Below are 57671 nucleotides of genomic sequence, written 5' to 3' on the forward strand. Positions count from 1 at the left end.
GGGAAACTCGAAAAGTTCTCTAGCCCGAAGATTTGGTTGATGAGTCTGTGGAAGAAATCGCTGAAGGTGAGTAGCGAATAGGTGACAAGCCAGCCTAAAAATGCTGGGAAGAAATGAATACGTGAATTGCGGGCTTTAGCGGCGTCCTCAGAGATACCTCTCAAGGGCATCTCGTCTTCGTAAGCCCCAGCACTTCGAGTGCGGGCGGGCGCATATGCCGGCTCAGCAGCTACCGGGCGCACTCGCGTGTCTTCGGTGGCGGGATAAGAAGCGGTTTCTGTCGAATAATCTGCAGGGGAGAGTGGCTCAGTACGATCTGCATCGCTCCACGTGGCTGCGTTAGAGGGCGAAGTTCGGCGCTTGCGCGTTGCCGAGATGTCTTCTGTAGAAGGGTTCTCGATGTCGTTGCTGTTGAGAACCTCGGTTCGGTCATCAAAATCGTTGCCAAAGTCTTGCGGTTCTGAGCGATAGGAACCGGCCGAGTAGTCATCGGCGTGAGATTCCTGAGGCGAGAGAACACGGGTGGGGTTCTCGTCAGAAAAAACTGAATCCCATTCTTCCGCAGACTGGTCTCGGGCGGCACGCTTTTTGTCGCGTTGAAAACGATAGTTAAAAGGTTCAGACATGAGTTTACTTTCCTAAGCCCCACAGAGAGGGAGTTATAGACCGAGCTCGGCAGGGTTAAATTGACCGCTGGCGGGGCGCTCATTGGGGTCAATCGTTTTAATAACTTTCGCAGGATTGCCCACGGCGACCGAATTCGCAGGAATGTCGCGGGTAACCACAGCCCCGGCACCGATCACTGAGTTTTCTCCAATGGTGACGCCGGGAAGGACGGTCACTCCTCCTCCGAACCAGACGTTATCCTCCACGGTGATGGGAAGCCCACCTTCCCAGAGGTTCTTGCGGTCTACGGGATTCAGCGGATGCGTGGGGGTGAGAAACTGGCCATTAGGGCCAGCCAAAACCCCTTTGCCGAAAGTTATGGGTGCGACGTCCAAAATTACGGTGTTGTAGTTGAAGAAGCAGCCATCGCCAATGAAAGTGTTGATGCCGTAATCAACCTGAATAGTGGGGCGAAATTCAACATCCTTGCCAATGGAACCAAAGAGCTGTTCGAGAATTTCGCGACGCTCGGAGGAACCGCTGTAGTAAACCTCGGTGTAGCGGTGAGCTAACCGAGCGGCGTTCTCGTAGAGAGCCACGCACACGGCGTCAGGCTTATATGCCTTACCGGCTATCATCAAATCAAACTGTCGTTCCGCCACGTTATCCTCCCCAGATTTTCAGCGCCACGATAATCAAAAGGCCCACCGCAATGAGGACGAGACCAGCAATGATGAGTCTTTTAATGATTTCGTGCATGACCTCGCGTATTTCTTGTTCGGTATACGGAGGCTGTTTCTTCTTAGCCATCTCCCTAGTATCGCAGGAAAAAGGGGGAAAATGGGGGCAACAAAGCAGCTTATGAACAAACCCTATGCTTCATGGCAGAATCTTATGTATGTATGAAGCCGAAAAGACCCAGCACAGTGATTCATTTCCTTTGGCACACCGCCCTTGGACGAAGAACTATAACGAGAAGACAGCTCACAACGTAGATCTCGCCGAAACTTCTATGGTCTACTTACTGGAAAAAGCGGTTCGAGAGGTTCCGCAAAAAGTTGCTCTCCAGTTTTTTGGAGCAACGACGACGTACTTCCAGCTGGGGGAAGAAGTTCGTAGGGTCGCCGAGGGCTTGCGCCAGGCAGGCGTCAACGCGGGCGACCGTGTAGCTATTATTTTGCCCAACTGCCCGCAACATGTGGCGGCGTTTTATGCTGTGTTGCGTTTGGGCGGCGTAGTAGTTGAGCATAATCCGCTCTATACCTCCACCGAACTGCGCCATATGTTCGAAGATCACCGCGCCAAGGTGGCGATTGTGTGGGACAAGGTCGCCGATAACATTACGGCTTTGCCTTCTGATGTTCGCCCACAAACCATTTTTGCGGTGAACATGATTGAGGCGATGCCGATGCATATGCGAGCGGCGCTGAAGCTTCCCTTGAAGTCTGCACGTCAATCTCGCGAAAAACTAGAGGGGTCCGCACCCGGCACAAAGCAGTGGAAGTCTCTTCTAAAATTTGCTCCGTTGGACGCGAACCATCACCGTCCAACTGCTTCCGATCTCGCCCTGCTGCTCTATACCTCGGGCACCACTGGCTCACCTAAGGGTGTGATGCTGACGCATCGAAACCTGGAGGCAAATGCCCGCATGGGCGAAGAGTGGATTCAGCCGGGGGATGATGAGGTTATTTACTCTGTGCTTCCGCTTTTCCACGCTTACGGTATGACTCTGGGGCTGAGCATCTCGATGGTTTGTCAGGCCCGTCTTGTCATCTTCCCCACGGTGGATGTTGATTTGATGCTTAAGGCAATGAAAAAGGTAATGCCAACTATTTTGCCTGCCGTGCCTCCTGTGTACCGCCGTCTTCTCGATGAGGCGGAAAGCCGCAACATTTCGCTGAAGGGAATCCGCTATGCGGTCTCTGGCGCAATGAACCTTCCCCCTGAATTGGTGAGCGAATGGGAAGAGTCCGTCGGTGGTTTCTTAGTAGAGGGCTACGGCCTCACTGAATGCGCGCCCCTGGTGGCGTGTAATCCGCTGAACGGAACACGACGTGCGGGTTCTATCGGCGTCCCGTTCCCCTCCACCGATTTGCGAATTGTGAATCCCGATACCTTAGAGGACGTTCCCTTTGGGGAAGAAGGCGAACTGTGGGTACGGGGCCCCCAGCGTTTCAAGGGATATTGGAAGCGTGAAGAAGAGACCCGTAGCTCGATCACTCCCGAAGGATGGTTACGCACCGGGGATATCGTGAAGGTTGATGAAGATTTCTTTATTTATGTGGTTGACCGCATTAAAGAAGTAATTATTACCGGGGGGTTCAACGTGTCTCCCTCTGAGGTAGAAGCGGCTTTGCGCCAACATGATTCGGTCAAGGACGCCGCCGTGGTGGGTCTTCCTCGCAAGGGCGGGGGAGAAACCGTGGTGGCAGCAGTTATTCCCACTGAGGGGTATGCCATCGACCAGGAAGAGTTACGTGAGCACTGCTATGGTCGTCTCACTCGCTATAAGGTTCCCCGCAAGGTCTTTGAAGTCGAGGATTTGCCGCGCTCTATGCTGGGAAAGACCCTGCGACGCGAAGTGCGCAAGCAACTGGAGGAGAAATACGGTGAGCAGTAAATATTTGCTCTGACCAGGTTATTTATCGTTTATGACGTAAAAATGAAGCCCCGAAAACCGCGTGTTTTCGAGGCTTCATTTATATTACGATTTGTTACGATGTGAAGAAGTGTGCTGTCAAAAAAAGTAGAAAAAGCCTCAGACATCGCACCACATCCTAAGACGTGTTTGAATTAGAGAAGTTCTTTTAGATACCTTGAAGAACCGCCACTTCGACAGCATTTCAGTGCATCGTGCCGTTCGCTTCAGACGTGGTCGCTTCACACATTCCAACAGAAAGATTCATAGCCGTGAAGAAATTTGTTGCCACTTTGGCTCTCGTACCCCTAGCTTTCGGTCTTGCAGCATGCGGCTCCAGTGATTCGGCATCAGGCGACTCTGAGACCGTAAAAATCGGCATCGTTGGCCGCGATCCCGTCAATGACAAGCTCAAAGAAGTTGCTGAGAAAGACGGCATCGATATTGAGTATCAAGAATTCACTGACTACTCCCAGCCCAACCCCGCGCTGAAGTCCGGTGATATCGATATGAACTGGTTCCAGCACATCGCCTATCTCTCGGATTACAACGTGAACGCAGACGATAATCTCAACATTGTTGGTCCCACCGTTATCTACCCCATGGCCCTGTTCTCCAAGAAGCACGATTCCTTGGACCAGATTCCTCAGGGTGGCGAAATTGCAATCCCTAACGACACCGTAAACGAAGCCCGCGCTTTGCAGCTCCTTGAAGCTAACAAGTTGGTTACCTTCAAATCTGATACCGATCGTCCCACCATTGACGACGTCGACACCGACAAATCCAAGGTGAAGGTTACCGCTGTTGACGCAACTCAGACCGTGGTTTCCATGGAATCCGTAGATGGCTCGGTCATCAACAACGACTTCCTGAAGGACGCCGGACTGAACCCCAAGGACGCCTTGGCTCAGGATGATCCCTCCAACGATTACGCGAAGCCTTACGTCAACCTCTTCGTTTCTCAGGATGAAGACAAAGACAACGAAACCTACAAAAAGGTTGTAGAGCTCTTCCACAGCTCTGAGGTTCAGGAAGTTGTTCAGGAGGAAACCGCCGGTACTGCTGTTGAGGTAAAGACCGACGTTTCTGAGCTCCGCTCAACTCTTGCAGATGCAGAAGAATCACTGCGCAAGTAATAAATTTTGATGGCAAAGAGCGGTAACTACTGCGGCATTGTTCTCACAGCGCCCTGGATGGTTATCGCTCTTATGCCGTTTATCTAGCAAAATCCACCACACCAACGCGAAAGAGTGTTTATGAGCGTAGCTTCAACACCGGCTCCCCAAGCCAGCGAAGACATGGTTGTCATTGAGAACGTAAGCAAAGTTTTCAAGAGCGGTAAAGAGAACCTCACCGCCGTTGACAACGTGTCGCTGACCGTCCGCCGGGGCGAAATCTTTGCCATCATCGGTTATTCCGGTGCGGGAAAATCGACCTTGGTTCGCCTCATTAACGGTCTAGAGAGCGTCTCAGAAGGCACTCTGACTGTGGCAGGGCACCGTATTTCCGGGCAGAAAGAATCGGCGCTACGGGAAGCTCGCCAGAATATCGGCATGATCTTCCAGCAGTTCAATCTGATGAATTCTCGTACCATCGCGGGCAACATTGAATTTCCCTTGAAAGTTGCGGGCTGGGATAAGGCTAAACGTCGTGCTCGTGTTCAGGAGATGCTCGAATTCGTCGGTCTTGGAGATCGAGCGAAGTATTACCCTGACCAGCTCTCGGGCGGTCAGAAGCAGCGTGTAGGCATTGCCCGTGCGTTGGCGACGTCACCGTCCTTGTTGCTGGCAGATGAGTCCACCTCAGCTCTTGACCCTGAAACTACCCAGGAAGTTTTGGGGCTTTTGAAGAAGGTCAATGACGAACTGGGCATTACCGTGGTTGTTATTACCCACGAGATGGATGTGGTTTCCTCTATCGCTGACCGTGTGGCAGTGATGGAAAAGGGCAAAGTCGTGGAGATGGGCAACGTTTATGACGTTTTCTCGAATCCACAGACCGACGTTGCGCGCCGTTTCGTATCCACCACCGTCAAGCAGGCTCCTAACGCTTTTGAAGCGGCTGAGTTGAAGCGCCGCCACCGTGGTTATCTGGTTAATATTGAAATCACCGAAGGTAATACGGGAATTGGCAAGGTACTTTCTTACCTGGGCAACCGTGGGGTGCATTTCAATATCGTGCAGGGTGGCTTGGAAACTCTTCAGGGCAAGAGCTACGGCAATCTGACCCTTGAATTGCTGGGCGATATCACCAGTTTGGACGCCGTAGTGGCTGAACTTGCCACCGTAACCACCGTGAAGGAGGTTCGCTCATGAGCTTAAATGTTGCATCGGGCAAACTAGTTGCTGCGAACACCGTGGATTGGAACGAATTTATCCCCGATAAACTTGTTCCCGCCATTTTCGACACCGTTTACATGGTTTCTGTAACCATGGTGATTGCCGGCTTATTGGGCTTGGTAATTGGTGCGCTTTTGTACACCACGCGGCAGGGCAACATTTTGCAGAACCGCCCGGTAAATATTTTCTTGAATCTATTGGTGAACTTTGTTCGCCCCATTCCTTTCATCATTTTGTTGGCGGCTTTGGGACCGTTGACGTCGATGGTCGTTGGTACTCGCTTGGGTGTTAACGCGGCGATTTTTGCGATGTGTTTTGCTGCAACTTTCGCTATTGCTCGTATTGTTGAGCAGAATATGGTCTCTATTGACCCGGGCGTGATTGAGGCTGCTCGCGCTATGGGCGCTTCTAAGTTGCGGATTCTATTTACCGTGATGATTCCCGAGGCTCTTGGTCCGCTGATTTTGGGTTACACCTTCTTGATTATTGGTGTGGTCGATATGTCGGCTATGGCTGGCTATGTTGGCGGCGGCGGTCTGGGTAAGGTCGCGTTGGTTGATGGCTATCAGCGTTTCAACGATTTGATTACTTGGGCAGTTGTTCTTGTGATTATTGTGATGGTTCAGCTGATTCAGCTCATTGGTAACGTTCTGGCTCGCAAGGTTCTGAGGCGATGAGCTTGCCGGTTCCGAGCGTGCGAGGAATTAAGAGGCAAGCGAATTGGTTGCTACGAGCGTAGCGAGTGCCGTGCCGGTTCCGAGCGTGCGAGGAATTAAGAGGCAAGCGAATTGGTTGCTACGAGCGTAGCGAGTGCCGTGCCGGTTCCGAGCGTGCGAATGAAGCAAAATTTTCCGAGCGTGCGAGGAGTATAAAATTTTGCGGAATCAGCTGAGGTGACGAGGCTGGTAAGAGGCAAGCGAATTGGTTGCTACGAGCGTAGCGAGTGCCGTGCCGGTTCCGAGCGTGTAGATGAGAAACCGCGCCGTCCTGTTTATTCAGAGCGGCGCGGTTTTTTGTATTGATTGAGGCTTATTAAGTCTCGCTAATTACTATTTAGCGGTCTTTGCCGGTTATCCAGGAGGAGTCGTAGAAGTCGTCGTCGCGGCGTTTATTGCGGTCGATATCGCGTTGGAGTTGTTGCTGTGCGTAGTCGGTGGGGCGAACGAGGGAGTCGTCGTTATCTTCGGGGGTGTAGATAGCGAGTGAGAGCAGTCCGTAGAGAAGCGCGGCGGTTAGCAAGCACAGCATGGTGATTTCGTTGAGCATCAGGACGTGTGTGCGCAATACAATCGGGTCTTTACCTGCATCCAGTTCAGGGATGATGGTGAAGCTGGCGATTGCGCAGAGAATTCCCGCAATGACGAGTGAATGGGGAAGCCAGAACCACTTGGCTTTCTTGTTTTTACGTAAGGGGCCTTGTCCATGAACTCGGAGGGAAGGGAAAAGACGGCGACGTACCGCAATCAATAATCCCAGCCCGGCGAGAACGACAACCCCACACGTCAAAGCAAGCAACTCGTTTCCTGCAATCATGCAAATGAGAGCGAGGAGTACGCCGAAGAGGAGAAGTGTGAAGCTCAGACCGGTTGCCATACGAGTGCGTGCCCGAACGGCGTCCTGCTCAGGGAGGCGGTATCCGGGCTCGCCTGCTTGGGGTTCTGGTTCCTGCCAGAATTGCCGGTAGTGTTCGAGCTCTTCTTCGCTCATGTCTTCGAAGCGAAGTCCGAATTGGGGCGAACCGTTCTGTCCTTCTGACATAGTTACTCCTGGTGTGCTTTGAGCTGGTCTATCCAGGTGTCAATAGTGGCGAGGAACTGGGGGTCAGTAAATGAATCGAAGTATCCGCGACCCTCGGGTGCGTTCTCCTGGTCGTGGGTAAAGATGAAAGTAACTGCACCTGAGTCCCGTGCGGCTTGGGAGCCAGCGGCTGAATCTTCTACGGTAAAGGTTCGTGCGGGGTCCCCGCCCAGCCGGCGGATTGCCTCGGTGTACATATCGGGGGCAGGTTTGGGGCTCTCGACGTCATTGGCGCCTACCCAAGTGGTGAGGAACTCACGGTGGCCAAATTTCGTGAGCTTACGGGTGAGTAACTCTGATGATGAGTTGGATGCCACGGCAACGGGCATCACTGCAGAAAGTTTCTTGATGAGATCGAGGGCTCCGGGGATGGTGGTTACTCCACGCTCGATAATGTTGGCTTCACTCTCGTGGACGTCATGTTCAACCTTGGCGCGAAATTGTTGCTTTTCGTCGTCGGAGGCAGCGGAGAGATCGGTCAGTTCAACGATGGCATCTACTAGGTCGGATGCCGCTGACCCCACCAGGCGTTGGCGAATTTCAGCGGTAGGGGTCACGCTATATTTTGCGAATATTTCTTCTTGGATGTCACCCCACACTGTCTCAGAATCGAGAAGGACGCCGTCGCAATCGAAGACGGCGCAGGTGGGGAACCACTGGGTATCAACTGAAGAAGAAAACATGGTTCTATTCTTTCACGATTGCATAGTTGCTGCCGGGGAATGAGGGCGTTATCTCAGCCTGCTTCGGGATAATCTCCTGGGAAGAGAAGGGAGTGGTTTGCGATAATAGGGGAATGACTTCTACCGAAAATGCTTCTTTGACCACTGATCAGACTGCCCGAGTAGTGCTTATTCGGCACGGACAAACGGACTGGAATTTTGAGCATAGGTTCCAGGGTCAGGTTGATATTCCTCTGAACGAAACCGGTCGGGAACAAGCTGGGGAAGCTGCTGAAAACTTGCTGGCATTGGCCGCAGCAGAGCAAGAGAATCAGCCTGATTTTCGATGGGATGCAGTGCTTACATCCCCTTTATCGCGTGCCTTTCAGACGGGTGAGATTATTGCTCATGCGCTAGGGCTAGAGGTGTCTAAAACCTACGATGGCATGCAGGAACGTTCGTTCGGTGAAGCTGAGGGTGTGGTGGTTACCCCCGAAATATGGGGTGATTTAGAAGCTCGTTTTAACGGTATCGAGCCGTTGGAAGATCTGCGGGAACGAGGCATTGCAGCATTGAACGTTGCTCTATCTGAACACCGGGGAAAGAACGTAATTATCGTGGCTCACGGTCTGTGGATAGCCCAGGTGATGGAGGAACTTACGGGTGAAGACATGGTTCTTCCCGTTAACGGTGCTATCACCGAGTTGCCTCTAGAACTTTTGGAACACCGTTCTACAGACTTCTCTTCAACAGAGTCTCCCTCCTCGCAAGCTATTTAATATTCCCTCCCCGAACCACTGATTGATAAAGGAGAACCAATGACTACCGAGCATTTGGACCTTTCAGGATCCCTTACTCTTATCCGCCACGGTCAGACCGCTTGGAATAAGCAACATTTGATGCAGGGGTCTTCGGATATCCCTCTCAATGAGGTCGGACGTGCGCAGGCGGTGGAAATTGGCCAGCGTCTGCGAGAGCTCAACCTGGGATTTGAAGTGCTGGTGGCGTCTCCTCTTTCCCGTGCGTTGGAGACAGCACAGATTGTGGGAAAGGAACTGGGGCTAGAAGTCTCTGAAACTTTTGAGGGGCTCATTGAGCGGCACTATGGGGAAGCCGAGGGACTGGACATTTCTGTAGAGGCGCGGGCCGAACCCGATGCTTTTTATGAGGGCGTGGAATCCGAGCGTTCGGTCTACGTGCGCGGGGTGAAGACTTTGCAGGATGTCGTCCGCCAGTATCCCGGTCAGCGCATCATTGCGGTATCCCACGGTTCGCTGATTCGTCGGGTGCTCAGTGCTGCTCACGGTAAAGAATGGGCCACTCCGGTGCCCAATGCTCAGCCTTTAGAAATTCCTTTGGAGGGTCTGTTTGCCTGGAGTGAAGAGAATGAACCCTTGCTGACTGGAAAGAAGTAATGTTTACTCCTGTTCATCTCACTTCTAATCCTTTGCGGGCTCGTGGCGGTTATGAAAAGTGGCGCCTGGCGGGGTACATGCTCCTGGGCGTATATATTGTGGCGGTCGGTTTAGTCGTCTTTTGGCCAGTACACGTGGACGATAATCCCAGCGGTGAGTTGGTGAAAACCTTTTTGAGAACGGGGCACAATCAAGGCTGGCTACCTCTTTGGTTCTCGTATAAAACCGTCGAGTGGCTCTCTAATGTGCTGATGTTTACTCCCGGTGGTTTTCTTTTGACCCTACTTCTGAGAAATCGCACGCGACGATGGGTGCCTCTATTGGCGCTGGCTACTACCGCCTGCATCGAGTTCACTCAATTATGGATGCCCGGGCGCACCAGTTCGCTGTGGGATATTGTGGCAAATACCTTAGGCGGAACCTTGGGATGGGCTGCTGCTCTTGCGATTCTGTGGGGAATCTACCGCTCTAAAAAGCTGAAAGATTCTGCTTCGTTATAAATTACTGCGTGGGATAAAAGCCAATTTACATTGACGAAACAACATAAACCCACATAAAATCAAGGCGCAAGGTTGTATGCAATTCCATCCCCCACTGTGTTAGGTGATGTTCTTTATGTTCGCAGAGGAACGCCGCGCCGAGATCGCTAAATTAGTAGCATCCGCGCGAAGAGTGAACGGTGCCGAATTGGCCCGCCGCTATGAAGTGACGATGGAAACTGTACGACGCGACCTCGCTGCCCTTGAGGCAGAGGGCAAACTACGCCGTGTTCATGGCGGCGCCGTCACTGTAGAGCAGTCAACATCAGTTGAATCGTCTATTGCTCTCCGCCAGAGCCTCAACACTCCTGAAAAACAGCGCATTGCTATGCAAGCCTATGAGCTGTTGCTTGATGCAGATGCGGGCGCTGTGGTGCTGGATGCTGGAACCACTATTGAAATTTTGGCTGACCGAATTGCCTCGGAGAACTTCAGTCTCAAATCTGGTGCAGATCGCCTCATTATTACTCATGCGCTTCACATCGCCGTGAAGTTAGCTGAAGCTGAGGGTATTGTTCTGGATCTAGTGGGCGGACAGGTTCGAAAAATGACGTGGGCTGCCATCGGCGCTCAGACCGCAGAACATTTCTCCACTATCCGCCCTGATATTGCTTTCATAGGCGTGAACGGATTGGACGCAGAGTTCGGTCTAAGCACTCCTGGTTTGAGCGAGGCAATAGTTAAGACGGCGATTGTTAAGTCGGCGCGTCGTGTAGTTCTTCTGTGCGATTCGGCAAAGTTTGGTAAGGAATCACTGATTCGTTTTGCCGGCTTGGAAGACGTCGACACATTAATCACTGATAAGGCACCCGAGGGAGACCTCGCGGCTGCGCTTGAAGAATCCAATGTAGAGGTTGTAATCGTATGATTGTCACGCTAACCGCTAACCCCAGCTTAGATCGCACGGTGGAGCTCCCTTCAGAACTGAAGCGGGGAACCGTGATGCGCGCTGAACGAACTGCCCAGGATTCTGGTGGTAAAGGCGTCAATATCGCCCGCGCATTGAAGGTTTCTGGCTTTGATACCGTGGCGGTTTTGCCCGGTGATAACGAAGACCCCGTGTTGATGGGGTTGAAAGAAGAGGGCGTTGAATATACCAACATGCCCACTGGGGCGGCTATCCGCTCTAACATCACCGTGGTAGAGCCCGATGGAACGACCACTAAGCTCAACGCCCCGGGTGAACCTCTCAATGGGGCAGCTCAACAGGAACTTACCCGCTTGCTTATTCAGGAAACTCATGACGCTTCCTGGCTGGTTTTGGCAGGGTCGCTGCCTCCCGGCGTCCAGAGCGATTACTACTCGGTGGTAGGTCGTGCTATCCGCGAAGCATTGGGAGAAAAAGCTCCTTTGATTGCCGTGGATACCTCAGGTCACGCTTTGCGGGATGCCGTGAACGGGCAGGATGGAATGCCCAACCTCATCAAGCCCAACTCCGAAGAACTCGCTGAACTGGTGGGACGCCCCGATGAGTGGGAAGAGCTTGAGGGGAATATCGAACTCACCGCACGCACAGCTAAGGAACTAGTAGAGCGTGGAATTGATACCGTGTTAGCTACCCTTGGCGGTGAAGGAGCGGTACTTGTGACCCGCGATGGCGCATGGCATGCTAAGCACGAACCGGTGCAGGTTCGAAGCACCGTTGGCGCCGGAGATTGCTCCCTGGCTGGCTACCTCATTGCCCATGAGCAGGGTAAATCCGTGGAGGAATGCCTAGCACAAGCTGTTGCCCACGGGTCAGCTGCGGCGTCTTTGGCAGGTACCCAGGTGCCCACCCTTGCCCAGACCGCACCGGATAAAGTGACTATCACTCCGGTTTCACTCTAGATTTCGCCTATCGCACATGCGGTGCATTTGTTCGTCAACGATAGGGGACCGCTCGAGGGCGGTTTACGAACTGCGAATGTACCTTTTATTTGAGGAGAACCTATGTCTGCTGTCATTACTGCAGATCTCGTGAGCTTAGATGAAAATCTGGGCGATTCACGCTTTGATGTGATTTCCCGTCTTGCCCAGATGGTCACGCAAGCTGGCCGAGCTACTGACTTCGACACTCTCTATGCGGATGCTAAAGCGCGCGAATCAAAAACAGATACCGGTATTCCCGGTGGTATTGCGATTCCGCACTGCCGTTCAGCCGCAGTTACCGAACCTACTTTAGCGATGGCGCGTCCGCATCCTCCGATTAATTTCGGAGCGAAAGACGGTCCCGCCGACCTCATTTTCTTCATTGCTGCTCCCGATGGGGCAGATCAGGCGCATCTGAAAATTCTTTCCACGATGGCGCGTTCGCTGATGAAAAAGACCTTCACCGCGGCTCTGCGCGAGGCAAAGAGTGCTCAGGAAGTAGTTGATCTCGTCAACGGCGCTTTGGGAGTCAACGCAGACGGGTCACCAAAGACCGCAGAGTCTGCTCCTGCCGCTCAGACGAGCGCTACAGCTGCTGCTACTGCGGCATCGTCGGTTGCTGCCACGGAAAGCTCATCTTCTACCCGCAAAAAAATCGTAGCGATTACTGCTTGCCCCACCGGCATTGCACACACCTACATGGCTGCAGACGGCCTCAAATACGCCGCTGAAGAATTAGGATACGACTTCAAGGTTGAGCCCCAGGGTTCCTCCGGTGGCGACAAGCTCACTGCCGCAGATATTGAAGAAGCTGACGCCGTTGTCTTTGCTGTAGATGTGCCCGTTCGCGGTCGCGAGCGTTTTGCTGGCAAGCCCTATGTTGAAGGTCCCGTTAAACGCGGTATCGACGATCCCAAACAGATGATTGAGGACGCTCTCACGGAGGCTTCGACTCCCAATGGACGCCGCGTAGCAGCAGCTCACGGTACTTCCGCTGAAGAATCTACTTCGGATGCTGGCAAGCCCTGGGGCACTCGTATATACCAGGCGCTGATGTCCGGCGTTTCTTACATGATCCCCTTCGTTGCCGCTGGCGGTATCATCGTGGCGCTGGGTTTCATGCTCGAAGCGATTACCGTACCGAACTTGGGTGAGGTTGACCCCGCTGCGATTCTGAAGGACGCGTCCCTGTGGAACCTCGGCGATACTCCGCTGAGCCTCTACATTGGTGCAGCATTGCACACCATCGGTGGTTACGGTCTGGGACTGATGGTTCCTGCACTCGCTGCTTATATTGCTTACGGTTTGGCACAACGCCCAGGTATTGCTCCCGGTTTTATCGCCGGTTCAGTTGCTCTCCTGGTGGGCGGCGGCTTCCTCGGCGGTATCGTTGCAGGTTTGCTTGCTGGTTTGTGCGCCTACTGGCTTTCTTTGCCCAAGCTTCCACGCTGGCTTGGTTCAATGATGCCGGTGGTTATCACTCCGCTGATAGCAACTCTTTTTGCAGCCGGGCTCATGTTCTTCGTTCTGGGCGGTCCTATCGCTTGGATTATGAACGGTTTGCAGGACTGGCTGATGTCCATGTCCGGTGCTTCTGCTGTACTTCTTGGTCTGGTTCTGGGTGCCATGATGGGCTTCGATTTGGGCGGTCCTGTGAACAAGGCAGCCTACCTCTTTGCAACTGCCGGTCTTGCATCGGGAGAACTGGCTAACCAGCAGATTATGGCAGCCGTTATTATCTCCGGCATGGTTCCCCCTCTGGCTATGGCGCTGGCAACTACCGTGCGTCCTCGCCTGTTTAGCCAGCCTGAACGCGAAAACGGCAAGGCAGCCTGGTTACTCGGTGCATCCTTCATCTCTGAAGGTGCGATTCCTTTTGCAACCGCTGACCCGCTGCGTGTTATCCCTTCCTCAGTCATCGGCGCTGCTGTAGCTGGCGCTATCTCGATGGGTGCAGGAGTAGCTTCTCCCGCCCCTCACGGTGGTATCTGGGTTATTGCTTTGATGGAAAACTGGCCCATGTTCCTGGTAGCAGTTCTTGCCGGCACTGCGGTAACCGCAGTGATTTATATCGTCCTCAAAATGATGACGAGCAAAAAAGAAGAGTCTGCTAAAGCTGTTGCCTAAATACCGGTAGTATTGCAACCAATTCAATTACTCTGAGTCTTCCTACAGTAAGGAACATAAGGATATGACTACTTATAAAGGCGTTGGCGTTTATGCTGGCCGTGTGATTGGCCCTGTGCTTCAGATGCCAGAGCCAATCAAAGAGCCTAAAGCAGGTTTGAAACTTGCTGAGGGCGAGACCGTAGAGTCGGCAAGTGCCCGTATTCAATCAGCAGCTGAGTCGGTTAAAGCTGACCTTCTAGAGCGTGCTGAAAATGCTGGTCGTGACGGCAAAGCGGTTCTGAAGTCCACCTCGCAGATGGCAACTGACCGTGCGTTGCTCAAGGGCGCAAAGAAGCTCGTGGAGAAGCAGAGCATGGCTCCCGAGCGCGCTATCTGGGAGGCCGCTAGCGACTTCATGAAGCAGATGGAAGCTCTCGGCGGTTACATGGCTGAGCGCGTGACTGATATTCAGGACGTGCGTGCCCGCATCGTTGCTGAGCTAACCGGCCAGCAGGCTCCCGGCATTCCCGTAGCTAGCGAACCGTTCATCCTGGCAGCTATTGATTTGGCTCCTGCTGATACCGCTACTTTGGATCCTTCAAAGGTTATTGCTCTGATTACTTCCGATGGGGGTCCTCAGGCTCACACTGCGATTTTGGCTCGCGGGCTGGGTCTGCCTGCTGTCGTTGCAGCTAAAGGTGTTACCGAGATTGCTAATGGAACCTTGGTTTATGTTGATTCCAACGAAGGTTTGGTTGATACCGAACCTACCGAAGAGCAGAAGAGCTCTGCTGAGAAGTATGCTAACCGTCAGCCTCTCCCTGCTTTTGATGGCAAGGGTGTTTTGTCGGATGGCACTTCCATTCCTCTGTATGCTAACGTGGGCGACGGCAAATCAGCTGAAAAGGCTGCAGGTTTAAGCGCAGAGGGCGTTGGTCTTCTGCGCACCGAATTCGGCTTCCTCGGAAACGACTCTGAGCCTTCGGTAGAAACTCAGGCAGAGACTTACAAGTCTGTGTTTGATGCTTTCCCCGGTCAGCACATTGTGGTTCGTACCCTCGATGCCGGTGCTGATAAGCCCCTTCCCTTCTTGAACGTGAAGGAAGAAGAAAACCCTGCACTGGGCGTGCGTGGTTTCCGTACCGACTGGACCGTGCCCGGCGTCTTGAACCGTCAGCTAGAAGCTATTAACAAAGCTGCTGAGGGATCAGAAGCAGACATCTGGGTGATGGCTCCGATGATTTCTACCACCTCTGAAGCACGTACCTTCAGCAAGATGCTTGATGAAGCTGGCATTCAGACTAAGGGCGTTATGGTGGAAACACCTGCCGCTGCCGTCAATGCTGAAGCAATTCTCGGTGAAGTAGATTTCGTATCCATCGGTACCAATGACCTCACCCAGTACACCATGGCAGCAGATCGTCTTCTGGGCGATCTCGCGCACCTGAATAACCCTTGGCAGCCTGCAGTGCTGAAGATGATTAAGCTGACCGTTGAAGGCGCTCAGCGTGCATCTGTACTGCACGGCATCAAGAAATATGTTTCGGTATGTGGCGAGGCAGCAGCTGACCCCGCACTTGCCGTCGTTTTAGTGGGCTTGGGCGTTGACACCCTCTCCATGAATGCCGGCGCGATTGCAGCAGTATCTGCTGTTCTCAAGACCGTCACCAAGGAAAAGGCTCAGCAGATTGCAGTGAAGGCTCTGTCCCAGATTTCATCTGCAGAAGCTAAGACAGCAGCTCGCGAAGAGCTACCGATCTTGGACGAACTCGGGCTGTAATATATACCGAATTGTGATGGTTCGGTTTCGCAAATGGAACTGAACCTCTACTAGACTCAATAGTGGAAGAGACAACTTCCCGAACTCTATTCAAGGAGAAAATCATGGCAGAACGTATCGCCACCATTGCAAGCCGCGTTGGCCTGCACGCACGCCCAGCAGCTATCTTCGCTGAAGCAGCTGGCGACCTGCCCGTTGAGGTCACCATTGCAGCTGAAGGCGAGCCCGCAGACGAGGCTATGGACGCAGCTTCAATCCTCTCACTGATGTCACTCGGTGCTAAGCACGGCGACAAAGTTGTACTTCGTGCAGAAGGCGACGGCGCTGAAGAAGCTCTTGACACCTTGGTCAAGATTCTCGAAACCGATCACGACGCTGAGTAATCACTGAGCCTCACAAGGTTTAAAAGTCCCGCAACCCATCGAAGGGTTGCGGGACTTTTTCGTACCCTACTGTGGGGGGTGCCAAAGTATCTTGAGCAATTACTCACGCAACATGTGCTGTATTCATCGCGGTGACCTCGCTAGACTTAGACACCGAAGCAAAAAGTTTGAGAGCGTGGCAATCTCCGCGCATGGAAAAGAAGTTGAGGCTCTTGCGAGAATTTACAGCACGCTTTGCGACCGATGAAGAAATCAGTGCATGGGATGACCACGTTACCGCTAACCCTAATGGCGGTAACCTGCTACAGTCGGCGTCTTTCGCATCGGTGAAGGCTAAGCACGGCTGGAAGCCTCTGCACATGGTTTACGAGGGTACTACCGTTCTTAACGGGGAAGATACACCTTTCAAAAGCTATAACCTCATCCTTGAAAAATCTGTACCTGCACTAGGCAAGGTGTGGTACATGATTAAGGGACCCGACGTGAACAGCGTTGAAGAGATTCCCGCCCTCATGGATGCGAACAAGGAATTTATCGAAGCGAATAAGCTTGGCGTCTTTCTGATTAAGATTGAGCCGGATTTGATTGATAGTGAGCAGAACTCTGCTTTCTTGGCGAAAACCGGTTTGAAGAAGGCTTTCAATATTCAGCCTAATGACTCCACCGCAGTACTTGATACCGACAAGAGCGAAGAAGACGTGCTGAAGTCGCTGAGCTCCCGCGGCCGCAACGCTGTGCGTCGTTCCAAGCGCGAAGGTTGCGAAGTCGAGCGCGTGGAACTGACCGAAGAGAACATGCAGAAAATGTATGCTCTGATGGACACTGTGGGTCAGGGAAATGCCAAGGTAAACCTGCGTTCCTACGACTACTACAAAGACTTCTGGACCACCTTCGAAAAAGCGGGCCAGGGCCGTCTCTACTTCACCTACGAAGACGGCGAACCTTCGGTCGGTGCGTACGTTATTGCCTACGGCGATAAGGGAACCTATAAGGACGGCGGCTCTAAGCCCCGCCGTAAACAGTACGGTGATTCCCACCAGGTTCAGTGGACCGCTTTGACTGATTTGAAGAAGGACTTTGATATTAAGTCTTACGACTTCTGCGGTACTCCGCCTAAGTCAGAGTTGAAGAACAAGGATCACCACTACTACGGTCTGGGACTCTTCAAAACGTCCTTTACCAAGGACGTTATTGATTACGTTGGTGTATGGGATCAGGTTCTTTCACCGGCTAAGTATGAGCTGTGGACTCGTTTCGCTGAGAAGGTTCAGCGCGGACTCTGGGTACGCAAGACCGGTCAGCCTTTCTACTAAAAACTCTCCCGCTAGGGAGCTTCGTTGATGCGGAGGTGTATTGCTTGAGTAATTCTTCAGAGTTGCCTCAGCAGTACCCCTCCGCATCTGCTTTTGAGCCTGCAGAGGCGGCGCTTGGAACTTCTGCCCTTCCTCTCACGCCACAAGATTCCGAACCATCGGTGAACTTTCTTTCTCTGAGTGACAACGGGGAAGCCCCGGTGGAGAGCACCGGCATATTACCGCCGTCCTATCCTTCGGCATCGCCAGAGACTGCCCCCGCCGTGCAGCCGGTTGGCGTTTCTCGTTCTCCGAAGGGCGTGCGCTCTTCTCTGAAATCCCTGGTGAAGGCGGATATAGCGCTGAAGCAACCGGTGCGAGGAGTCGCTCGTCTTTCTCAAAAACAGTTTTCTGCACATATCGCAGAGCAGAACCGGGATCAGCGTATCCGCGAAAAAGAGGAAATCCACCAGATACTCAACTTTGCATTGCGGTTGGCAGAGGCGATGTTCCACTGTGGCGCAGATACGATTGACGTCGATTCGGCGGTGGTTTCGGTCTGCTCTGCTTATGGGTTGGACGACGTCGAAGTGGACATCACCAGCCAGTCGGTGATTATCAATTATGTTTCTGATGTTGACGTAGTCAACGATAAGACTCGCGCTATCGGTCTGGTGACGCCTGATTCACCCGGGGAGAGTGATACAGCAGCCATCGAGAACGAGCGTATTGCCTACACCGTGATGCGTGTGGTGCGTTCGTGGTCTGAAAACTATGCAGAGTTGGAAGATATTTACCGGCTCATTGGCAACATTACGCAACGCAAACTGAGCTGCTCACGAGCTCAGAAACGACTTAATTATCTGGTGAAAGCCCGTAAGCCCTATTCGCCGTTAGTGATGACTTTAGCGCACTTTATGACTGCGGCGTCGTTGACAGTAGGTATTGGTGGCTCTGCACCCGCAGCGCTTATTTCTGGAATTACATTTTCTCTGGTTCATCAGATTAATACGCTGATAGACCGAATGAAGGTGCCGGAGTTCTTTAACATGCTGGTGGGCTCATTGCTCGTTACATTGATGGGACTATACCTGGCAGACGAGCAATCTGTGTTGGCTAAAATCGGTGTGCATGTTGAAGCCCAGTTTATTGTGGCTGCGGGAATGTTCATGCTGCTACCTACCTCCCGCATGATTTCTACGGTGCAAGACGCGCTAACGGGTTTTCCTTTGACTGCGGCGGGAAAGTTTGTTTCCGCAGGACTCTCCCTGTTGGGAATAGGCATAGGTCTTTCTTCTGCGGTAGCTCTCTTGCAAGTGTTTGGGCTGGGTACTTTGCAGATTCAAGAGGCTATATTTCATCCGCTCAATAGTTTCAAGAACCTTATTTTTATGGTGCTTGCCTCGGTTTCTATCGGCGTCATTTACTACGCCCGCCGTCAAGCGCTGCTGTGGATTGTGCTGATTTCGACGTGCGGAATTTGCCTCACTAACGTCTACGTGGCGGTTTTGGGGGAGGGCGCAGGGCGCGCTTATGCGATTTTAGGCGCGGTAGTAGTAGGCATGATGAGCACCTATCTTGCTTTTAAACTTCAGGCGCCGGCATCCATGTTCTATGTGCCTTCCCTAACCTTTCTGCTCCCCGGTCTTTCAATGTTTCGCGGTCTTTATCTCTTTACCGTTCAGGGCAACCAGGGGGCAGGTCTTCCCAGCTTGCTAACAGCCGTTACCATTATTTTTGGTATGGCTGCCGGCGTGGTTTTGGGCGGTTTCATTATGCAGTATCTTCTGCAAAAATTTATGAAATCTGAGATGCTAGAAACCATGCCGCTGACCACCATGATGATGGCGGTCAAAAAACACTAGCTCGCATGGTGCAGAAAAATTGTGCAGAAAAAGGGAAAGGGGTTCATGAGCATTCCAAACAAGCAGGGACTACAGCCCACGGGGTACCCTTCAGCTTTTGACAGTTTCTCCGATGAAACCCCTGCCGCAAGTGCATTTGGTGCACCGGCAACTCTTCCCGGTGGGCTTACTCCAGATTCTGCCCAAGTTCCAGCCGCCTTCGTCCAGCAAAGCGAAGAAGAGAGTTCTGAGTCCACCGCCTTTTCAATGGATTCAGCGGAAGACCATTCTGGTTCTTCGCCGGTACTGCAGGAGGCAATGGTAGCACAGGGGCGTTCGCGCTCAATATACACGAGCGCTTTCCCTGCTATTACACCTGATCAGATTGCTGATCCGGCGCTTCGCGCGAAATTCTCTGGCGCGCCTGCTAGGTCATCTGCATCTGCAGAGACGTCGCAGAATGCGTTTGGGACGCCATCCTTAGACTCTGCCACTACATCCTTGCAGCCGACAGTCTACCCCTCGGCATCTCCTCAGACAGCGAGTATTCCGCTACCGGAATATAAACCCAAGCAAGCGGGAAACCGCTCTCGCCTCGGGCAATCGCTGCGCTCGTTTGTTAGCTCCCAACAAAACTTCACTCAACCCCTCCGCGGAGTTGCCAGTGTAGCTCAGCGCCAATTTACTCTTTCAGCCCATAAACGCCACGAGCAGTACGTTCAAGAAAAAGAACAAGCCCGCGAGGTACTTAACTTCACCGTCCGATTAGCGGAAACTATGTTCCACTTCGGCGCAGACACCCGAGATGTTGATTCAGCTATCGTGGCTATCTGTGCTTCCTATGGTTTGGATAATGTTGAGGTGAACGTGACTAACCAGTCCGTCATCGTCAACTATGTGTCTGATCCCGAGCATACGGATACTGCACAAATCGCTGTGGAAGCTAACGGAACGCGAGAGAGATTTAGCCACACGGTAGTGCGTGTGGTGCGTACTCGTTCGGAAAACTATTCTTCCCTAACGGCAATTTACGGTCTGATTCACAGCATCACCGAGAAGGGGCTTTCCCGTCATCAAGCGGAACGGCGGTTAAAGGAAATTAACCGTTCGAGAAAGCTATACTCTCCTCTGGTAATTAACTGCGCAGAGCTCTTGACGATTGGCGGTTTTACGTTGGGCTTGGGTGGTAGCTGGCGAGCTGCCTTGGCCGCGGTGGTAATTGCGGTGGTGGCTGTTACCGGTATGAGTATTGCCTCCAAAATGAGTTTGCCCAGCTTCTTCATGATGGCAATCGGCTCCGGAATCATCACTGCAGGCGCTTTGTGGGTGGGTAGCCAAGGGTCTTTAGCTCAAAATGTGGGGTTTTACGTCTCAAGTCCCCACGTTGTGGCTGGAGGGCTGTTGCTACTCTTACCTACCTCCACCATGGTGTCTTCTGCACAAGACGCTCTCACCGGCTATCCGTTGACGGCTGCGGGAAAGTTCGTGACCACTGCTCTTGATTTTCTGGGGCTAGTCGTGGGCATCGCCATGGCGCTCACGGTGATGAGTTACTTCGATGCGGCAACATTGGATGTTCAACAGGCAGTTTTTGATCCGCCTCCGATATGGCTTTCCCTGGCCGCATTAGGGGTAGGTTCTATGGCAGCGGTTGCAGTATCTCAGGGAACCGTGGCTAACATGCTATGGGTTCTAATAGTTTTTGGTGCCGGACAGATGATTTACTACGGGTTCTCCGCATTAACCCATACGGCGCCCAACACTTTCAATACTGCTTTTGCCGCGTTCGTTGTTGGCGCGTTGAGTGCTTACATCGCCTTCAAAACTCATGCGCCACAAATTTCGTTTTATGTGCCGGGTTTCCTCTTCTTGCTTCCCGGTCTATCGATTTTCCGCGGGCTGTATTCAGTGGTGATTGACCCCAGCCCAATTGCTGGCATGTCGAATCTGGTGGGTGCTTTTTCTACGATTATCGCGATGGCATCGGGAGTGGTTTTAGGGTCTTACATGGTGCACTATCTTTTGGACAAAATAGTTCGGGCAACTAAAGAGGTAGCGCCCAATTAATAGGTTGCGCTCCCTGCTGTACCAATAACTCATTCACTTTAGAGAACGGACGAGAACCAAAGAACCCTCGCGAGGCGGAAAGTGGAGAAGGATGCGCCGACTCCACGCAAGGATAGTTCGCTAGCATTTGCCGGCAATTACGAGCGTCGCGCCCCCACAATAGCCCAACCAGAGGTGTGCCGCGCTCAGCAAGAGCTTCGATGGCCCGGGTAGTGATTTTTTCCCAGCCCAGGTTACGGTGCGATCCGGCTTTTCCAGCTTCTACCGAAAGAACGCGGTTCATCAACATGACACCCTGCTCGCTCCACGCCGAAAGATCGCCGTGGGCAGGAGGCGTAATTCCCAAATCAGCATGAAGTTCTTTATAGATATTTTGGAGCGAGCGGGGGAGCGGGCGTACTTCTGGATGCACGGAAAAAGAGAGCCCCATAGCGTGACCCGGAGTGGGGTAAGGATCCTGACCGATGACCAAAACCTTCACATCGGCTAGCGGTGCTTGAAAAGCATTGAAAATATCTTGTGCCGGGGGTAGCGTGACCCGTTGCGCTATGTGTTCTTCGCGAAGAAAATTTCCCATAGCGCGAATATTGGATTCGACCGGAGCTAAAGCTTCTGCCCAGTCTGCTGCCATAATTTGATCGAGCGGTTGAGCGGGCATGGTTACTCCTTAAGGGCACATGAAAAATTAATCTGTTTTAAGATTAGGCTATGAATACTAACCGAGGGGAGGGCACAGAGCATATGGTAGATCTTGGCGCGTCATCGAGCGATGAAAATCAAGCAGGGGCGGAACTCACTGATACCGAACGGTCCATCCTGGCGTTAGAGAAACGACGGTGGAAATACCCCGGTGCCAAAGAACAGGCTATTCTGGCAGAACTTAACCTGGGGCCTATTGCTTATTATCAGAAACTTAATGTACTCATTGATGACCCCCGCGCTATCCGTATCGAGCCCGCACTCACCCGCCGTCTGCGTGAGCACCGCGACTCCTAGACCTGCTGTGTACCCTAGAGAGTAGCAAGATTGACAACGAAAGATTCCCAGTGAACTCATACCCCCGTGACGAATTCGATGACGTTCCCGAAGACTCAGCCCGCCGTGGAGCCTACCGCGGGCAACAAATCGATCAATCCACTTCCCGTGGGGGAACGATTGCCATACTATGCGTGGGTATTTTAGGGCTTCTTCTTGGAGCTGTGATGTTCGTGGTGCAGCCGCGTACACTTGCCCCCGATGCTCCCAATAACGTTTCGGCGGCAGTGAGCGCCCCTGCTTCGGGCAGCTCCAACGAAAGCCAACAAACGCCTAAAGACCCTTCAGAAATAAACGTGAAAATCTACAATGCGGGCACCTATCCCGGGGCAGCTTCTGAAGTTGAACGCGAAATGAAAAAAGCCGGCTATAACGTCACGGGTACATCGAACTGGAAGGGCGAGAGCATCCCCTATTCCATGGTTTACTACGCCAACGGGTTCATTGCAGAAGCTAACACCGTGGCAGATGGTTTGGGTTTCTCTTACTTTGAGGAACAAAAGGACGCGCCTGCCGATATTTCGGTAGTTTTGGGACCAGATTTTGCTGGAATCCCCGAAGGAAGCTTTCAAGAAAATGTGGCTGCTCAAGAAACCGCCACGGCGTCGGCAACTGCAAGCGAGACTCCGGCACCCTAGTGCTGGGGGAGGCAGGGGAAGCTCTGTGCGCTCACGGCGATTAAGCAGGGGTAGGGGGTGAGAATGTTTGCGCTCGCTCGCTTCAAGTGTCAAGATTGAATTAGCACTCGAGGAGTCTAACTGCTAAATCGTAGTGCTAGGTGTAGCAGTTTCCTCGGGAAATAATTTTGCTTTCAGTAGGTGAGGCGCAACTGGCTCGTGAAGAGCGCGAGTGCGGGGCGTCGTCCGTCGCGGGCACCGCTGAGAGAGGTAAGAATTCTCTTAGTCCAGGAGGGATTAAGTAAAAATGGCAAAGCTTATTGCATTTGATGAAGAAGCACGCCGCGGTCTAGAAAAGGGTCTCAACACCCTTGCAGACGCCGTGAAAGTAACCCTTGGCCCTCGCGGTCGCAACGTTGTTTTGGAGAAGGCATGGGGCGCTCCCACCATCACCAACGACGGCGTATCTATCGCTAAGGAAATCGAACTCGAAGATCCTTACGAGAAGATTGGCGCAGAGCTCGTCAAGGAAGTTGCTAAGAAGACTGACGACGTCGCTGGCGACGGCACCACCACCGCAACTGTTTTGGCTCAGGCACTCGTTCGCGAGGGTCTGCGTAACGTGGCAGCTGGTGCTGATCCTCTTTCCCTTAAGCGCGGTATTGAGAAGGCTGTAGAGGCTGTTACCGCTGAGCTTCTTTCTTCCGCTAAGGAAGTTGAAACTGAAGAAGAGATCGCAGCAACCGCATCTATCTCCGCTGGCGATAAGGAAATCGGTAAGCTCATTGCTGAGGCAATGGAGAAGGTCGGTAAAGAAGGCGTTATCACCGTTGAGGAGTCCAACACCTTCGGTCTTGAGCTCGAACTCACCGAGGGTATGCGCTTCGACAAGGGCTTCCTTTCCGGTTACTTCGTCACCGATCCTGACCGCCAGGAAGCAGTTCTTGAAGATCCCTACATCTTGATTGTGAACTCCAAGATTTCCAACGTGAAGGATCTTGTTCCTGTTCTTGAGAAGGTCATGCAGTCGGGCAAGCCCCTGTTGATTGTTGCTGAGGACATCGAGGGCGAAGCACTTGCACTGCTCGTGCTCAATAAGATGCGCGGTTCCATCAAGTCGGTTGCTGTAAAGGCTCCCGGCTTCGGAGACCGCCGCAAGGCTCAGATGGCTGATATCGCTATCCTCACCGGTGGCCAGGTTATTACCGAAGAAGTTGGTCTGTCTTTGGATCAGGCAACCATCGATTTGCTGGGTACCGCCCGCAAGGTTGTTGTGACTAAGGACGAAACCACCATCATCGAAGGTGCAGGCGATCAGGCTGCTATCGAGGGTCGTGTAGCTCAGATTCGCGGCGAAATCGCGAACTCTGATTCTGATTACGACCGTGAGAAGCTCCAGGAGCGTTTGGCTAAGCTGGCTGGCGGCGTCGCAGTTCTTAAGGCAGGTGCTGCAACTGAGGTTGAACTCAAGGAACGCAAGCACCGTATTGAGGACGCCGTTCGTAACGCAAAGGCAGCTGTTGAAGAGGGCATCGTAGCCGGCGGTGGCGTTGCTTTGATTCAGGCTGGTGTGAAGGCTCTGGATTCTCTCGAGCTGAGCGGCGACGAGGCAACTGGCGCAAACATCGTCAAGGTTGCTATCGACGCTCCTTTGAAGCAGATTGCTCAGAACGCTGGTCTTGAGCCCGGTGTTGTTGTTGATAAGGTTCGCGGTCTGCCTGCAGGTACCGGCTTGAACGCTGCTACCGGCGAGTACGAAGATCTCATGGCTGTAGGCATCAACGATCCTGTGAAGGTAACCCGTTCGGCTCTGCAGAACGCAGCTTCCATCGCTGGTCTGTTCTTGACCACCGAGGCTGTTGTTGCTGACAAGCCTGAGCCTGCCGGCGCTAACCCCGCTGCAGGTATGGATCCCGGCATGGGCGGAATGATGTAATCGAGTTATTCTCGGCAAGAAGAGACCAGCGAGTTTTTCTCGCTGGTTTCTTTTGTTAAAGGTGGGGTCTATAGCCGGGTGTACACTCAAAGCCGGAATATTGCGCAAATTTTATGGGGGTAACGTACCGGTGCAATCGAGTGCAACACCATCTAGACCGCAAGCCTGGTTATGGACTCTGGTGACTTTTGCGTTTCTTTTGCAAACGGCGTTGTATGCGCAGGCGCAGCTGTCATGGCGCTGGCGCCCAGCATTATCGGTGTGGGACTAGCCAGTGTCTTATTAGGTTTTGGGCATCTTATATTTGTGATTGCCTCGCAAGCTTCGGTGCCTCGGTACTCTACTGACGCGACGCTGGACAAAGGGTTTGGGTGGCAGACTGCGGGAATTTCCGCCGGTCAGCTCCTGGGGCCGCTTTTGGGCGGGCTGATTCTGGGCAACAGCAGCGGCGACGAGCGAATGCACCTTATTAATATTTCGCTGTGGGTGGGCGCGGCGTTTGCACTGATTTCTATACCGCTCATGCTCGGGCCGGTGCGTGCGTCGTTACTGGTGAGCGCCATCGTGATTGCGCTGGTTCCATTGACCTTAGAGAATCTCTGGATTTCTGTTCTATCTATGGTGGTCGGTGGTTTCTTTGTAGGAATCGCCCAGCCGCTAACCATGACCATGATTATCAAAGAGGTGCCGGTCAGCTGGCGTTCGCCTGCGCTGGCGGTGCGACTTACTGGAAATCGTTTGGGGCAGGTCTGTATTCCGCTTATTGCCGGTGCTGTAGCAGCACCTTTAGGGCCTGCGGGAGCCATCTGGTTCTGCTGTGTTCTGATCGGAATCTCGGGGGTAGAAAAGTCCGCTCGCTACGCCAAAACGGGTCCCACTGCCGCCGATCGCTGAATCACCCTCAATTTTTTCAGAACTTTAGACTACTTCTTGGGGTTTGCTAGGCGAAACGGGTTTTGAATTGTCTCGATACGGTTACACTTTCATGTAATCGCACCTCACATTTCGCTTATCTACAACTGGAGACAATCTTGAAAAACTCATTCCGCTCCCTTTTAGGTGGTGCTGCAACTTTGGCACTGGTTGGAGCTTCGGTACCCGCATACGCAACTACCACAGGTACTACTGGCGATCCTGTCTCTGATACCTGCATCATTAATGGGCCAAAAGCTGAGCACCAGACAGATCAGTCCTGCGTTGCCCTGAAAAAGTTCGCTGAAGAAAACGGCATGGGTAAAGCAGACGGTGCGGGTACTGCACAGGAACCCGGCGTAACGAACGTTTATCGTCTGAGCACTTATCTGTTCTCCCAGCACTTTGAAAAGGGCTGGCTGGTGTACTCCATGGACACCGGTGCGGTGCATCCGATGAGCGATGAAGTTTATGATTTCTGGACCAATCCCCAGAACAGTGATTTTAGCCGCGAGATTTTCCGCATTGGCCTTCCCGTTGATTACCGCATGGATTTGTCGAAAGACCCCGCTCATCCAGGCTCTGGAATCACTACTGTTTTTGATAACGGTATGAATGATCACCGGTTCTATCTTCGATTCGATCCTGTCAAGAACCGCGTGATGGACTATGCTGAGAATTTTTCAGGTAAGGGTCTCAGCTGGTCTGACTCAATTACTATTGATGGTCCGTTCCCCAGCCACGCAGATTTAGTCTCTACGGGTCTCAAAGACGCAGGATACGAACCTCACGACGCGGGATATATTGAGACTTCTCTGGCATCATTCCCTTCATTCAATAATCTGGCGTCTTTGATGGAAAAACATCTGATTGCGCTTCCTGAAGGAACCCCTTGGGTTGTGAATGTGGAAACTACTCAGCTGGATGCAACTAGCAAAGCAGACCGGGAAGATACGCTGGAGAACGCACGATTTTTGGCGCAACAGCTACACCAGGTTTACCCTAATTCTCATATCGTCTTCCACGGTGTACTGACCGCTGACGATGAGACAGAGATTAACACTTTCAACGCTCAGATGAACCAGGCAGTTACTGAAGAGGGCACAAGCTTCGTAGATACCAGTGGCTGGGTTACTCGTTATAACCTCAAGCCTTATATGCAGAGTGATAGCCACATTTTGAACGAAACGGGTGTGCAGAAAGTCTCTTACCAGATGAAGTGGGCAATTCGCCACGCTATCGGGCAGTAATAAATAGCGGTTCCATATCTGGCTTGAAGAGCATTGCACGGCGCCGTCGTCCCCACCCCTTTCGGGTAGGATGGGGTGCGCTATGCAATGCTCTTATTTTGATGCCCACCTGTGCCGCTCCTGTTCAGCTATGGGCGTGCCCTACGCTCAGCAACTTCAGGCGAAAGACGAGGACGCCCGCGCGCTTCTTCAGCCAGATGACTCAGTAAACTGGTTGGCTCCTCAATCGTCGGAGGAAAGCAAATTTCGAAATAAGGCAAAAATTGTAATCGCAGGAAGTGCGCAGAACCCAACCTTAGGGATCGTGACACGGGACGGGCAAGGCATTGACCTCTCGGGCTGCGGTCTATATGATCCAACGATTTCTGCCATGATGCCGGTCCTACGAGATCTTATTACGCGGGCGAAACTAACGCCTTACAACATTGCCACCCGCAAAGGTGAGCTAAAAAATATCCTGGTGACAGTGTCATCCTCCGGTGAGTCCATGATTCGTTTTGTAATACGTTCCAAAAAGTTACTCGTGGCCATCCGTGCTGAAATTCCGTGGCTTCAACAGGAAATTACAGGGCTCAAAGTAGTGACTGTGAATCTCCTCCGTGATCCTGTGGCGCTGGTTGAAGGAACCGAAGAGATTATTCTGACGGAGCAGCAGACTTTGCCCATGCAACTAGATCAGCTCACCCTCCACCTTCGTCCGCAAAGTTTCTTTCAGACCAATACGGCTATTGCCAATGCCCTCTATCGGCAGGGACAAGAATGGATTGAGGAAGTTCAACCTGCAAGCGTGTGGGATCTTTACTGTGGCGTGGGCGGATTTGGGCTACATGCTGCGCTCGCATCAACTGCTCAGGTCACCGGAGTAGAACTGAGCGCGGAGGCTATTGAGAGCGGACGGCGAACCGCCCAGGATCTTGGCATACGTACTATTAATTTTCATGCTGAGGACGCCACGGCATTCGCTCTCAGTACCAGAGACGACTACCCCGACGTCCTCGTTGTGAATCCGCCGAGGAGGGGCATCGGTAAGGAGTTGACCGACTGGATTGAAAATTCCTCTATCAAAACGGTCATTTATTCCAGCTGCAACGCCCGCTCCCTTGCTCGTGACATGGAGCGTATGCCTTCTTACTGTTTGCGCGCGGCGAGGGTCTTAGATATGTTTCCCCAGACCTCTCATTATGAGGTTATTACGCTACTTCAGCGCGACGTAGAGCCCCGTTAGGAAGAAGGCACTGCGTTTCTACAGGCCGGATCATCTTTGAGTAGGTCTTTTTCGAGAACGTAGTAGGAGGACGCATCTGCCCGACGAGCGAAGCGGCTCAGAATCGGCCATTTAACTTTTTCTTTGCTCTTGGTGACAAAACCAAGTTGGTGGTAGAAAGCCAGCATCTTCTGGTAGTGCTCGGGTAACTCGACGACCAACTGAGTCTTTCCTAGCTCACCCGCTAGTTGCGAGGCGTCACGAACCATTTGACTGCCAATGCCCTGCCCCTGAAAATCTGGGGAGACGACGAGTGCCTCAATGTGGAATGTCTCCGGCGTCAGCTTAATCTCCGCTCTTTTGTAGCAAATAAAAGCAAGCCATTTTCGGAAACTTGAAAAGACGCCAAAATGTCGAGTAAAAAAGCGGAAAGTGAAGTTCAATGCGTGGGGGAAATCCTGGGTCTCAAAGAGCGCTACGCCAACGAGTTTTCCTTGTCGAGTTACCAGAAGAAGATTATCTTCGCTGATTCCTTCTGCGATAAGGGCTACACATGCTTGTGAATCCGAGGAATGTAGCCACAGATGATGTACTTTACTCATGTGAGTTTGATAAATGAGTTGGGCGATATCGAGGCGAGTATCGGGTGTGAGGCTGTTCATAAAGTACTCTCGGAATAAGATGAATAAAAGGTATCTACTAGTCAGAGTAGAAAAATTTGTTTCATTAAAGCAATAAACATTTGCCGTTGAGACCGTGGAATACGCAACAGAAAAGGGGTAGTATGTCCCCTAAATAGTTAGCAAGGGAGAACTCTTTGAGAGCTCGCAATCATGCGGATCGCCGTGTTCGGAAAACACAGAATGCTTTGTATCTAGCCCTCGCGGAAATAATGCGAGAAAAAAATCTTTCGTCCATCACCGTCAGTGAACTTGCGGAAAAAGCGGATATTCACCGAGCCACTTTTTACTCTCATTACACTGACATCGATGAACTTTTCGAACAAATCCAAAAAAATACTTTTTACGAAATAGAGCAAATTTTCGCTCCCGATCCAGTTCTAGGCAAAAATATGAATTCCGATGAAATCTTCGGAAAACTCATTGCTTTTGTCTATGAAAATAAAGAAGTTCTTCGCATGTTTTTAGTGGAAGCTAACGCACGCGTCTTCTACCAAAAGCTGGGCGAAATCGTTGAAGAGATGTACCTCGATATCTTCTGGCAAGAAGTTAAGAACCTTAAAACAGAAGAAAACATTAAGTTCCTCGCCAAATACCACATCCAAGGTTGCCTGGCAGTTATCAGCGCCTGGGCAGAAGACGATTACCGGGAGTCCCCCGAGAAAATCGGATCCACCCTTGCCAAGATCGATGCCCACTACGACCGCTTCATGTTTAGCCTCTTCGTCTAAATAAGAATGAAATCGTAGTGAGCAACGCTCAACAAAAACAACGAACGATTTACAGCTGCCCGGCAGCGTAGGCTACCTGACCTGCGTGCTGGGCAGCGTCGTCAATCATGGATACCAGCCGCGCACCGCGGGTTACCGGCGGATCCCAGCGAGTATCAATGACCTCATCCAAATCTTCGGGCGAAAGACTGCTTACATAATCTACGTAAGCAGCTTCGGCCGCCTTGACGTACTCCACCAGTAGCTCTTTATCTTCAATGACGAGCGAACGGGCCTCTTCGGAGCTATGGCCGTAGCCCACTGAATCACCGATCTCACCAAGGTTAAAGCGTTCGCGGAACCCTTGGGTTTTCCAGACTTCCTGACCCCCAAGATGCTCTACCTGCACGTCAATCTCTCTTCCAATATGCCAAACCAGCCATGCAATCGAATTATCGTGCCCTGCGGGGTGTGCATTCAACTGTTCGGCTGAGAGACCTTCTAACGCGCGGGTAATTGCTGCTGTAGGACGGGAGATAGCATCGGTTAATAAATCTGCTACATTCATTGTTTTCTCCTTGATGTAAGTAGGGATACTTTCACTTTATCTTTGAGCAAGAATAATTCAAGAGTAAAATAACGCTTTGAACCTAGCGTTGACGAAAGAAGAAGACCCTGCGCACCCCCGACTTCTCTGAGTTTCTATTTACTCGAAACGACCGTACGCTCACCGTCTCTGGTGAGCTTTTTCGCGTATGCGAAGAGAACGCCTTAGAGATCGCGCAACGTCAAGGAACCGGCGTCGTCGGACTTGTACCTTTCGACCCGCAGGCACAGCCTTACCTCGTGGTGCCAGAACGGTGGGAGAAAACACCTACGCCCCAGCGCCCCGTGCATAAGTTGCCCCAGCCCTCTTCGCTGGAGGGTATAGATAACCCCGGCTACAGACAGGCGGTGGCAACCGCCGTCCAAAAGCTCAACGACGGTGAATTGGACAAAGTAGTGCTAGCCCGCTTACTACATGCTAAGTATGAGGGGCAAACACTGGACCCCGAGACGGTTTACACTAATCTTCTAGCTCAGCAGCCCCGCGCATTCGTTTTCTCCGCTAAGCTCCCCGGGAGCGATCGCTACCTTATGGGGGCTTCCCCCGAGCTTGTCTTTCACAGCGAAGAGGGGGCATTCACAACTCACCCTCTCGCGGGCACGGTCTCCCGCACTGCCCTTGCAGGAAGCACTGATGACGCTCAGCTCGGGGAGGCACTTCTCCGTTCCGCTAAAGACCGGGCAGAGCACGCTACGGTGGTCGACGATATCCGTCACCGGCTAGAATCTCTCACCGAAGAACTTCACGTACCTGCCGTTCCTTCGCTGATGGCTACCCCGCAATTGTGGCACTTGGGAACTAAAATTTGGGGAAAATTACGCCCGGGCATGAGCTCCTTGGACGGGGCACGCGCTATCCACCCCACCCCGGCAATTTGCGGATTTCCAACAGAGTCTGCTCTCGACCTCATCCAGCAACTAGAAAATTTCAATCGCGGTTTCTTCGGTGGCCTGGTGGGCTGGATGGACGCGCAGGGCAACGGCGAATGGGCACTCGTACTTCGATGCGCCGAAGTCAGCGAAACTCAGGCTACGCTTTTTGCTGGAGCAGGAATCGTTGAGGGGTCAACACCTGAAAGTGAGCATGCTGAAACCGCTAACAAGCTTGGCTCTTTTGGCAAAGCACTAGGAATCGATACCACCGCCATCGCTCTCTAACGAGGTTCTAACACTCGCTTTATTTCCACAGGGGTAGTAACTGCGTGGAGAGAAACAGGGCGGGGACGGTCCAAAGCCACTGCAATAAAATATTCTCCCTGTACCAACCAGGTGAGATGAAATAGCTTGTTTTCCACTTCGCTCCGCTCAAAAACAGCCGTAGTAGTGAAACCCGAGACTTCATCAATCGAACGGGGAAAATCGTCCATCGAACAGCGCACACTGTTTAAGCCTGCCGGTAAACCTGCGCCGACTGCTTTGAGTACCGCTTGCTTGCCGGTCCAGAGCATCAACCGAATCATCTGCGCGGTTTCTTGAGGCTCCCCTTTAAGTGCTGCCGTTTCCTCTTGAGTGAGCGAGATCCGGTCGTAAGTATCAAAAAAACTACCGCGCAACCGCTCGACGTCCACCCCCAACTGGGTGGCGTCTTCGAGCGCCATATCTTCAGCGATGAAAACCCCCACCGCTAGACCGGGAGTGCGCGCCATATTAAAATTAATACCCTCTATACGAGGCTTTCCGTGTTCTCCACCTGCCGTACACAAAAGGCACGAGCGGTGAACGGGAATTTCTGCCGCTTGCGTAGGGCGCACACCTAAAGCTGTAGCGGCAATAACTCTCATCAGCGAGTGCTGTGCTGCAAAATGTAACGCATCATCTGCTTGACGGAATTCGGCTGCTTGCATCTGTTCAGCTAACCCTACATACGAAAGCCAGGTAATCCCGTGCCCTGAACGCAGTATGCTGGTGGGAACCGCAAAGAGGTAGGCCGTAGTAGCTGAATCAGAACTCATAGTTGTTATAGTATCGGCTCTCACCTCTGAATCACTGATAGAAATCTTTCGCTGAGCACTTTGCCGATCTCAGCGCAAACACTTTAAAGTAGGTTAATAATGACTTCCGAAATTATCGCTGCTGCAGACGGCTCTGCCCTGGGCAACCCAGGCCCTGCAGGGTGGGCATGGTATGTCAACGACGAATGCTGGGGAGCAGGCGGGTGGAAACACGGAACGAACAACATGGGCGAGCTAAAGGCTGTGCTAGAACTGCTCAAATCCACCGACCACGTTGCCGACCGACCCTTGAAAATCCTCTGCGATTCGAAGTACACCATTGACTCACTGACCAAATGGAGGCACGGATGGAAGAAAAAAGGGTGGAAGAAGGCTGACGGCAAACCTGTTCTCAACCTAGATCTCTTCAAAGAGTTAGATGCTGCTTTGGTAGGGCGAAAGTGCACTTTTGAGTGGGTCAAAGGTCACGCTGGACATCCCATGAATGAAGCCGCCGACGAGCGAGCACGCGCTGCCGCAACAGCGTATCGAGACGGCAAAACTCCGGCGCAGGGACCCGGGTTCACTCTTGGTGAGCCGGTGGAGAATAAAACATCAGAGGCAGTTTCCCCGTCTCTATCTCATAGTGTCGAGAACGCGCCATCTACAACGGCAGATAGTTCTTGTGCCGCGGCTGTTGACTCAGAAAAAAATCTCTGGGAAGAAAGCGTTTTTTCTGATGAATCGACAGTACGGAGAATCCTTAGCGAAGACTTCACCTGGGTAACTCCGACGGGGAAAATCATTAATCGAGATACAGTTATCCAGTTTCGTCTCAATGCCTTTCAAAGCGTGAAGGAACCCGAAATTATTGCCACCCAGAGCTTGGGCCCCGATGCCGTCCATATTCTTTCAACGGTGCAGACCCCTCGCGCGAACGTGATGCGAACTAGCCTGTGGAAACGCACAGGAGGAGAGTGGTGCCTGGAATTTCGACAGGAAACTGCAATTCCACCGGCACGGTAGGTAAAAGGAGAGACGAGAACCCGCCTCGTCTCTCCTTCTCCTCTTGGCTAGCCTACGAACATTGCAGCGTTTGCACTTTCGGTATCTGCGTAGTTCACACCTGCACGCGAGAGAGCCTGATTGATCTGTGCGATTGATTCTTCCACCTGACTCTGAGTTGCTCGCCAATTACTCAGTACGCCCTGGAAATTGACGGACGCCGCGCCCGTCCACGAACCTTCAAGATCTTGAAGAGAAGCAGTGAGTGCATTGACCTCTGAGGCAATACTCTCTACCTGCGCGCGAGCAGTAGCGCTCTTGGACGCAATAATTTCTGAATCGACAACGAACTGTGCCATGAGTTTTCTCCTTGAAGTAGGCCATAGAAGCAATCAATATGAAGGGGAACAGCTAAGTACTGTTCATGTTTTCTACGCTAGAAGAAAATGGCGAGTGCGACCGAGAAATAAAAAATCTGTGGATAAGCAGCCCCAGAAAACCGGGGTAGAAAAGTTATCCACAGACCTCTAGTACCCGGTTTCTAAACCGAGATGAAGAAAAGAGCTTAGGCGCGAAGCGAACCGGTAGAAGAGGGAACCTCAGTCTGCAACGGGAAATCCAGGGAGAACGTAGCTCCGCCGCCGGGCGTCTCTAATACCTCAACTGTGCCTTCATGTTGCTGCACGATTCCTGCCACGATGGACAGCCCTAGACCTGTTCCGCCTGTCTCTCGGGTGCGCGATGAGTCGGCGCGGTAGAAGCGTTCAAACACTTTTTGTTTTTCGTCCCCGTGAATGCCAGGGCCGTGGTCGCGAACCTGAATGCGGGAGATTTGCTGACCACTTTCAGAAACATCGCTACCCACCGCAATTTCCAGTGGAGTTCCAGCGGGGGTATAACGAATGGCATTGGTCATGAGATTAGCTATCACCTGGCGGATGCGCGACTCATCACCCACAATCGGTGCCGAGCCTGGTTCTTCATCGTCTTGTAAGCCCACTACTACAACCTCACGGTCAGGAGCGGTGGCGAACGCGTCTTGGGCGGCATCGATGGCTATATTGAGCAAATCGAGAGGCTTGTTTTCAGCTTCCCGGCGCTCATCGATTCGCGCTAAAGTCAGCAAATCTTCAATCAGCTGACCCATGCGTTTTGACTCTGCTTCAATACGGCTCATTGCGGTAGCCACTGCCTCATCAGTTTGCAGCGCTCCTTGGCGGTACAGCTCTGAATAACCGCGAATAGATACCAGGGGAGTGCGGAGTTCATGGGACGCATCGCCTACAAAACGGCGCATTTTGACTTCGGAGTTTTTCTGAACTTCAAAGGCTTTTTCAATATGCGAGAGCATCGTGTTGAGAGAAGAAGACAGCCTACCAATCTCAGTGTATGGGTTGTACTTATCCATGCGCTGAGAGAGATCGCCGGCGGCGATTCGCGCCGCAGTCTGCTCCACTCGTGCAAGGGGCTCAAAGGCACGCGTGACCATCACCCAACTCATAGCGATAGAGGCAAAGAGAGTTGCCAAACCAAAAGCGAGGGTGAGGATAGCAACGAGAGCAACGACCGCGTTGGTCTGGTTCAGAGGAGTGGCAATAATAACCGAATAGTCGGTGCCATCAGCATTGAACGGCATAATGCGCCATTGCGAGGTGCTGTCCGTAGAATCCACCGTGAACGCCTTGGCGGAATACTTATCTACTTTCGCAGCGTTCCAACCACTGATATTGGGGGCAACATTGTTGTTGGAAATACTGGTGATTGAATTGACTACTTTGCCGTCAGAATCTAGTAAATAAGCCTGAAACCGCATCAGAGGACCGGTGGTAGGAAGCTGATTGCCATCGACCATATAGTCGGTCAGCATCTGAGCGTTGGACTTCATCTCCTCGTCCAACTGCTGAACCATTTGCCCGCGTAGAGCAGAAATCGCCACTAACGACGTTACAGAAATAGCTAAAGCTAAGAGAAAAGCTGTTAAAAGAACCAGCTGAGTGCGCAATGAAAGCGCCCCCAGCTGGCCAATTTTTTGACGAATCCTGGTCACGTTACTCCATTGATATGGTGATCCGAACTCACGGAAAGTCGCTAGAAGTTCGAAAGGAACTTTTTACTTTGAGGTGCGTAAGAGATAACCCACACCGCGTTTGGTGTGGATAAGCGGTGTCTGATCCGGCATGTTATCAATCTTACGGCGCAGGTAAGAGATGTAAGACTCAACAATGGAAGCATCGCCGTTGAAGTCGTATTCCCACACGTGATCGAGAATCTGTGCTTTGGAAAGTACCCGGTTGGGGTTAAGCATCAGATAGCGCAACAGCTTGAATTCGGTGGGGGAGAGATCGATTTCGCGGTCCCCACGGAATACTTCGTGGGCGTCGTCATCCAACACCAAATCGCCTACCCTCAGACGGGAATCATCCAGCTCGGACTGCTGGGTGCGGCGTAGCACAGCGCGGATACGGGCTACTACCTCGTCCAGGCTAAAAGGCTTTGTGACGTAGTCATCACCGCCGACGGTGAGACCGGTGACTTTGTCTTCGGTGTCATCTTTTGCCGTCAAGAAGAGAACGGGAAAGAGACGACCTGCGCTACGGAGTTTGCGAACCACAGTGAAGCCGTCGAGGTCAGGCATCATGACGTCAAGAACCGCAAGGTCGGGGTTTTCTGTCTCTGCCTTCTCCAGTGCTTCACGACCGTTAGCTGCGGTAACGACCTCAAACCCTGCGAACCGCAAGGACGTTGCGAGAAGTTCGAGGATGTTGGGCTCATCGTCTACAACGAGTAACTTTGCTTCAGGCTGATTAGTATTCACAACTGATATTTTGCCAACCTATTCTGTGTACTAGCTGAATTAAAAGCTGAAGAATCCTGGAGTTAGCTGAAGGGGATGCGGCCAGCGGAAGGCTCTTAGCCTGAACTCTTAGGTGGTTTTGCGGCGCACCATTAAAAGAATCAACGAGGTCAGCATCAGAAGAAAAGCGATGGGCAACAGAATCATAGTAAGCCAGGTTAAAACATAGGGCGGATTGAGTTGTGCCCAGGTCATCAGCAACATAGCGACGCCGGCAAGGATAGAAATTGCCGCAAGTACCCCACCTATGATGGCTAGACTGCGGACAGGCCCATCAAAGCGGGGTGAAGTTGTTTTCTCGTTCATTCCTTTAAGCTATCAATCTTTATCCTCCGAACAAGAATAGTTGTGCTCTTTGCTGTAAAAGGCCAACGGTTTTAGCGTCGCTTGCTGTTTCACGCTTTAATAGGGATATGTCAGAAACGGTAAATACCAACGAATCTGTTGTAGAAACTGAAACTATGCCCCAGAGCCAGCTTTCCACTGCGAATGAGTCTTCTGCGGGTACGCAAGATGCTTTTGCTGTCTCTGCAAACGCTTCGGCCTCAGCAGGTGAATCCGTATTTGGTGTGCCGATGAAGCGTCGTCGTACATCGAAGATTGATCCCCAGCTGGCGGAAGCAAAGGATGTTGCTCTGCGAGCAATCGAAGAAATCGCTGATTCCGCTGCAATTGGTCCTGTGCATCATATGAGGGGCGAAGAAGAGCGCCTCACCACTCATCTTTTTGAATGCACTATGCCCGGTTACCGTGGGTGGTTCTGGTTTGCCACACTCTCTCGGGCGCCGCGCTCGAAAGTCGCTACGGTGTGCGAGGTCGGCTTGCTGCCCGGCGATGATGCTCTGTTGGCTCCTGCTTGGGTCCCCTGGGCTGAGCGTACGAAAGATATTTCTGCGGCAGAAAAAGCTGAGCTTGACGGCGATTTCGAGGGCGAAGAAGACGAAATTGAAGATGTTGAAGAGGGCGTAGAAGAAGACCTCAACGAGGAATCTATCATCACTGAAGAGATAGAAGACCTCGTGGAGTCTAAGGAAATCGACTAGCGCTTCCTCTTTTATGTGCTTCTACTTTGCGGCGAGGTCTTCTACCACGTAGTCAATGCAGCGGAGTAAAGCTGAGACATCGTCTGGTTCGATCGCGGTAAAAGTAGCGATACGTAGCTGGTTTTTTCCCAGTTTTCGGTAGGGTTCAATATCGACCACGCCAGCTTGCCGTAGTGTCTGAGAAATTCGAGTAGCGTCAATCGACTCGTCAAAATCAACGGTGCAGATAACGTTTGAGCGATGCTTTGGATTTTTCACAAAGGGTGCGGCATAGGATGATTTTTCTGCCCAGCTATACACTCTGGACGCCGATTCGGCTGTACGTTGTGCGGCGAAAGCGATCCCGCCTTGCTGATTGAGCCAGCGAACCTGCTCAGCGAGCATGACCAAGGTGGAAAGCGCCGGAGTGTTGTAGGTCTGGTTCTTACGGGAGTTCTCCATCGCCGTGTGCAGGTTGAGTGAATCCGGTATCCAGCGCCCGCTTTGAATAATTTCTTCAACTCGGGCGATTGCTGCAGGTGAGAATACTGCTAACCAGAGACCACCGTCGGAGGCAAAGTTCTTCTGGGGAGAAAAGTAGTAGACGTCGGTTTGGCTGATATCAACAGCTAACCCGCCTGCGGCGGAGGTTGCGTCGATGATAACTAGCGCGTCGTCGTCGATTCCTGCGGGGCGAAGAACCGGGGCAGAGACTCCGGTGGAGGTTTCGTTCTGAGGCCAGGCGTAAACATCAATTCCTGGTTGAACTTCCAGCGTCGGCATAGATCCGGGCTCTGTAGATATAACCAGCGACTCCTCAAGGAAGGGCGCCTTAGCGGTTGCTTGGGCAAACTTGGAACCAAACTCGCCAAAAGATAAGTGCTCAGCACGGTGTCGAACCAGCCCGAACGTAGCGGCGTCCCAGAATGAAGTGGCACCACCGTTTCCCAGAACAATTTCGTATCCCTCGGGGAGCCCGAAAAATTCCCTGAGCCCCTCTTGAATTTCTTTCACCAAATTCTTCACCGGAGCTTGGCGGTGAGACGTTCCCAAAAGCTGGGCCCCTGCTCGGGAAATTGCTTCCACCTGCTCGGGGCGCACCTTCGAAGGGCCGGCACCAAATCTGCCGTCCTGGGGTAAAAGTTCCTGGGGGACTGGGGGGAATGTATTCACGATTACTCCAATGTCTCGGCTGAATCCATCGCGGAGATGACTCAACATGTGGTTTTCTCCTATTGTGCCCTCGACTACACTATGGAGTAAAAGTGTTACGGAAACCTCTCACATTGTGCTTCGGTTTCTCGGTTGTGGATACCTCGAATCCCAACATTCAGAAGTAGGGCATAAAATATATAGAGCCTATACGTACAAGTAGTAATAGGCTTGAATCGAGACAGAGGAAATAATGACTGATCTTATTGATACAACTGAGATGTATCTGCGCACTATTCTTGAGCTTGAAGAAGAGGGAGTCACTCCCATGCGTGCTCGAATTGCCGAGCGTCTTGATCACTCTGGTCCTACTGTTTCGCAAACTGTGGCTCGAATTGAAAAGCATGGGCTGGTTGAAGTTGCCGAGGATCGTTCACTACAGCTCACTGCTGAAGGGCGCAAAAAAGCCGTAGAAGTCATGCGCAAGCACCGCTTGGCTGAAAGGTTGCTTGCCGATGTTATCGGTTTGGACATTGCTTACATTCATGATGAAGCGTGCCGCTGGGAGCATGTCATGAGTGAGCGAGTGGAACGCCGTCTGCTTGAAATCCTCAATGAGCCAAAGTTTTCTCCATATGGCAACGCTATCCCCGGCTTAGAAGAACTCGGCGCTGAGTCCGAGCAAAATGACGCGCGGACTGTGAGTATGGCCGTGGCAGCTCAAGATTCTGGCCCGGAAGATCGCTTTACGGTCACTCGATTTCCTGAATCTATCCAGACCGATATGGAGTTGCTGAAGGAATTGGGTGACGCCGGCATCGTCTATGGCGCTACCGTTTCGGTCGTTTCGGCTGCAGATGGAGAGGTTCGGGTAGAAGCTGATGGTGAGGATGCCCCTCTTCACCTCTCTGCTGATGTTGCCCAGGCGGTCGTCGTCAAGCGATAAATTGTCAGTTTGCTGATGAAAGTTATACGTTTGTGACCTTTGGTCGTTAAAAGGGGCATTTTTGAGGTGAGAACCTCCAAAAGTGCATGATGTGAGCTATCTCCTTTAGGAAAAAATATATCGTTTCGAGACCTTCACGATGTTGGTTTTGTGTGTGAATGTGGGATTTTCCTGAGTGCTTTTATCAGTGTATCTCCGGTATTTTAGTGGGGTTGGCGATAAAAAATACGTAATATGTAACTTGGAGACTTGTGGGATTATTTGGGGTTTTTGAAGGAGCTCAAAAAAATTTCGTAACCAAAACGTGACAATTCGGTTTTGACTGTGTAATGTCTTTCTCGTGCCAATCACTGGTCGGAAAGGCACCCTCGAAACAGAACGCCTAGTTCTGCCACTGTTTCAACGAGGTCACAAAATTTATAGAAAATGTTTTGGCAGAAGCGGGGGACCCAATCTTTGGGTTCTTTCATAAAGAGCCCTTGGGGTGAAGTTGCAGATCTAAATGTAACCGAGTGAACCTTCTACTCGAACCCGACAGCTTACCTCGTGAGGCAAACGGAGGAAATTCAAATGGCAAAGAGCACCGCTCGTCACATGGCAGCTAAGAAGAACAACATTGCACGTAACGCAGGTGCAGCAGCAGTTGCTGGTGCAGCACTGATTGGTTCTGTAGCTCCCGCAAATGCTTTCGCAGTAGCAACCCCCGCAGCAGTGGATTCCACTCCTACTCTTGTTGACTACGCATCATCCACCTCATACTCCACCAACGGCGCGGCAGTTGAGAACACCACCGCTACTGTAAAGACTCAGGATTCAAAGACTCAGAACCTTGAAGGTAAGCGTGCAGCTATCGTTGCAGGTGCATACGATGGTATCGGTGGATCCTACGTTTGGGGCGGCGAGTCCTACAAGGCTTGGGACTGCTCAGGCTTCGTATCCTACGTATTCGCACAGCAGGGCATCAACCTTACCTCCTACACCTACGCAATGGCAGGCGAGCTGACCCCTACCTCTAACCCCCAGCCCGGCGACATCGTTTTCACTAACGGTTACGCTCACGTTGGTATCTACGTTGGTAACGGCGAAATGATCTCCGCTCTTAACCCCGGTCAGGGCACCTTGAAGACTTCGGTTGACGGTGGCGGATTCATGCCCGTAGATGGTTACTACACCGTTGCAGGTCTCTAAGCCTTAGGGTTTAGTTTCTAGAACTTTGAAAGGGGAGCTCGCCCAGCGGCAGCTCCCTTTTCATGAACTCTCATTCTGGTCTAATGTAGTGAGTGTTCTCAAAACTTTCTTTCTTTAACTGAAAGAACAACCCGCCGAGTGAATCGGTAGTGCGGCCCAGTACGACCAGCAGGGCCGCATTTTTTATGCCTTCTTTTCCAGTAGGCAGGCAGTTGCGCTGGGCGAACGTCCAGACTATACGCACACTAAACCTATTAGAATGGAAAACATGCCTACTCAATTTGAAAGCCCCACCAGCGGATCTGATCAAGAATTCACCTATATGGCGGTTGGAATGGTTGGTGGTGCGATACCCGGAATTATTATCGGTCTTATTATTGCGATGTTCGCTGGACATGCGGCGATGTGGGTTTCCATTACCGGCGGCATCGGCATTATTCTGGGCCTTCTGATTGCCCGGGGACTGTATAAGAAGAAAAAGAATTCTTCTCGGCCGTAGCTGCTAGCTGCTCAAGCTCTGTATGTATATTGCGGCGGGCGTCTTGCTCCCATAGCGCCTGACCCTGCGGAGAGAGATAGATGGATTCTCGGGCAAGAAGACCTTTCAGAACTTTGCTTCTTCCTGCTCTGAAATCCTCATCGCTGAAATGGCTGTATTCGAAACGGATAGCCTGGGCGTACCGGGTGTAGCGAGCTGAATCTGCAGCTAAAATCGCCATGTCGGCGTCGAGAAATAAAGCAAAATCCTCGGTGGAGAGTGTGCTTAGGAGTTGGGGTGAGACCTCGTGAGTTATTGTTGCCTCAATGAGCTCGGTAACTTCTTCAATCTCCTGGGTATTAAGTACTCCAGTGCTGACCAGCGGTGATAATGTATCGGCAGCGAAGTCAGCGGAAGCTCGCTCATCCTGACCGGGATTACCGTCGTAGACGACGTCGTGAAACCACGCGGCGAGTATAGCGGTTCGGGGTGGGGCGCCGGGGGAATAGAGTGTATCGAGAGCATTCAGCATTTCGAGTAGATGTGCGCTGTTATGATAAGCCCGCGTTGAGGCGCTCCACTGTTCGAGGATGTGCTCGCCGAGTTCTTCGTGGAGGGGGAGTAATGAATTCCAGCGCTCTAGTAGCGTATTTTTAATTTTTGGGGGACGCTCTTTGAGGGGGACCCGCAACCCGGAGCGGATGAGCCTGCGCGTCAATTCGCGGCCGTCTACCGCTACTGCTCCTGCTTCGATGAGGTGATCGTAAATCTCTGCGGGGACATCATAGTGGTCTAAATCGAACGCTCGTTCTGAAAGAGAATTAGCTCTGGCGAATGCGTGGAGCTCAGCCAGAGAAGTGTCTGAAACTAAATGCGAGAAGACCGTGCCATGAGCAGGCCAGGCGGGAGGGTCAATCAAAATCGTCACGCCTCAAGTCTGGCATACCGGTTGGGATTGCGCCGAAAGGGTAGCTATACTGAGGAGAGTCTTTTTGAAGGCTAAATCCTTTGCAAAGCTAGCCCTCGTAGCTCAGGGGATAGAGCACCGCTCTCCTAAAGCGGGTGTCGATGGTTCGAATCCATTCGGGGGCACAAACGACAACATTAAAAACGACCACCAAAGCATCAAACTGATCAGTGATTGCTGATCAGTGCGGAGCTTTGTTGGTCGTTTTTCGCGATTTAGCTGTATATAGCTGAGAGAAATACCCCATTACTATGTGATGTAGAGAATAATCTTAGTAGAACTTAAATTTTCGCTTTCACTCTGAGGACCCGATGAGCCCGTTTTCTGACTTCGTCAGCACCTATATCCGAACAGTTAACGAAAACCTGTCTTCACAGATTGGTGAGCCAGAGGCGCAGTTGACAACTCCTGTGGCTAACTTACTAGTTGCCGTGGGGAGCGAAATAGATAATCAAGAAATTGTGGTTATCCGTGAAACTCGTATTGAAGACGGTGCAGCTCGACCTGATTTTGGCGTTCAGGTGGATGGTCTACTAGTAGGACACGTAGAACTGAAGAAACCCGGTGTTTCGCTTGATCCTGACACATACAAGTCAGGGCATAACAAAGAGCAGTGGGAGAAATTGAGAAATCTTCCTAACCTTTTGCATACGGACGGCACCGAGTGGAGACTATGGCATTATGGCGAACTGGTAGATATTGTAAATATTCACCGAAAAGGTCGTAACAGCGCAGAGTTGCTCAACCGATTCAAGGGTATTCTGCAGAAGTTCCTCAATTGGAGCCCGGTTCCCATAAGTACAACTGATGCCCTGGTGAACAAGATGGGCATGTTGGCGGCTCTGTTGCGTGCCGAGGTGCTTGAGCAGCTCAAGCTTCAGCGGAAGCTAGCTAAAAATCCGAAGATTGCTCCCCGTAAACTGCCCCTACCTGCTCTGAAGGAAGATTGGCGTAGTGTGCTTTATCCGCGAGCTACCGATGAAGAATTTGCCGATGGATTTGCCCAAACTATTATTTTTGCACTCATTTTGGCGCTCACTGAGGGTAAAGATATTGATATTAAGTCTCTTCACAACATTTCCCGTGAACTACAAGAGAATCACGGCTTGCTGGGGAATGCTCTAGGACTATTGACCGAGCACATTAGTGAGCAAAGCGAGCTTTACACGACTCTTACCATCATTACTCGCACCTTTAGCGCTGTCGACTGGGAGTCTATTTCACGAGGGAGTACAGATGTTTACCTGCATCTTTACGAACACTTCCTCAATGTGTACGATCCTGAACTTCGTAAGAAGACGGGTAGCTATTACACCCCAGTAGAAGTAGTCGATTCAATGGTGAGGATTACAGATGAAGCGTTGAGGCTTTATCTCAACAAACCAATGGGTCTAGCTTCTGATGGGGTGGCGGTCATTGACCCTGCGATGGGTACAGGTACATACCCTCTTTCGGTATTGCGTTCAGTTGCTGAAAACCCTGATTTGCTAGGGCCAGGAGAAGTTAAAGATCGCATTAACTATATAGCGGAAAATCTCTATGGTTTTGAGTTACAGTCAGGTTCATTTTCCGTGGCAGAGCTTAGAGTGTCTCAGACTCTTGAGCAACTTGGCGGAACAATCCCTGCGGGTGGTCTCAATCTTTTTGTGGCAGACACTCTTGAAAACCCTAAGAAATCGGATAACGCACGCTTAAGTTACAGTCTGCAACTTATTGCTGAGCAGCGCATCAAAGCGAACAGGATTAAGAAATATACGCCTATTCAGGTGTGTATAGGAAACCCTCCATATAAAGATAAGGCGGAGGGAATGGGCGGTTGGATTGAACAGGGAGATGAAAGCCAGCCCCTTCTCGCAGATTTTAAGAGCGCAGGTAACGGAAGACTCGAGTACGTTCTCAAAAATCTGTATGTTTATTTTTGGCGTTGGGCTTTTTGGAAAGTCTTTGAGTCTGTAGAAACATCTGACGCCGGAGTGGTTTGTTTTATCACGGCGGACGGATATTTGCGTGGTCCAGGATTCGCCGGTATGCGCGAGTACATTCGGCGTAATACAAGCCGCGGCTGGATCATTAACTTAACTCCTGAAGGTAAGCAGCCTCCAGCTAAGAACGCCATTTTCAACATCGAGACCCCCGTATCGGTGGCTCTCTTTGTACGAGAGCCTAATAACAGTGTTGAGGTTCCCTCGGATATTAAATATGTGAGCTTTGAAGGTACCCGTGAAGAAAAATTCGCGGCGTTCAAAGAGCTAACGTTGGATTCTGAACTATTTCAGGACGTGCGAACGGGATGGCATGATAAATTCTCGCCTAAGGCGGAGGGCGAGTGGGATAGCTATCTGGCGATGCACGATATTTTCTGCTGGCAGAGTCCTGGAATCAAACCCAATAAGACGTGGGTCTACGCTCCGCATCCAGATGTACTTGAATTCCGATGGAATGAATTAGCCGATGAAGCAGATAAAGTTTTGAGGGAAGAGAAGTTTAGAGAAACTAGAGACTCTTCGCTCTATAAGGGCAAGAAGCCCCTACCTGGTACGGATACTCAGCAAGGAACAGAAAATCCCCTGAACCAGGTATTTGACCATGAAATTGACCGTTCAATTTCTAAGGTCGTTCAGGTTGCTTATCGATCCTTTGACCGGCAGAACATAATTGCTGATAGTCGCGTGCTTGCAACACCTCGTCCTAATCTTTGGGCAGCCCGTTCAGCTCAACAGATTTTTGTTGTAGAACAACATGCACATTTTCCTAAAGCTGGACCGGGCTTAATGATGAGCGCGCTGATACCAGATATGGATATGTTCAATAACCGAGGCGGGCGTGCCCATCCTCTCTTCCACCCTGATGGTAGCCCCAACATTGTCCCCGAATTAAGTTCTGAACTCTCAGAACTTTTAGGTCTCGAACTGACTGATTCCGACATTCTGTACTATCTGGCAGGGCTCACCGCCCACCCCGGCTACGTGGAGACTTTCGAAGAAGAACTTCAAGAAGCAGGAATCAGGATTCCTCTCAGCGCCCGCGCTGATCTCTGGGAAGAACTGATTGCGCTAGGCAAAAACATCGTATGGTTACACACCTATGGCGAGCGCGGAGAGCCCTTAGAAGGAATTAGCTCCCTCAAAGAAACAGCCGGGGAGTACTCCATGCCGGTCTATCAGGAAAACATGGTCTCCATGCCAGAGAAGAAACCGACTTGGCTTGTAAAGCTCACCAAAGATGGAAAAGAATATGAAAATGCTCTCCAATTCGGTACAGCAATTTGGTCGAACGTGGACCAGCGAGTTTTCGAGTATACAGTCGGTGGAGTTAACGTTATCGGCTCATGGGCAGGCTACAGGCTGAAGAAACCACTGGGTAAGAAGACTTCTCCTCTCAATGATATTGTGCAGGGCACCTGGCCAAGAGAGTGGTCAAGGGAGTTCTCAGAGCTACTCAGCGTTCTAACCCATTTAGTCAATCTTGAAGAACAACAAAAGAAACTACTGACTAAGGTGCTAGCGAACCCTCTCTTTTTGCGTGAAAAATTAGAGGAACAAGGGGTTGTCTGGCCAACCCCAAAAGACCGCAAACCGAAAATGGCATAAAATATGGAGCCTCAGATTATCGCTGAGGCTCCATATTTTTTACTTCATCAGGAAGTCTGCTTCGCACCTACCGAATCGGTTGCTGACCCTTTAGCTCGCCGCGGGAGAACGCATCAATCTTGCCCTGCACTAGTCGGACAGCCATCCAGCCCAGCTGCGCCCAGCATGCAATAAACAGAACCCAGCGCACAGCAACCAACAAAGCTGCTACGCCTACCGGGCCTGTTGCCGGGTTCGCCAGCGCGGCGTCGAGAACAAAATTGCCCAGAATAAAGACAAGCGCCCAAAGAACCGGCACCGCCATCATCAGCCGCGAAACAGTTTTGGCAAACTGCGAAGCAGAAATCATAGCTACCCACGCGCCAGCAAAAATCAAGGGGAAAATCAACCCGGAGGAGCGATGGATGTACTGGTATTGCACCAGCATGTCACGCCCCAACCCCTGGTTTACGGCTAATGCATGCTGTTGATCAAACCAGAATTTCAGTTCCGAAATAGTAGTTCCTGCTCGCTCGCTCATCTCCGGCAACACCCACAGATAGTAATAAAGCATGAGTAAAACAGCAATCACAAAAGCCACGCCAGCGAACATGAAGGATTTGCCGGATTCCGGGTTAGCTTCAACAGAATCATGGCGTACAGACTGAGTGCGGGCTTTGTGCGCCGTCTCAGCAGGCGGCGCAATCGTTGTTTTAGCTTCAATATTGTTGCCATAGAGACGTTTTTTCTGACCTTTTGAAAGACCCATGCAAGAATCACCACTCCGTCTATAAAACTCTGTCTTCACCATTATGGAACATTTAGGTGTTTGTCTGCGGCGAAAGTCTTGCTCTTCGAATAAACGTTCGGGTTAAACTGGGTATGCGATGGACTATCTATTTGATGAAGAAGACAGCTTTATGCCCCCGCGGTCGCCCCAGGCAGAGGACGCGGCGTCTACCCATGCCGCCCTGCCCCATTCAGCGAGCGGGGGGAGCGCAGACGAACCTGACTTCATCGAGCCCTTTGCAGACGATGAACCTGAGTGGGAACCCACCGAAGAGCCCATGCCGAACTTCGACGTCCCCGACGATATTGCAACAGCTGACTTTATGCCCCCTGCCTACCAGGTGGGCGGCTATGGCATGGATGACATGTACGCACCCGCGGCGATGTCCGAATGGGATCACGGCTCGCCAGCCGCGGAGCATCTAACTGAGGGACTGAATGAGCAGCAAAAAGAAGCTGTCATCCATGGTGGCTCACCACTTCTGATTGTTGCTGGCGCGGGTTCAGGTAAAACCCGTGTGCTCACCCATCGTATTGCCTATCTGCTGGCGACCGGACGGGCGCATCAAGGGCAGATTCTGGCTATCACCTTTACCAATAAAGCGGCAGCTGAGATGCGAGAACGCATCGAAGAGCTTATTGGCCCTCGTGCTAAACAAATGTGGATTTCTACGTTCCACAGTTTTTGTGTGCGCGTTCTCCGCCGCGAAGCAAAAGCGCTGGGTTTGAAATCCACTTTCTCGATTTATGACTCCGCCGATTCGCTTCGCTTGATTACCCTGGTGGCTAAGGGGCTGAACCTTGACCCTAAGAAGTTTGCTCCTAAGGCTCTGCAGAACAAGATTAGCCAGCTCAAGAACGAACTGGTTGATGCTGACGATTTCTCACGGAATATGAATCCCTCCAACCCCTGGGATATGGCGATTAATAACGTCTATAAGGGTTATACCGAGCGGCTCAAAGCAGCTAATTCGCTAGATTTTGATGACCTCATTGGGCAAACCGTACACCTCCTCCGTACTTACCCTCAGGTAGCCGAGTATTACCGCCGCCGTTTCCGCCATATTCTGGTGGATGAGTACCAGGACACCAACCACGCCCAGTACGCGCTGGTGCGAGAGCTGGTCGGTACCAACCCGAAAAATTCAAACGAGCAGACTCCGTATCCTTCGTCGGTTGAACCTGCCGAACTGACGGTAGTGGGTGATTCAGATCAGTCCATCTACGCCTTCCGTGGCGCTGATATTCGCAATATCACTGACTTTGAGACGGATTACAAGAACGCTCGCACTATCTTGCTGGAACAAAATTACCGTTCCACCCAAAATATCTTGAGCGCAGCTAACGCAGTGATTGAGCGTAACAAGGACCGCCGCCCTAAAAAGCTGTGGACGGCGTCGGGCGACGGCGCAAAGATTACCGGCTACGTCGCCGAATCTGAGCACGCTGAGGCGCGATTTATCGCCCAGGAGATTGACCGACTTCGAGATGATTTTGATGTTGCCCCCGGTGATATCGCGATTTTCTACCGCACTAACGCGCAGTCCCGAACCATTGAAGACTTGCTCATGCGCATGGGCCATCCCTACCGGGTGGTCGGCGGAACACGCTTCTACGAACGAAAAGAAATTAAAGACGCGTTGAGCTACCTGCGCATGCTGGTGAACCCTGACGACGATGTCAACGTACGTCGTATTCTCAACGAACCCAAACGAGGGATTGGCACTACCACTGAAGGTAAAGTTGCAGACTTCGCCCAACAACAGCGCACTTCTTTCATGGCGGCGTTGCGCGCCGTTCATGACGTCCCTGGTTTAGGTGCCGCCGCGCAGAAGAAAATTGTTGCTTTTGTGCAAATGGTCGATGACCTAGCGCAGCTGGCGGCCACAGAATCCGCTGCAACCTGCCTCGAAGCTGTACTCGAGCAAACCGGCTATCTGCAGGCGCTTCGTGAGTCAAATGATATTCAAGACGAATCACGCGTAGAGAACCTATCCGAACTAGTCGATGCTGTACGCGACTTTGAAACTGAAAATCCAGGTTCCACACTTGAAGAATTCCTCGAGCACGTGGCGCTGGTTGCCGACGCTGACCAGATCCCCAATAAACCCCGGGCAACCGACGACGGCGAAGGCCCCACCGCCGCTCAAATCGCCGCTGAGGTTGCAGAAGCGCGCTCGCAGGGCGTAGTTACTCTGATGACGTTGCATACCGCTAAGGGTCTAGAATTCCCCGTGGTTTTCTTGACCGGTATGGAACACGGGCTTTTCCCCCATCAGCGGGCCCTGACCGATGAGGGGGAAATGAGCGAGGAACGTCGCCTGGCGTACGTGGGCTTGACCCGCGCTCGTGAACGCCTGTACCTAACTCGCGCGGAAAACCGTTCGATGTGGGGACAGAGCCAGTTCAACCCGCCCTCCCCTTTCTTGGAAGAAATTCCTGAAGAACTCATCGAATGGAAGCGCCTGGGTACCCTGATGGGTTCGCGGATGAGTGGTGCTGGCGCTGACCGAGGTTTTGGTAATCGCGGATTTGGCGCTTCGGCTGGGTCCTCTTGGGGCAACTCAGTTTACTTACAGCGCTTTGACTCGCCTGCTGGCGGCGCGGGGGAGCGACGGCGTTCGGCAGAGCCGTTTACCAGTGCAGTCAACGGCTCGGCAGCTTACGGCTTGAAAGCTGCCGCACGCGGTCAGCACGCAGCTCGAGTTCAGCAAAAGAAGGAAATCCCGTTGCTGAACGTGGGTGATCGGGTTGAGCACTCGACCTTTGGTGAAGGCAGAGTCATTGCTGTGGAAGGTGCTGGGGATAAGACGGTTGCCAAGGTGAAATTCGCGAGTGAAGTGAAGCGGCTTCTGTTGCGCTATGCGCCCCTGAAGAAGATTGAATAGAAGCTAAAAATTTGTACTTAAGTATAAGTTGACTAGGCAAAATTCTTTTTAGAGTGATGAGTATCAGTTGTACGGATAACTGAAATTCAAACCACAAAAGGTCGTTTTTGACCTCTATCGAAAGAATTGTGATGAAGTCTCTCGCCAAGAAATGCACCGTCGCTTTCTCTGGAGCCGCTCTTGCCGTTTTGAGTATTGCTCCTGCCCAGGCAGCTTTTACCGGAGGTTTTACAGGAACTCCTTCAGCTCCTGCATCCCAGGGCACTTTTGCACCTACTGAACCCATACCCATGACTATCTGGGATGTTGCCCACGCACGAATCGGAATCTATGAAGATATCAATCAGGTAAGGGCTCAGCACGGACTCAAGCCTGTTACGTACAGCAACACTTTGTCGTGGACGTCCAATAACTGCCTGAGCCAGATTTTTCAGAGTCCTTACCAGCTAGATCGCCCTTGCTATAACTTCACTTCGCCTATGGTGCAGGGATACAAGGGGGCAGGTCAATCTGTAGTTCGTGCAGCTCAGATTGATGAGGTCGTCCCTCAGCTAATGGCAACTCCCTCAGGCCGTGCAAAGATTCTCGACCCTAATCTCACCCACGTAGGTTCCAGCATGGGTTATCTTGCCCCGGGAGATAAACGCTTTGTCATCACTTTTGCTTCTTACTCCGAGAACACAGTATTCCCGCAAGATGACTCCAATCTCCCCCGTACTTCTTGGGCTGGATAACGACTACTTTTTGAGGAAAAACCATGAAACTATCCAAAATTGCTACAACCTTTGCCATGGGTAGCATTGCACTGGGCGTTTTCGGTGCAGCACCCGCTCAAGCCACTCCCAGCCAGACCGAGAAGACTGGTGATATCGCTATCTCACCGATGTGGTGGAACCCCGAATGGGATTACCGCGACACCATCAACGGTCAAATGGCTATGTTGAGCCAAATCAATGCACAACGTGAAGCCGCAGGCTTGCCCGCTCTAAAGTACAGCAATTCGTTGAATTCTGTCTCAAGTGAGTGTTTGAACCTTCGTGCAGCTTCCGGGCTGGAATACTCCTGCTACAACTTCAATTCACCCTCTATGCTCAAAGGCTGGAAGAGCGCTTCACAATCGACTTCTTTCGGCGTTTCGGCATATGACGCGGTTGATAATAAGTTGATGAAGCGGACCAGCGAGCGGGCAAAAATTCTTGATCCCAAGTACACCCACGTAGGGTTTGCTCTTCGACCGGTTGATCCTCTGGATAAATCCAATGTTCAAATCGTCATCACCTACGCCGCTTACCCCGGTGGAACTACTTCGGCTGAGGACGAAGAATTGCCACCAACTATGTTCCCTATGTAAGCACAGCCGATAGTGCAATCTTTCCGATGAAAAACTAAATATTTAGCGTGAGGAACGGAGGGGTAAAACCGTCATATTGATATGACAACAACCTCCGTTCCTCTCCCGCATACAGATCTTGAAGAAGGAATTGCTCCTTCCACCGCGTCTGAATTTGCCGAAGACATGGATCGTCTGAGCGATAACAATCTCCAGATTCAAGAAGTCCCTTCACTGACTTTGATGCGTATTGAAGTAGACCCTTATTCTGAGGCTGCACGCCGCATGCAGAAAGTCTTGGGTGCTGAGCTCCCCAAAGCTCCCGGCGAAGTATCCGGTGATAAAAAGGCTCAGGAAATTTTCTTTGGTACCCGCAAAGTTGTTGCGTGCCTATGGGTGCATGAAGATACTTTTTTGGTGGTCAGCCAGGTAGATCCTGCAAAGCTGGGACGCGCGCTCAATAGCGCCCTGGGCAAAGATCCCGGGTTAGTTCTAGACGTCTCGTTCAACCGGTCGGTGCTTGAACTTGCCGGTTCCGACATCGCAGAAGTTCTCGCCCGAACTGTGAGTTTTGAAGAAAACGCTCCTAAATTCTTTGGAGAGGGCAGCGCTTGGCGTTGTAACGTCGGAGAATCAGAAGTGATGCTGTGGCGTATTGGTGAGCACCAATATCTTATGGTTCCCCGCAACTCTCATACCCCGGGCGTGGTGGTGTCAGTCTTCGACGCGATTGAGGAAGTTAAAGACGCATAAAGCGCCACAGAGCAAATATTGAGCGTACAGCAGGTGTAGTTTTAGGGACGACTAGAAGCATTTGTAGCGTCTGACCAGCACAAATGGAGCTTTATTCGAAGTGTGAGCCCTCTCTAGACTTCAAAGGTAACTCGTCAACGATCGACTACTTTGAAAGAGAGATGACATGTCATCTTCACTGCTTCGCGGCCTCGCCGTTGCCCCAGCTATTTTAGTAGGTGTAGGTTCCTTGAGCGTCGCCAACGCTCAAGAAGCTTCTTCTATCGAAGAAAAACCAGCGGTTCTCTCCTCGGCGTCAACCTTTGCAACCTCAGATGTTGTAGCTGCTAGGGCACAGATTCTCAAAGAGACAAATCACGTGCGAGCAGAAGCTGGTCTTCCTCCTCTCAAACTAAGCAATGCCTTGAATAGCGTGGCTCAGGGGTGCTCTCAGCAGCAGGCAGCGCAGGGATATATGGCGCACTGCGATAACTTTGCGAGTAAATTTCCGAGCGTATGGACTACCGCTTCAGAAAACGTGGCTGCGGGGTATTCGGTTGGGCAGGTAACTACAGGATGGCGTAACTCACCGGGGCACTACCGCAATATGACCGATCCTAAAGCGACTCATATCGGTATTGGTATTGCTTACGGAGCAGACGGCACCCCTTACTACACCCAGAATTTTGCGGGATATGCAGAGGGCGTTTTACCAGCTTCAGATAACGTGAATACACCTGCTCAGCCCACTACGCCGACTGCGCCCGTCAATCCGACCAAGCCGGTAACTCCGGCAAAACCTAGTACACCCGCTAAGCCGGTAACTCCAGCTCCGGAAGTACCAGCAGACGATTCCTGGACTACTCCTGCAAATTGGTCTATTCCTGCTGAATGGAGCATTCCCGCCAACTGGACTGACCACGATTCATGGGATAACTGGGTAGGCGCAGACAACTGGACGACCCCCACCGCATGGGATAACTTCACACCCTGCGGTTCATTCCCAGCCTCAGATTATGGTTGGTACTCCAACCAAGCCACTCAAAGTTGGACATCCTTCTAAAACGAAAGCATCTAGAAATATTTCTAGATGCTTTCCCAGCCGGGAGCGGGGGCAACTCAGCAGATTTCTAATAATAATTTCGTAATGTTCGCCAAGAACGTGAGTTAGACCTGCAAAGTTGCTCACTACCGCCTAATTTCCGCTAAAGTTGCAGACGAAAGAAGTTTAGTGGTCTGCCTCTCTGACTGAAGGTCGTTTTTACAAAAACACCTTCAGTCAGAGAGGCTCAGCACCAGACTTCTCAGGTAAGAGAGCTGACACCGAAACAGTCAGCAACACTTCGACGAAGAAGGAATCCAGTGGACCTGTTTGAATACCAGGCACGCGATCTGTTCGAGAAGCACGGCGTTCCCGTACTTCAGGGCATCGTTGCCTCCACTCCAGAAGAAGCAAAAGCAGCTGCTGAGAAGATTGGCGGCGTCACCGTTGTCAAGGCTCAGGTAAAGGTCGGTGGCCGCGGCAAAGCCGGTGGCGTTAAGGTTGCTAAGACCGCAGACGAAGCATTCGAATACGCACAGCAGATCCTGGGCATGGACATCAAAGGTCACACTGTCAACCGTGTGATGATTGCCCAGGGTGCAGACATCGCGGAAGAATACTACTTCTCCATTCTGCTCGACCGCTCCAACCGCACCTACCTTGCAATGTGCTCGGTAGAGGGCGGCATGGATATCGAAACCTTGGCTAAGGAACGTCCCGAGGCGCTCGCTAAGGTAGAGGTCAATCCTGCTAAGGGCTTGGACGCTGAAAAGGCTCAGGAAATCGTTGAAGCAGCTGGTTTCGCTGCAGATATCAAGGATCAGGTTGCCGAAGTTCTCGTAACTCTCGGTGAGGTCTTTGATAAGGAAGACGCAACTCTCGTTGAGGTTAACCCCTTGGTGAAGACCGGCGACGGCAAGATCCTTGCTCTCGACGGCAAGATTTCCTTGGACGACAACGCTGATTTCCGCCAGAAGGACCACGAGGCTCTCGTTGACAAGTCAGCAGAGAACCCCCTGGAAGCTAAGGCAAAAGAAAACGACCTCAACTACGTGAAGCTGGACGGCGAAGTCGGCATCATCGGTAACGGCGCAGGCTTGGTTATGTCTACCCTCGACGTCGTTGCTTACGCTGGCGAGAACCATGGCAACGTAAAACCCGCTAACTTCCTCGATATTGGTGGTGGCGCATCCGCTGAGGTAATGGCAAACGGCCTCGACGTCATTCTCAACGACGAGCAGGTTAAGTCTGTATTCGTCAACGTTTTCGGTGGCATCACCGCATGTGACGCCGTAGCAAACGGCATCGTGAAGGCTCTGGAAATTCTCGGCGACAAGGCAACTAAGCCTCTCGTAGTACGCCTAGATGGCAACAACGTTGAAGAAGGTCGCAAGATTCTCAACGACGCTAACCACCCCCTTGTACACCAGGCAGACACCATGGACTCCGGTGCTGACAAGGCTGCTGAGCTCGCTCACAACGCGTAAATTCGCCGATAATTTTTAGAATTTAGAAAGTATATAGATATGTCTATCTTTTTGAACAAGGACTCCAAGGTCATCGTTCAGGGCATCACCGGCGGCGAAGGCTCAAAGCACACCGCTCGTATGCTCGCATACGGAACTAACATTGTGGGCGGCGTCAATGCACGCAAGGCTGGCACTACCGTTACCCACACCAACAAAGAGGGCAACGAAGTAGAGCTCGACGTTTTCGGTTCAGTTTCTGAAGCTGTTGAGAAGACCGGCGCGAACGTTTCGATCGTTTTCGTTCCCCCGGCATTCACCAAGGACGCCGTTATCGAGGCAATCGACGCTGAGGTTCCTCTCGTCGTCGTCATTACCGAAGGTGTTCCCGTACAGGATTCAGCTGAGTTCTGGGCACATGCTAAGTCCAAGACCGATGCAAACGGTAAGCAGATTACCCGCATTATCGGACCTAACTGCCCCGGCATCATCAGCCCCGAGCAGTCCAATGTTGGTATCACCCCCGGTAACATCACCGGTAAGGGCAAGCTGGGCTTGGTTTCCAAGTCGGGTACCCTCACCTATCAGATGATGTACGAACTGCGCGATCTCGGTTTCACCACCGCGATTGGCATCGGTGGCGACCCCATCATCGGTACTACCCACATTGATGCGCTAGAAGCTTTCGAAGCTGATCCAGAGACCGAAGGCATCGTCATGATTGGTGAAATTGGTGGCGACGCTGAAGAGCGCGCAGCTGAGTTCATCAAGGCAAACGTCACCAAGCCTGTTGTTGGCTATGTAGCTGGTTTCACCGCTCCTGAGGGTAAGACCATGGGCCACGCTGGTGCGATTGTTTCCGGTTCTTCCGGTACCGCACAGGCTAAGAAAGAAGCTCTTGAAGCTGCAGGCGTGAAGGTTGGTAAAACTCCTTCTGAGGCTGCTCAGCTCATGCGCGAACTGATGGCAGGCAAGTAGCCTCTAAATCAGTTTAGATTTTAGAAAATCCCCGGGCTCGTTCTCTAAGAATGAGCCCGGGGATTTTCTTTATGCGCAAGGCTTTGGCCGAACCAGTATTTGAACATGCCCACCCCTAAGTTCTTAGCACCGCCGGGAGTGTGACAAGATTTGATAATTACATGTTCTCGAACGATTGATTTTTTTATGAGTGCTCTCAAGAAGTATGGGATTTTGCCATGGATTATTGTGGCAATTATCTTGGGTTTGGTGTGTGGGCAGTTTTTCCCCACTGGACTTTCGCGTGTTTTTTACACGTATAACGATATCTTTTCGCAGTTTCTTAACTTCGCGGTTCCGCTGATTATCGTTGGCCTGGTTATCCCTGCAATTGGCGATTTGGGTCGAGGGGCAGGAAAATGGTTGGGCCTCACCGCCGCTATAGCTTATGCTTCGACCATTTTTTCCGGTGTACTCACCTACATTGTATGCGCATGGCTTTTTCCGAGTTTATTGAATCCGGGAACTTTCTCAGATGTGAAGGCTTCTGAAGAATCGTTGGCTGCAGCTTCTGGATACTTCACCATCGAAATCGCCGCCCCTTTTGAAGTGATGACAGCGCTTGTGCTCTCTTTTGTCATAGGGATTGGTCTGTCCATTATGCCTCGTGGCGTATTACGCCGTGGTTTCTTAGAGTTCAGAGAAATTATTACAGCGCTGATTTCGCGGGTAGTTATTCCGCTGTTACCTCTTCATATCTTTGGTATCTTCTTGAACCTTACGCAATCTGGTGAAGCAGCTCAGGTGATTTCCACCTTGCTTACGGTAGTAGTGGTTCTTCTTATTCTTGAAGTTGTTATTTTGGGTACCCAGTTTGGTGTTGCAGGTGCGGTTGCGAAGGTCAACCCAGTGAAAGCGCTGTGGAACATGAAGGATGCTTACCTGACGGCGTTAGGAACGTCGTCTTCAGCGGCAACTATTCCGGTTACCTTGCGTCAAACTTTGAAGAATGGGGTGCGCCATCCCATCGCTAACTTCGTTATTCCTCTATGTGCAACTATCCATTTGGCGGGGTCGACTTCAAAGATTACTGCTTTTGCAATGGCGATTGCTTTTACCCAGAATATTGGGTTGACGACGGGGCAGTGGATTGGTTTTATCTTTATGCTCGGCGTAGTGATGGTTGCAGCTCCTGGTGTACCTGGTGGCGGCATTATGGCAGCGGTGGGCATTTTGCAGTCCATGCTTGGGTTTAGCGAGCAACAGGTGGCGTTGATGATCGCCACCTATATTGCACTCGATTCCTTTGGTACTGCTACGAACGTTACGGGCGACGGTGCTATTGCCCTCGTGGTAGATCGAATCTTGGGTAAGAAGCTGGACGAGCGCGACAGCCGCAAAGCTCCCAGCGAGGATTATGTGCCTTTCGACCCAGATGCCTATATCGAGAAAATTAAAGAAGGGTAAGAAATTAGGCGGTAGGGGCAGCCTTTTATTACGTTTCTAAAGTGGTATAAGTCAATCTATATTCTGCGATAAAATAATCTACAGATAACCCATTTCTGTGGACAAACAGTTGGCGGTGGGTATATTTTAAGGCACTTCATGCCTTAATCTTCTGGGGCTTGAAACTATCTCCTCCAGTCTGTGAGGGTTCCCAGCCCTCTAAAAAGGAAAAAAATATGTCACAAGCAATTTCTCGTCGCGCAGTCGCTCGTGGCGCTCTGTGGGCAGCGCCTGTTGTAGCTGCTACTGCTACAATTCCAGCTTATGCAGCTTCTACTTCAATCTACGGAATTTCCAGTAGCTCCTCGGGCGGTTATAGGTTGGACGGTTCTGGGTGTATGTCTAGTCTTGATGTTACTAATACCCAGGCTGCTCCCGGTCAGGCTTCCGGTATTGCTGTTATCTATCCAGATGGACAGGGTGAAACTCAGAGCGTAGATATTACCAACTATGAGGTTGTTATCTACCTACCTGCTAACCTCGTTGATTCGTTTGACGTTACCTCCGGTAACTTCACCTATGCAGGCGCTTTTAACCCAGATACCCCCACCATCACACGAAACGATGGGACAACTGTAAGCACTGCTGGTCTCGAAGCTTATGTGTTTAGATATAACGGCACGCTCACCACTCAGACTCAGCTTGATGATGGTGCCCTAGACGGAGAGCCCGGAGCTTTCTTCACTGCAAGTGCTACTGGCTTTGGTTACTGCGAGTCTAACCTTCCGGTGGATAGCTTCACTACTGTTGGGGCTACTATTACAACTGCTGATGGCTTTACTGCCTACCGCGACGTAACTTATGATACGTCTCTCCGCCCCGCAGTAATGTAGCGTATGATTTAGTAATATTATTTCTTGAAAGTTGTATAAAATCCTGGAGGAAATGATTGTCTCCAGGATTTTTCTATAACTATAAATGGTTTTAATCTTAAAATATGAAGATGCACGAGATTTCTTTAATAGGGCTCTCGTGCATCTCAATATAAAAGTCAGTAGACGGCTTAGATGATGTGCATAGGGGATGCAATCCATAAAGTTCCAAAGCTTAGGTTACTCTGTTCGCTCAGAACGCGAGATATGGTCTAACAGGAATTTCCTTCGCTTTCAGAAGTTGCCTTCATCTTTAACTAATATTTTTGACAACTCCATTAATAGAATCATTATTGAGAATGTATTCTTGGTAAACAATGGTATTACCCTTTGAGGTTGTCGCTGTATAAGTAATTACTTGGGTAACGATGATATTTCCTGGGTCTCCAGAGTATGCCACCATATTAGGGTATTGGAGCGCGTATCCTGCAGTTCGGGTAACGATATCGCTAGAAACAAATGTCTTGCAACCGTTAGCATCAGTTGAATATGAACCGCTAGAGAGTGGATTATTGGTAAAAGTTACAGACCACATATTGCGAGTGGTTGTTCCTCCACCTTCTAGATTGATGGTAGTGGTGCGGGCGCGAGCTGCACTTGTCTGGGTCCAACCCGGTCCCAAACCAGAATCGTCAACATTTACTGTATTTTGTGTAGGATCATCAAAACCTTGATTATTTCCTGCAGTGCGGGTGGAGTTAGCATTTT

55 protein-coding genes, 1 tRNA gene and 1 riboswitch (2 of these 57 cut by a window edge) are annotated in these 57671 nt (G+C 51.5%); of the genes, 39 read left to right on the forward strand and 17 right to left on the reverse strand.

Annotation, left to right across the window (positions count from 1 at the left end; all coding sequences use genetic code 11):
- The 3 genes in view from IDM48_RS01945 to IDM48_RS01955 are tightly spaced (at most 33 nt apart) and all read right to left on the reverse strand, a layout consistent with a single transcriptional unit that may run on beyond the window.
- Window positions 1–626 carry the 5' portion of a hypothetical protein gene (locus IDM48_RS01945; protein ID WP_068169301.1) on the reverse strand. The gene continues 403 nt to the left of window position 1, outside the view, so the window shows 626 of its 1029 coding nt (coding positions 1–626); the start codon lies at window positions 624–626; the stop codon falls past the left edge of the window.
- A 33-nt stretch (window positions 627–659) separates the two neighbouring features.
- Entirely contained in the window at window positions 660–1268 is a 609-nt protein-coding gene (locus tag IDM48_RS11710; RefSeq protein ID WP_274382299.1) for a sugar O-acetyltransferase, read from the reverse strand.
- Between the two features lies 1 nt (window position 1269).
- The gene (locus IDM48_RS01955; protein WP_158004390.1) at window positions 1270–1416 is read right to left on the reverse strand and encodes a hypothetical protein; all 147 of its coding nucleotides are present in this window, start codon (window positions 1414–1416) and stop codon (window positions 1270–1272) included.
- Between the two features lie 88 nt (window positions 1417–1504).
- On the opposite strand from IDM48_RS01955, the gene IDM48_RS01960 reads away from it, so the two are divergent.
- The 4 genes from IDM48_RS01960 (at window position 1505) to IDM48_RS01975 (ending at window position 6260) form a co-directional block, all read left to right on the forward strand.
- Window positions 1505–3226 carry a long-chain-fatty-acid--CoA ligase gene (locus IDM48_RS01960; protein WP_190617827.1) on the forward strand — a complete coding sequence of 574 codons (1722 nt, stop codon included), beginning with the start codon at window positions 1505–1507 and terminating at the stop codon, window positions 3224–3226.
- 290 nt (window positions 3227–3516) lie between these two features.
- A complete protein-coding gene (locus IDM48_RS01965) occupies window positions 3517–4380 on the forward strand; it encodes a MetQ/NlpA family ABC transporter substrate-binding protein (RefSeq protein WP_145173847.1) in 864 nt (287 codons plus the stop codon).
- 120 nt (window positions 4381–4500) lie between these two features.
- Window positions 4501–5559 carry a methionine ABC transporter ATP-binding protein gene (locus IDM48_RS01970; protein WP_198924117.1) on the forward strand — a complete coding sequence of 353 codons (1059 nt, stop codon included), beginning with the start codon at window positions 4501–4503 and terminating at the stop codon, window positions 5557–5559.
- A complete protein-coding gene (locus tag IDM48_RS01975) occupies window positions 5556–6260 on the forward strand; it encodes a methionine ABC transporter permease (RefSeq protein WP_145173844.1) in 705 nt (234 codons plus the stop codon). The genes IDM48_RS01970 and IDM48_RS01975 overlap by 4 nt, the downstream gene beginning before the upstream one ends.
- Before the next feature lie 376 nt (window positions 6261–6636).
- Here IDM48_RS01975 and IDM48_RS01980 read toward each other — a convergent pair whose 3' ends face one another.
- Window positions 6637–7341 carry a hypothetical protein gene (locus tag IDM48_RS01980; RefSeq protein ID WP_145173840.1) on the reverse strand — a complete coding sequence of 235 codons (705 nt, stop codon included), beginning with the start codon at window positions 7339–7341 and terminating at the stop codon, window positions 6637–6639.
- Window positions 7342–7343: 2 nt separating this feature from the next.
- Window positions 7344–8063: an HAD family hydrolase gene (locus IDM48_RS01985; RefSeq protein ID WP_145173837.1), complete on the reverse strand. Its 720-nt coding sequence runs from the start codon at window positions 8061–8063 to the stop codon at window positions 7344–7346.
- A 113-nt stretch (window positions 8064–8176) separates the two neighbouring features.
- On the opposite strand from IDM48_RS01985, the gene IDM48_RS11610 reads away from it, so the two are divergent.
- The 11 genes from IDM48_RS11610 to IDM48_RS02035 all read left to right on the forward strand — a co-directional run bounded on the left by IDM48_RS11610 (window position 8177) and on the right by IDM48_RS02035 (window position 21319).
- On the forward strand, window positions 8177–8821 hold the full coding sequence (locus IDM48_RS11610; protein WP_233125957.1) for a histidine phosphatase family protein: 645 nt from the start codon (window positions 8177–8179) through the stop codon (window positions 8819–8821).
- 39 nt (window positions 8822–8860) lie between these two features.
- Window positions 8861–9457, forward strand: coding sequence for a histidine phosphatase family protein (locus tag IDM48_RS11615; protein ID WP_233125955.1), 597 nt, complete (start codon window positions 8861–8863; stop codon window positions 9455–9457).
- The gene (locus tag IDM48_RS01995) at window positions 9457–9957 is read left to right on the forward strand and encodes a VanZ family protein (RefSeq protein WP_145173834.1); all 501 of its coding nucleotides are present in this window, start codon (window positions 9457–9459) and stop codon (window positions 9955–9957) included. The genes IDM48_RS11615 and IDM48_RS01995 overlap by 1 nt, the downstream gene beginning before the upstream one ends.
- 115 nt (window positions 9958–10072) lie before the next feature.
- Entirely contained in the window at window positions 10073–10864 is a 792-nt protein-coding gene (locus IDM48_RS02000) for a DeoR/GlpR family DNA-binding transcription regulator (protein ID WP_068169283.1), read from the forward strand.
- The gene (locus tag IDM48_RS02005; RefSeq protein WP_068169281.1) at window positions 10861–11823 is read left to right on the forward strand and encodes a 1-phosphofructokinase family hexose kinase; all 963 of its coding nucleotides are present in this window, start codon (window positions 10861–10863) and stop codon (window positions 11821–11823) included. The genes IDM48_RS02000 and IDM48_RS02005 overlap by 4 nt, the downstream gene beginning before the upstream one ends.
- A 102-nt stretch (window positions 11824–11925) precedes the next feature.
- Complete coding sequence (locus tag IDM48_RS02010; RefSeq protein ID WP_068169278.1) at window positions 11926–13971, forward strand: PTS fructose transporter subunit IIABC; 2046 nt, start codon at window positions 11926–11928, stop codon at window positions 13969–13971.
- 64 nt (window positions 13972–14035) lie between these two features.
- Complete coding sequence (gene ptsP / locus IDM48_RS02015; protein WP_145173831.1) at window positions 14036–15733, forward strand: phosphoenolpyruvate--protein phosphotransferase; 1698 nt, start codon at window positions 14036–14038, stop codon at window positions 15731–15733.
- Window positions 15734–15837: 104 nt separating this feature from the next.
- Window positions 15838–16116, forward strand: a complete 279-nt coding sequence (locus IDM48_RS02020) for an HPr family phosphocarrier protein (RefSeq protein ID WP_068169273.1) — start codon at window positions 15838–15840, stop codon at window positions 16114–16116.
- 212 nt (window positions 16117–16328) lie between these two features.
- Window positions 16329–17429: a lipid II:glycine glycyltransferase FemX gene (locus IDM48_RS02025; RefSeq protein WP_068169331.1), complete on the forward strand. Its 1101-nt coding sequence runs from the start codon at window positions 16329–16331 to the stop codon at window positions 17427–17429.
- Between the two features lie 44 nt (window positions 17430–17473).
- Entirely contained in the window at window positions 17474–19273 is a 1800-nt protein-coding gene (locus tag IDM48_RS02030; protein ID WP_145173828.1) for a threonine/serine exporter family protein, read from the forward strand.
- 45 nt (window positions 19274–19318) lie between these two features.
- Entirely contained in the window at window positions 19319–21319 is a 2001-nt protein-coding gene (locus tag IDM48_RS02035; RefSeq protein ID WP_190617829.1) for a threonine/serine exporter family protein, read from the forward strand.
- On the opposite strand, the gene IDM48_RS02040 is transcribed toward IDM48_RS02035, so the two are convergent.
- A complete protein-coding gene (locus tag IDM48_RS02040; protein WP_145173822.1) occupies window positions 21297–21977 on the reverse strand; it encodes a uracil-DNA glycosylase in 681 nt (226 codons plus the stop codon). The two genes, IDM48_RS02035 and IDM48_RS02040, sit on opposite strands and share 23 nt — an antisense overlap.
- Window positions 21978–22027: 50 nt before the next feature.
- Here IDM48_RS02040 and IDM48_RS02045 point away from each other — a divergent pair, with 50 nt between their 5' ends.
- The 6 genes from IDM48_RS02045 to rlmC all read left to right on the forward strand — a co-directional run bounded on the left by IDM48_RS02045 (window position 22028) and on the right by rlmC (window position 28294).
- On the forward strand, window positions 22028–22315 hold the full coding sequence (locus IDM48_RS02045) for a DUF3263 domain-containing protein (protein ID WP_238398009.1): 288 nt from the start codon (window positions 22028–22030) through the stop codon (window positions 22313–22315).
- A gap of 50 nt (window positions 22316–22365) precedes the next feature.
- Window positions 22366–22992, forward strand: a complete 627-nt coding sequence (locus IDM48_RS02050; RefSeq protein WP_190617830.1) for a LytR C-terminal domain-containing protein — start codon at window positions 22366–22368, stop codon at window positions 22990–22992.
- A 286-nt stretch (window positions 22993–23278) separates the two neighbouring features.
- Window positions 23279–24907, forward strand: coding sequence for a chaperonin GroEL (groL, locus tag IDM48_RS02055; RefSeq protein WP_145173816.1), 1629 nt, complete (start codon window positions 23279–23281; stop codon window positions 24905–24907).
- A 171-nt stretch (window positions 24908–25078) separates the two neighbouring features.
- On the forward strand, window positions 25079–25801 hold the full coding sequence (locus tag IDM48_RS02060; RefSeq protein WP_190617831.1) for an MFS transporter: 723 nt from the start codon (window positions 25079–25081) through the stop codon (window positions 25799–25801).
- A 137-nt stretch (window positions 25802–25938) separates the two neighbouring features.
- The gene (locus IDM48_RS02065; RefSeq protein WP_190617832.1) at window positions 25939–27069 is read left to right on the forward strand and encodes an SGNH/GDSL hydrolase family protein; all 1131 of its coding nucleotides are present in this window, start codon (window positions 25939–25941) and stop codon (window positions 27067–27069) included.
- Window positions 27070–27151: 82 nt separating this feature from the next.
- Window positions 27152–28294, forward strand: a complete 1143-nt coding sequence (gene rlmC / locus IDM48_RS02070; RefSeq protein ID WP_190617833.1) for a 23S rRNA (uracil(747)-C(5))-methyltransferase RlmC — start codon at window positions 27152–27154, stop codon at window positions 28292–28294.
- On the opposite strand, the gene IDM48_RS02075 is transcribed toward rlmC, so the two are convergent.
- Window positions 28291–28935, reverse strand: a complete 645-nt coding sequence (locus IDM48_RS02075) for a GNAT family N-acetyltransferase (RefSeq protein ID WP_190617834.1) — start codon at window positions 28933–28935, stop codon at window positions 28291–28293. The two genes, rlmC and IDM48_RS02075, sit on opposite strands and share 4 nt — an antisense overlap.
- 155 nt (window positions 28936–29090) lie before the next feature.
- On the opposite strand from IDM48_RS02075, the gene IDM48_RS02080 reads away from it, so the two are divergent.
- The gene (locus IDM48_RS02080; protein ID WP_202939901.1) at window positions 29091–29684 is read left to right on the forward strand and encodes a TetR/AcrR family transcriptional regulator; all 594 of its coding nucleotides are present in this window, start codon (window positions 29091–29093) and stop codon (window positions 29682–29684) included.
- A gap of 49 nt (window positions 29685–29733) precedes the next feature.
- Here IDM48_RS02080 and IDM48_RS02085 read toward each other — a convergent pair whose 3' ends face one another.
- Complete coding sequence (locus IDM48_RS02085; protein WP_190617835.1) at window positions 29734–30231, reverse strand: mycothiol transferase; 498 nt, start codon at window positions 30229–30231, stop codon at window positions 29734–29736.
- A 281-nt stretch (window positions 30232–30512) separates the two neighbouring features.
- Here IDM48_RS02085 and IDM48_RS02090 point away from each other — a divergent pair, with 281 nt between their 5' ends.
- The gene (locus IDM48_RS02090) at window positions 30513–31427 is read left to right on the forward strand and encodes an isochorismate synthase (protein ID WP_238398010.1); all 915 of its coding nucleotides are present in this window, start codon (window positions 30513–30515) and stop codon (window positions 31425–31427) included.
- On the opposite strand, the gene IDM48_RS02095 is transcribed toward IDM48_RS02090, so the two are convergent.
- A complete protein-coding gene (locus IDM48_RS02095; protein WP_190617836.1) occupies window positions 31424–32221 on the reverse strand; it encodes a 4'-phosphopantetheinyl transferase family protein in 798 nt (265 codons plus the stop codon). The genes IDM48_RS02090 and IDM48_RS02095 overlap by 4 nt on opposite strands.
- Before the next feature lie 99 nt (window positions 32222–32320).
- On the opposite strand from IDM48_RS02095, the gene IDM48_RS02100 reads away from it, so the two are divergent.
- Window positions 32321–33226, forward strand: a complete 906-nt coding sequence (locus tag IDM48_RS02100) for an RNase H family protein (RefSeq protein WP_151145233.1) — start codon at window positions 32321–32323, stop codon at window positions 33224–33226.
- Window positions 33227–33273: 47 nt separating this feature from the next.
- Here the strand turns inward: IDM48_RS02100 and IDM48_RS02105 are convergent, their stop codons facing one another.
- The 4 genes from IDM48_RS02105 to IDM48_RS02120 form a co-directional block, all read right to left on the reverse strand.
- Window positions 33274–33564 carry a WXG100 family type VII secretion target gene (locus IDM48_RS02105; protein WP_068169223.1) on the reverse strand — a complete coding sequence of 97 codons (291 nt, stop codon included), beginning with the start codon at window positions 33562–33564 and terminating at the stop codon, window positions 33274–33276.
- 206 nt (window positions 33565–33770) lie between these two features.
- The gene (locus IDM48_RS02110) at window positions 33771–35252 is read right to left on the reverse strand and encodes a sensor histidine kinase (RefSeq protein ID WP_238398011.1); all 1482 of its coding nucleotides are present in this window, start codon (window positions 35250–35252) and stop codon (window positions 33771–33773) included.
- 63 nt (window positions 35253–35315) lie between these two features.
- A complete protein-coding gene (locus IDM48_RS02115; protein WP_369796753.1) occupies window positions 35316–36020 on the reverse strand; it encodes a response regulator transcription factor in 705 nt (234 codons plus the stop codon).
- A 108-nt stretch (window positions 36021–36128) separates the two neighbouring features.
- Window positions 36129–36365, reverse strand: a complete 237-nt coding sequence (locus IDM48_RS02120) for a hypothetical protein (protein ID WP_145173787.1) — start codon at window positions 36363–36365, stop codon at window positions 36129–36131.
- A 107-nt stretch (window positions 36366–36472) separates the two neighbouring features.
- On the opposite strand from IDM48_RS02120, the gene IDM48_RS02125 reads away from it, so the two are divergent.
- A complete protein-coding gene (locus tag IDM48_RS02125; protein WP_190617838.1) occupies window positions 36473–37102 on the forward strand; it encodes a DUF3027 domain-containing protein in 630 nt (209 codons plus the stop codon).
- Between the two features lie 21 nt (window positions 37103–37123).
- On the opposite strand, the gene serC is transcribed toward IDM48_RS02125, so the two are convergent.
- On the reverse strand, window positions 37124–38302 hold the full coding sequence (gene serC / locus IDM48_RS02130) for a phosphoserine transaminase (protein ID WP_190617839.1): 1179 nt from the start codon (window positions 38300–38302) through the stop codon (window positions 37124–37126).
- 184 nt (window positions 38303–38486) lie between these two features.
- Between serC and IDM48_RS02135 the strand changes: the two genes are divergently transcribed.
- From IDM48_RS02135 to IDM48_RS02145, 3 genes are all read left to right on the forward strand, one after another.
- Entirely contained in the window at window positions 38487–39179 is a 693-nt protein-coding gene (locus tag IDM48_RS02135; RefSeq protein WP_068169214.1) for a metal-dependent transcriptional regulator, read from the forward strand.
- A 419-nt stretch (window positions 39180–39598) separates the two neighbouring features.
- A riboswitch (cyclic di-AMP (ydaO/yuaA leader) is annotated at window positions 39599–39745 on the forward strand.
- Window positions 39746–39749: 4 nt separating this feature from the next.
- Window positions 39750–40367: a C40 family peptidase gene (locus IDM48_RS02140; protein WP_190617841.1), complete on the forward strand. Its 618-nt coding sequence runs from the start codon at window positions 39750–39752 to the stop codon at window positions 40365–40367.
- Between the two features lie 268 nt (window positions 40368–40635).
- The gene (locus tag IDM48_RS02145; RefSeq protein ID WP_145173776.1) at window positions 40636–40866 is read left to right on the forward strand and encodes a hypothetical protein; all 231 of its coding nucleotides are present in this window, start codon (window positions 40636–40638) and stop codon (window positions 40864–40866) included.
- Here IDM48_RS02145 and IDM48_RS02150 read toward each other — a convergent pair.
- Complete coding sequence (locus IDM48_RS02150; protein WP_190617843.1) at window positions 40802–41773, reverse strand: DUF4031 domain-containing protein; 972 nt, start codon at window positions 41771–41773, stop codon at window positions 40802–40804. The two genes, IDM48_RS02145 and IDM48_RS02150, sit on opposite strands and share 65 nt — an antisense overlap.
- Window positions 41774–41864: 91 nt before the next feature.
- Here IDM48_RS02150 and IDM48_RS02155 point away from each other — a divergent pair.
- A tRNA-Arg gene (locus IDM48_RS02155) sits at window positions 41865–41937 on the forward strand.
- A gap of 186 nt (window positions 41938–42123) precedes the next feature.
- On the forward strand, window positions 42124–45402 hold the full coding sequence (locus IDM48_RS02160) for a type ISP restriction/modification enzyme (RefSeq protein ID WP_190617844.1): 3279 nt from the start codon (window positions 42124–42126) through the stop codon (window positions 45400–45402).
- Between the two features lie 67 nt (window positions 45403–45469).
- Here the strand turns inward: IDM48_RS02160 and IDM48_RS02165 are convergent, their stop codons facing one another.
- The gene (locus IDM48_RS02165; protein ID WP_068169205.1) at window positions 45470–46150 is read right to left on the reverse strand and encodes a hypothetical protein; all 681 of its coding nucleotides are present in this window, start codon (window positions 46148–46150) and stop codon (window positions 45470–45472) included.
- 118 nt (window positions 46151–46268) lie between these two features.
- Here IDM48_RS02165 and pcrA point away from each other — a divergent pair, with 118 nt between their 5' ends.
- The 9 genes from pcrA (at window position 46269) to IDM48_RS02210 (ending at window position 56924) form a co-directional block, all read left to right on the forward strand.
- A complete protein-coding gene (pcrA, locus tag IDM48_RS02170; RefSeq protein WP_420803875.1) occupies window positions 46269–49058 on the forward strand; it encodes a DNA helicase PcrA in 2790 nt (929 codons plus the stop codon).
- A gap of 107 nt (window positions 49059–49165) precedes the next feature.
- Window positions 49166–49792 carry a CAP domain-containing protein gene (locus IDM48_RS02175; RefSeq protein WP_202939902.1) on the forward strand — a complete coding sequence of 209 codons (627 nt, stop codon included), beginning with the start codon at window positions 49166–49168 and terminating at the stop codon, window positions 49790–49792.
- Between the two features lie 23 nt (window positions 49793–49815).
- Window positions 49816–50409 carry a CAP domain-containing protein gene (locus IDM48_RS02180; protein ID WP_190617848.1) on the forward strand — a complete coding sequence of 198 codons (594 nt, stop codon included), beginning with the start codon at window positions 49816–49818 and terminating at the stop codon, window positions 50407–50409.
- An 81-nt stretch (window positions 50410–50490) separates the two neighbouring features.
- Window positions 50491–51141 (forward strand): sarcosine oxidase subunit gamma family protein, encoded by a 651-nt coding sequence (locus IDM48_RS02185; RefSeq protein WP_190617850.1) that lies wholly within the window; start codon window positions 50491–50493, stop codon window positions 51139–51141.
- 166 nt (window positions 51142–51307) lie between these two features.
- The gene (locus tag IDM48_RS11715; protein WP_190617851.1) at window positions 51308–52183 is read left to right on the forward strand and encodes a CAP domain-containing protein; all 876 of its coding nucleotides are present in this window, start codon (window positions 51308–51310) and stop codon (window positions 52181–52183) included.
- A gap of 299 nt (window positions 52184–52482) precedes the next feature.
- The gene (sucC, locus tag IDM48_RS02195) at window positions 52483–53649 is read left to right on the forward strand and encodes an ADP-forming succinate--CoA ligase subunit beta (RefSeq protein WP_068169186.1); all 1167 of its coding nucleotides are present in this window, start codon (window positions 52483–52485) and stop codon (window positions 53647–53649) included.
- 39 nt (window positions 53650–53688) lie between these two features.
- Window positions 53689–54606: a succinate--CoA ligase subunit alpha gene (gene sucD, locus IDM48_RS02200; RefSeq protein ID WP_145173760.1), complete on the forward strand. Its 918-nt coding sequence runs from the start codon at window positions 53689–53691 to the stop codon at window positions 54604–54606.
- Between the two features lie 186 nt (window positions 54607–54792).
- Window positions 54793–56052, forward strand: coding sequence for a dicarboxylate/amino acid:cation symporter (locus IDM48_RS02205; protein ID WP_190617853.1), 1260 nt, complete (start codon window positions 54793–54795; stop codon window positions 56050–56052).
- Between the two features lie 215 nt (window positions 56053–56267).
- Window positions 56268–56924, forward strand: coding sequence for a hypothetical protein (locus tag IDM48_RS02210; protein ID WP_190617855.1), 657 nt, complete (start codon window positions 56268–56270; stop codon window positions 56922–56924).
- Between the two features lie 292 nt (window positions 56925–57216).
- Here IDM48_RS02210 and IDM48_RS02215 read toward each other — a convergent pair whose 3' ends face one another.
- Window positions 57217–57671, reverse strand: the 3' portion of a protein-coding gene (locus IDM48_RS02215; RefSeq protein WP_190617857.1) for a hypothetical protein. The gene runs 283 nt beyond the window's last position; only the last 455 of its 738 coding nucleotides appear in the window; the start codon falls outside the window, past its right edge; the stop codon is at window positions 57217–57219.

Origin of the sequence: Rothia amarae (assembly GCF_014705945.2) — a bacterium.
In the GTDB taxonomy this organism is placed as follows: domain Bacteria; phylum Actinomycetota; class Actinomycetes; order Actinomycetales; family Micrococcaceae; genus Rothia; species Rothia amarae.

What these genes read in the sequence shown, in the direction of transcription:
- IDM48_RS01955 (WP_158004390.1), bottom strand. Translation starts at nt 1,416, where the DNA reads ATGGCTAAGAAGAAACAGCCTCCGTATACCGAACAAGAAATACGCGAG.
- IDM48_RS01960 (WP_190617827.1), top strand. Translation starts at nt 1,505, where the DNA reads ATGTATGAAGCCGAAAAGACCCAGCACAGTGATTCATTTCCTTTGGCA.
- IDM48_RS01970 (WP_198924117.1), top strand. Translation starts at nt 4,501, where the DNA reads ATGAGCGTAGCTTCAACACCGGCTCCCCAAGCCAGCGAAGACATGGTT.
- IDM48_RS01975 (WP_145173844.1), top strand. Translation starts at nt 5,556, where the DNA reads ATGAGCTTAAATGTTGCATCGGGCAAACTAGTTGCTGCGAACACCGTG.
- IDM48_RS01980 (WP_145173840.1), bottom strand. Translation starts at nt 7,341, where the DNA reads ATGTCAGAAGGACAGAACGGTTCGCCCCAATTCGGACTTCGCTTCGAA.
- IDM48_RS01985 (WP_145173837.1), bottom strand. Translation starts at nt 8,063, where the DNA reads ATGTTTTCTTCTTCAGTTGATACCCAGTGGTTCCCCACCTGCGCCGTC.
- IDM48_RS11610 (WP_233125957.1), top strand. Translation starts at nt 8,177, where the DNA reads ATGACTTCTACCGAAAATGCTTCTTTGACCACTGATCAGACTGCCCGA.
- IDM48_RS11615 (WP_233125955.1), top strand. Translation starts at nt 8,861, where the DNA reads ATGACTACCGAGCATTTGGACCTTTCAGGATCCCTTACTCTTATCCGC.
- IDM48_RS01995 (WP_145173834.1), top strand. Translation starts at nt 9,457, where the DNA reads ATGTTTACTCCTGTTCATCTCACTTCTAATCCTTTGCGGGCTCGTGGC.
- IDM48_RS02000 (WP_068169283.1), top strand. Translation starts at nt 10,073, where the DNA reads ATGTTCGCAGAGGAACGCCGCGCCGAGATCGCTAAATTAGTAGCATCC.
- IDM48_RS02005 (WP_068169281.1), top strand. Translation starts at nt 10,861, where the DNA reads ATGATTGTCACGCTAACCGCTAACCCCAGCTTAGATCGCACGGTGGAG.
- IDM48_RS02010 (WP_068169278.1), top strand. Translation starts at nt 11,926, where the DNA reads ATGTCTGCTGTCATTACTGCAGATCTCGTGAGCTTAGATGAAAATCTG.
- ptsP (WP_145173831.1), top strand. Translation starts at nt 14,036, where the DNA reads ATGACTACTTATAAAGGCGTTGGCGTTTATGCTGGCCGTGTGATTGGC.
- IDM48_RS02020 (WP_068169273.1), top strand. Translation starts at nt 15,838, where the DNA reads ATGGCAGAACGTATCGCCACCATTGCAAGCCGCGTTGGCCTGCACGCA.
- IDM48_RS02035 (WP_190617829.1), top strand. Translation starts at nt 19,319, where the DNA reads ATGAGCATTCCAAACAAGCAGGGACTACAGCCCACGGGGTACCCTTCA.
- IDM48_RS02040 (WP_145173822.1), bottom strand. Translation starts at nt 21,977, where the DNA reads ATGCCCGCTCAACCGCTCGATCAAATTATGGCAGCAGACTGGGCAGAA.
- IDM48_RS02045 (WP_238398009.1), top strand. Translation starts at nt 22,028, where the DNA reads ATGAATACTAACCGAGGGGAGGGCACAGAGCATATGGTAGATCTTGGC.
- groL (WP_145173816.1), top strand. Translation starts at nt 23,279, where the DNA reads ATGGCAAAGCTTATTGCATTTGATGAAGAAGCACGCCGCGGTCTAGAA.
- IDM48_RS02060 (WP_190617831.1), top strand. Translation starts at nt 25,079, where the DNA reads ATGGACTCTGGTGACTTTTGCGTTTCTTTTGCAAACGGCGTTGTATGC.
- rlmC (WP_190617833.1), top strand. Translation starts at nt 27,152, where the DNA reads ATGCAATGCTCTTATTTTGATGCCCACCTGTGCCGCTCCTGTTCAGCT.
- IDM48_RS02075 (WP_190617834.1), bottom strand. Translation starts at nt 28,935, where the DNA reads ATGAACAGCCTCACACCCGATACTCGCCTCGATATCGCCCAACTCATT.
- IDM48_RS02085 (WP_190617835.1), bottom strand. Translation starts at nt 30,231, where the DNA reads ATGAATGTAGCAGATTTATTAACCGATGCTATCTCCCGTCCTACAGCA.
- IDM48_RS02095 (WP_190617836.1), bottom strand. Translation starts at nt 32,221, where the DNA reads ATGAGTTCTGATTCAGCTACTACGGCCTACCTCTTTGCGGTTCCCACC.
- IDM48_RS02100 (WP_151145233.1), top strand. Translation starts at nt 32,321, where the DNA reads ATGACTTCCGAAATTATCGCTGCTGCAGACGGCTCTGCCCTGGGCAAC.
- IDM48_RS02105 (WP_068169223.1), bottom strand. Translation starts at nt 33,564, where the DNA reads ATGGCACAGTTCGTTGTCGATTCAGAAATTATTGCGTCCAAGAGCGCT.
- IDM48_RS02120 (WP_145173787.1), bottom strand. Translation starts at nt 36,365, where the DNA reads ATGAACGAGAAAACAACTTCACCCCGCTTTGATGGGCCTGTCCGCAGT.
- IDM48_RS02125 (WP_190617838.1), top strand. Translation starts at nt 36,473, where the DNA reads ATGTCAGAAACGGTAAATACCAACGAATCTGTTGTAGAAACTGAAACT.
- serC (WP_190617839.1), bottom strand. Translation starts at nt 38,302, where the DNA reads ATGTTGAGTCATCTCCGCGATGGATTCAGCCGAGACATTGGAGTAATC.
- IDM48_RS02135 (WP_068169214.1), top strand. Translation starts at nt 38,487, where the DNA reads ATGACTGATCTTATTGATACAACTGAGATGTATCTGCGCACTATTCTT.
- IDM48_RS02140 (WP_190617841.1), top strand. Translation starts at nt 39,750, where the DNA reads ATGGCAAAGAGCACCGCTCGTCACATGGCAGCTAAGAAGAACAACATT.
- IDM48_RS02145 (WP_145173776.1), top strand. Translation starts at nt 40,636, where the DNA reads ATGCCTACTCAATTTGAAAGCCCCACCAGCGGATCTGATCAAGAATTC.
- IDM48_RS02160 (WP_190617844.1), top strand. Translation starts at nt 42,124, where the DNA reads ATGAGCCCGTTTTCTGACTTCGTCAGCACCTATATCCGAACAGTTAAC.
- IDM48_RS02165 (WP_068169205.1), bottom strand. Translation starts at nt 46,150, where the DNA reads ATGGGTCTTTCAAAAGGTCAGAAAAAACGTCTCTATGGCAACAATATT.
- pcrA (WP_420803875.1), top strand. Translation starts at nt 46,269, where the DNA reads ATGGACTATCTATTTGATGAAGAAGACAGCTTTATGCCCCCGCGGTCG.
- IDM48_RS02180 (WP_190617848.1), top strand. Translation starts at nt 49,816, where the DNA reads ATGAAACTATCCAAAATTGCTACAACCTTTGCCATGGGTAGCATTGCA.
- IDM48_RS02185 (WP_190617850.1), top strand. Translation starts at nt 50,491, where the DNA reads ATGACAACAACCTCCGTTCCTCTCCCGCATACAGATCTTGAAGAAGGA.
- IDM48_RS11715 (WP_190617851.1), top strand. Translation starts at nt 51,308, where the DNA reads ATGTCATCTTCACTGCTTCGCGGCCTCGCCGTTGCCCCAGCTATTTTA.
- sucD (WP_145173760.1), top strand. Translation starts at nt 53,689, where the DNA reads ATGTCTATCTTTTTGAACAAGGACTCCAAGGTCATCGTTCAGGGCATC.
- IDM48_RS02205 (WP_190617853.1), top strand. Translation starts at nt 54,793, where the DNA reads ATGAGTGCTCTCAAGAAGTATGGGATTTTGCCATGGATTATTGTGGCA.
- IDM48_RS02210 (WP_190617855.1), top strand. Translation starts at nt 56,268, where the DNA reads ATGTCACAAGCAATTTCTCGTCGCGCAGTCGCTCGTGGCGCTCTGTGG.